Annotated in this window: 53 protein-coding genes and 1 riboswitch (1 of these 54 running past the window's edge); of the genes, 29 read left to right on the top strand and 24 right to left on the bottom strand. The window is 57.0% G+C overall.

Annotated features, from left to right (window positions below):
* From RIN56_16485 to RIN56_16525, 9 genes are all read left to right on the top strand, one after another.
* A partial coding sequence (locus RIN56_16485; GenBank protein MDR7868398.1) for a hypothetical protein occupies positions 1-195 on the top strand: 195 nt, incomplete at its 5' end.
* A gap of 47 nt (positions 196-242) precedes the next feature.
* Positions 243-806: a hypothetical protein gene (locus tag RIN56_16490; GenBank protein MDR7868399.1), complete on the top strand. Its 564-nt coding sequence runs from the start codon at positions 243-245 to the stop codon at positions 804-806.
* A gap of 298 nt (positions 807-1104) precedes the next feature.
* Positions 1105-4806: an AAA family ATPase gene (locus RIN56_16495; protein MDR7868400.1), complete on the top strand. Its 3702-nt coding sequence runs from the start codon at positions 1105-1107 to the stop codon at positions 4804-4806.
* A 51-nt stretch (positions 4807-4857) separates the two neighbouring features.
* Positions 4858-7422: a DEAD/DEAH box helicase gene (locus RIN56_16500; GenBank protein ID MDR7868401.1), complete on the top strand. Its 2565-nt coding sequence runs from the start codon at positions 4858-4860 to the stop codon at positions 7420-7422.
* Positions 7423-7546: 124 nt separating this feature from the next.
* Positions 7547-10027 (top strand): DEAD/DEAH box helicase, encoded by a 2481-nt coding sequence (locus RIN56_16505; protein MDR7868402.1) that lies wholly within the window; start codon positions 7547-7549, stop codon positions 10025-10027.
* Between the two features lie 134 nt (positions 10028-10161).
* Positions 10162-12975 carry an AAA domain-containing protein gene (locus RIN56_16510; GenBank protein ID MDR7868403.1) on the top strand — a complete coding sequence of 938 codons (2814 nt, stop codon included), beginning with the start codon at positions 10162-10164 and terminating at the stop codon, positions 12973-12975.
* A 397-nt stretch (positions 12976-13372) separates the two neighbouring features.
* Positions 13373-13909, top strand: a complete 537-nt coding sequence (locus RIN56_16515; protein MDR7868404.1) for a helix-turn-helix domain-containing protein — start codon at positions 13373-13375, stop codon at positions 13907-13909.
* 289 nt (positions 13910-14198) lie between these two features.
* The gene (locus tag RIN56_16520; GenBank protein ID MDR7868405.1) at positions 14199-15368 is read left to right on the top strand and encodes an AAA family ATPase; all 1170 of its coding nucleotides are present in this window, start codon (positions 14199-14201) and stop codon (positions 15366-15368) included.
* Positions 15365-15991, top strand: coding sequence for a DUF4276 family protein (locus RIN56_16525; GenBank protein ID MDR7868406.1), 627 nt, complete (start codon positions 15365-15367; stop codon positions 15989-15991). The genes RIN56_16520 and RIN56_16525 overlap by 4 nt, the downstream gene beginning before the upstream one ends.
* A 343-nt stretch (positions 15992-16334) precedes the next feature.
* Here RIN56_16525 and RIN56_16530 read toward each other — a convergent pair whose 3' ends face one another.
* The 3 genes from RIN56_16530 to RIN56_16540 are packed head-to-tail and all read right to left on the bottom strand — an operon-like array spanning position 16335 to position 17521.
* Positions 16335-17009: a uracil-DNA glycosylase gene (locus RIN56_16530; GenBank protein MDR7868407.1), complete on the bottom strand. Its 675-nt coding sequence runs from the start codon at positions 17007-17009 to the stop codon at positions 16335-16337.
* Positions 17010-17034: 25 nt separating this feature from the next.
* The gene (locus RIN56_16535) at positions 17035-17229 is read right to left on the bottom strand and encodes a uracil-DNA glycosylase family protein (GenBank protein MDR7868408.1); all 195 of its coding nucleotides are present in this window, start codon (positions 17227-17229) and stop codon (positions 17035-17037) included.
* A 1-nt stretch (position 17230) separates the two neighbouring features.
* A complete protein-coding gene (locus RIN56_16540; GenBank protein ID MDR7868409.1) occupies positions 17231-17521 on the bottom strand; it encodes a uracil-DNA glycosylase family protein in 291 nt (96 codons plus the stop codon).
* A gap of 230 nt (positions 17522-17751) precedes the next feature.
* Between RIN56_16540 and serS the strand changes: the two genes are divergently transcribed.
* The 5 genes from serS to RIN56_16565 all read left to right on the top strand — a co-directional run bounded on the left by serS (position 17752) and on the right by RIN56_16565 (position 22075).
* A complete protein-coding gene (gene serS / locus RIN56_16545; protein ID MDR7868410.1) occupies positions 17752-19023 on the top strand; it encodes a serine--tRNA ligase in 1272 nt (423 codons plus the stop codon).
* 41 nt (positions 19024-19064) lie between these two features.
* A riboswitch (cobalamin riboswitch) is annotated at positions 19065-19250 on the top strand.
* Positions 19251-19352: 102 nt separating this feature from the next.
* Positions 19353-20090 (top strand): energy-coupling factor ABC transporter permease, encoded by a 738-nt coding sequence (locus RIN56_16550; protein MDR7868411.1) that lies wholly within the window; start codon positions 19353-19355, stop codon positions 20088-20090.
* Positions 20091-20141: 51 nt separating this feature from the next.
* Positions 20142-20408, top strand: a complete 267-nt coding sequence (locus RIN56_16555; GenBank protein ID MDR7868412.1) for an energy-coupling factor ABC transporter substrate-binding protein — start codon at positions 20142-20144, stop codon at positions 20406-20408.
* A gap of 1 nt (position 20409) precedes the next feature.
* Positions 20410-21171, top strand: a complete 762-nt coding sequence (gene cbiQ / locus RIN56_16560; GenBank protein ID MDR7868413.1) for a cobalt ECF transporter T component CbiQ — start codon at positions 20410-20412, stop codon at positions 21169-21171.
* Positions 21172-21229: 58 nt separating this feature from the next.
* Positions 21230-22075: an ATP-binding cassette domain-containing protein gene (locus tag RIN56_16565; protein ID MDR7868414.1), complete on the top strand. Its 846-nt coding sequence runs from the start codon at positions 21230-21232 to the stop codon at positions 22073-22075.
* 40 nt (positions 22076-22115) lie between these two features.
* On the opposite strand, the gene RIN56_16570 is transcribed toward RIN56_16565, so the two are convergent.
* The 4 genes from RIN56_16570 to RIN56_16585 all read right to left on the bottom strand — a co-directional run bounded on the left by RIN56_16570 (position 22116) and on the right by RIN56_16585 (position 26384).
* Positions 22116-23594 carry a TrkH family potassium uptake protein gene (locus RIN56_16570; GenBank protein ID MDR7868415.1) on the bottom strand — a complete coding sequence of 493 codons (1479 nt, stop codon included), beginning with the start codon at positions 23592-23594 and terminating at the stop codon, positions 22116-22118.
* A gap of 7 nt (positions 23595-23601) precedes the next feature.
* Complete coding sequence (gene trkA, locus RIN56_16575) at positions 23602-24945, bottom strand: Trk system potassium transporter TrkA (GenBank protein MDR7868416.1); 1344 nt, start codon at positions 24943-24945, stop codon at positions 23602-23604.
* Positions 24946-25126: 181 nt separating this feature from the next.
* Positions 25127-25600: a hypothetical protein gene (locus RIN56_16580; protein MDR7868417.1), complete on the bottom strand. Its 474-nt coding sequence runs from the start codon at positions 25598-25600 to the stop codon at positions 25127-25129.
* A 19-nt stretch (positions 25601-25619) separates the two neighbouring features.
* Positions 25620-26384, bottom strand: coding sequence for a hypothetical protein (locus tag RIN56_16585; GenBank protein MDR7868418.1), 765 nt, complete (start codon positions 26382-26384; stop codon positions 25620-25622).
* Between the two features lie 274 nt (positions 26385-26658).
* On the opposite strand from RIN56_16585, the gene RIN56_16590 reads away from it, so the two are divergent.
* From RIN56_16590 to RIN56_16600, 3 genes are read left to right on the top strand one after another with little or no spacing between them, the layout of a single operon-like run.
* On the top strand, positions 26659-26877 hold the full coding sequence (locus tag RIN56_16590) for a ferrous iron transport protein A (GenBank protein MDR7868419.1): 219 nt from the start codon (positions 26659-26661) through the stop codon (positions 26875-26877).
* A gap of 22 nt (positions 26878-26899) precedes the next feature.
* Positions 26900-28744 carry a ferrous iron transport protein B gene (gene feoB / locus RIN56_16595; GenBank protein MDR7868420.1) on the top strand — a complete coding sequence of 615 codons (1845 nt, stop codon included), beginning with the start codon at positions 26900-26902 and terminating at the stop codon, positions 28742-28744.
* Positions 28745-28768: 24 nt separating this feature from the next.
* Positions 28769-28903, top strand: coding sequence for a hypothetical protein (locus RIN56_16600; GenBank protein ID MDR7868421.1), 135 nt, complete (start codon positions 28769-28771; stop codon positions 28901-28903).
* Between the two features lie 14 nt (positions 28904-28917).
* Here RIN56_16600 and RIN56_16605 read toward each other — a convergent pair whose 3' ends face one another.
* Both RIN56_16605 and RIN56_16610 read right to left on the bottom strand, forming a co-directional pair.
* Complete coding sequence (locus RIN56_16605) at positions 28918-29634, bottom strand: polysaccharide deacetylase family protein (protein MDR7868422.1); 717 nt, start codon at positions 29632-29634, stop codon at positions 28918-28920.
* 497 nt (positions 29635-30131) lie between these two features.
* Positions 30132-30395, bottom strand: a complete 264-nt coding sequence (locus tag RIN56_16610) for a hypothetical protein (GenBank protein MDR7868423.1) — start codon at positions 30393-30395, stop codon at positions 30132-30134.
* 280 nt (positions 30396-30675) lie between these two features.
* On the opposite strand from RIN56_16610, the gene RIN56_16615 reads away from it, so the two are divergent.
* Positions 30676-32712 carry a sigma 54-interacting transcriptional regulator gene (locus RIN56_16615; protein ID MDR7868424.1) on the top strand — a complete coding sequence of 679 codons (2037 nt, stop codon included), beginning with the start codon at positions 30676-30678 and terminating at the stop codon, positions 32710-32712.
* A gap of 52 nt (positions 32713-32764) precedes the next feature.
* Here the strand turns inward: RIN56_16615 and RIN56_16620 are convergent, their stop codons facing one another.
* The 3 genes from RIN56_16620 to RIN56_16630 all read right to left on the bottom strand — a co-directional run bounded on the left by RIN56_16620 (position 32765) and on the right by RIN56_16630 (position 36913).
* Positions 32765-34357, bottom strand: a complete 1593-nt coding sequence (locus RIN56_16620; protein ID MDR7868425.1) for a glycosyl hydrolase — start codon at positions 34355-34357, stop codon at positions 32765-32767.
* A 401-nt stretch (positions 34358-34758) separates the two neighbouring features.
* The gene (locus tag RIN56_16625; protein MDR7868426.1) at positions 34759-36036 is read right to left on the bottom strand and encodes an Nramp family divalent metal transporter; all 1278 of its coding nucleotides are present in this window, start codon (positions 36034-36036) and stop codon (positions 34759-34761) included.
* A gap of 193 nt (positions 36037-36229) precedes the next feature.
* Positions 36230-36913, bottom strand: a complete 684-nt coding sequence (locus RIN56_16630) for a TMEM165/GDT1 family protein (protein MDR7868427.1) — start codon at positions 36911-36913, stop codon at positions 36230-36232.
* A gap of 333 nt (positions 36914-37246) precedes the next feature.
* Here RIN56_16630 and RIN56_16635 point away from each other — a divergent pair, with 333 nt between their 5' ends.
* Positions 37247-38725 carry an ATP-binding protein gene (locus RIN56_16635; GenBank protein ID MDR7868428.1) on the top strand — a complete coding sequence of 493 codons (1479 nt, stop codon included), beginning with the start codon at positions 37247-37249 and terminating at the stop codon, positions 38723-38725.
* A 50-nt stretch (positions 38726-38775) separates the two neighbouring features.
* Here the strand turns inward: RIN56_16635 and RIN56_16640 are convergent, their stop codons facing one another.
* The 7 genes from RIN56_16640 to RIN56_16670 all read right to left on the bottom strand — a co-directional run bounded on the left by RIN56_16640 (position 38776) and on the right by RIN56_16670 (position 45425).
* A complete protein-coding gene (locus tag RIN56_16640; GenBank protein ID MDR7868429.1) occupies positions 38776-39867 on the bottom strand; it encodes a hypothetical protein in 1092 nt (363 codons plus the stop codon).
* Entirely contained in the window at positions 39864-41543 is a 1680-nt protein-coding gene (locus tag RIN56_16645; protein MDR7868430.1) for a M20/M25/M40 family metallo-hydrolase, read from the bottom strand. The genes RIN56_16640 and RIN56_16645 overlap by 4 nt, the downstream gene beginning before the upstream one ends.
* 184 nt (positions 41544-41727) lie before the next feature.
* Positions 41728-42843, bottom strand: coding sequence for an aldo/keto reductase (locus RIN56_16650; protein ID MDR7868431.1), 1116 nt, complete (start codon positions 42841-42843; stop codon positions 41728-41730).
* Between the two features lie 106 nt (positions 42844-42949).
* Positions 42950-43618: an NAD(P)H-binding protein gene (locus tag RIN56_16655; GenBank protein MDR7868432.1), complete on the bottom strand. Its 669-nt coding sequence runs from the start codon at positions 43616-43618 to the stop codon at positions 42950-42952.
* 73 nt (positions 43619-43691) lie between these two features.
* Complete coding sequence (locus RIN56_16660; protein MDR7868433.1) at positions 43692-43973, bottom strand: metalloregulator ArsR/SmtB family transcription factor; 282 nt, start codon at positions 43971-43973, stop codon at positions 43692-43694.
* Between the two features lie 133 nt (positions 43974-44106).
* Positions 44107-45225 carry a DUF362 domain-containing protein gene (locus RIN56_16665; GenBank protein ID MDR7868434.1) on the bottom strand — a complete coding sequence of 373 codons (1119 nt, stop codon included), beginning with the start codon at positions 45223-45225 and terminating at the stop codon, positions 44107-44109.
* Between the two features lie 77 nt (positions 45226-45302).
* Positions 45303-45425, bottom strand: coding sequence for a DUF255 domain-containing protein (locus RIN56_16670; GenBank protein MDR7868435.1), 123 nt, complete (start codon positions 45423-45425; stop codon positions 45303-45305).
* 264 nt (positions 45426-45689) lie between these two features.
* Between RIN56_16670 and RIN56_16675 the strand changes: the two genes are divergently transcribed.
* From RIN56_16675 to RIN56_16690, 4 genes are all read left to right on the top strand, one after another.
* Positions 45690-46037: a hypothetical protein gene (locus tag RIN56_16675; GenBank protein MDR7868436.1), complete on the top strand. Its 348-nt coding sequence runs from the start codon at positions 45690-45692 to the stop codon at positions 46035-46037.
* A gap of 117 nt (positions 46038-46154) precedes the next feature.
* A complete protein-coding gene (locus RIN56_16680) occupies positions 46155-47870 on the top strand; it encodes a glycosyltransferase (protein ID MDR7868437.1) in 1716 nt (571 codons plus the stop codon).
* Positions 47871-47899: 29 nt separating this feature from the next.
* Positions 47900-48847: a glycosyltransferase gene (locus RIN56_16685; protein MDR7868438.1), complete on the top strand. Its 948-nt coding sequence runs from the start codon at positions 47900-47902 to the stop codon at positions 48845-48847.
* A 47-nt stretch (positions 48848-48894) separates the two neighbouring features.
* On the top strand, positions 48895-49956 hold the full coding sequence (locus RIN56_16690) for a glycosyltransferase family 4 protein (protein MDR7868439.1): 1062 nt from the start codon (positions 48895-48897) through the stop codon (positions 49954-49956).
* A 208-nt stretch (positions 49957-50164) separates the two neighbouring features.
* On the opposite strand, the gene RIN56_16695 is transcribed toward RIN56_16690, so the two are convergent.
* The gene (locus RIN56_16695) at positions 50165-50737 is read right to left on the bottom strand and encodes a cysteine hydrolase family protein (GenBank protein MDR7868440.1); all 573 of its coding nucleotides are present in this window, start codon (positions 50735-50737) and stop codon (positions 50165-50167) included.
* Entirely contained in the window at positions 50734-51750 is a 1017-nt protein-coding gene (locus RIN56_16700) for an NADH:flavin oxidoreductase/NADH oxidase (GenBank protein ID MDR7868441.1), read from the bottom strand. The genes RIN56_16695 and RIN56_16700 overlap by 4 nt, the downstream gene beginning before the upstream one ends.
* A 144-nt stretch (positions 51751-51894) precedes the next feature.
* Here RIN56_16700 and RIN56_16705 point away from each other — a divergent pair, with 144 nt between their 5' ends.
* The 6 genes from RIN56_16705 to RIN56_16730 all read left to right on the top strand — a co-directional run bounded on the left by RIN56_16705 (position 51895) and on the right by RIN56_16730 (position 55000).
* A complete protein-coding gene (locus RIN56_16705; protein ID MDR7868442.1) occupies positions 51895-52371 on the top strand; it encodes an NUDIX domain-containing protein in 477 nt (158 codons plus the stop codon).
* 49 nt (positions 52372-52420) lie between these two features.
* On the top strand, positions 52421-52555 hold the full coding sequence (locus RIN56_16710; protein ID MDR7868443.1) for a hypothetical protein: 135 nt from the start codon (positions 52421-52423) through the stop codon (positions 52553-52555).
* 22 nt (positions 52556-52577) lie between these two features.
* The gene (locus RIN56_16715; GenBank protein ID MDR7868444.1) at positions 52578-52700 is read left to right on the top strand and encodes a hypothetical protein; all 123 of its coding nucleotides are present in this window, start codon (positions 52578-52580) and stop codon (positions 52698-52700) included.
* A gap of 138 nt (positions 52701-52838) precedes the next feature.
* Positions 52839-53675, top strand: coding sequence for a 3-methyl-2-oxobutanoate hydroxymethyltransferase (panB, locus tag RIN56_16720; GenBank protein MDR7868445.1), 837 nt, complete (start codon positions 52839-52841; stop codon positions 53673-53675).
* A 15-nt stretch (positions 53676-53690) separates the two neighbouring features.
* Entirely contained in the window at positions 53691-54620 is a 930-nt protein-coding gene (locus tag RIN56_16725) for a 2-dehydropantoate 2-reductase (GenBank protein ID MDR7868446.1), read from the top strand.
* 122 nt (positions 54621-54742) lie between these two features.
* Positions 54743-55000, top strand: a complete 258-nt coding sequence (locus RIN56_16730; protein MDR7868447.1) for a hypothetical protein — start codon at positions 54743-54745, stop codon at positions 54998-55000.
* Here RIN56_16730 and RIN56_16735 read toward each other — a convergent pair.
* From RIN56_16735 to pdxS, 3 genes are all read right to left on the bottom strand, one after another.
* Positions 54987-56162, bottom strand: a complete 1176-nt coding sequence (locus RIN56_16735; protein ID MDR7868448.1) for a hexokinase — start codon at positions 56160-56162, stop codon at positions 54987-54989. The two genes, RIN56_16730 and RIN56_16735, sit on opposite strands and share 14 nt — an antisense overlap.
* 251 nt (positions 56163-56413) lie before the next feature.
* Entirely contained in the window at positions 56414-56989 is a 576-nt protein-coding gene (pdxT, locus tag RIN56_16740; protein ID MDR7868449.1) for a pyridoxal 5'-phosphate synthase glutaminase subunit PdxT, read from the bottom strand.
* Between the two features lie 2 nt (positions 56990-56991).
* A protein-coding gene (pdxS, locus tag RIN56_16745) for a pyridoxal 5'-phosphate synthase lyase subunit PdxS (GenBank protein ID MDR7868450.1) crosses the window boundary here: on the bottom strand, positions 56992-57671 show its 3' portion. The gene runs 202 nt beyond the window's last position; only the last 680 of its 882 coding nucleotides appear in the window; its start codon lies off the right edge, out of view — the gene reads right to left on this strand; it ends in the stop codon at positions 56992-56994.

Genomic DNA, 57671 nt, shown 5'->3' on the forward strand with positions numbered 1-57671 from the left:
AGACAGGGAAAAGTGTATCACAGATCATTTTCGACCGCCGCAAATATGCAATTTTATATCGCCACTTTCCTACATTTTATCGTCGGCGCTGACAGGGATAACACTCAACAAGAACTCGAAGATAAGCATGTACTTTTTATGACGGATGACCGAGACCATTACATTGATAAGCTTTTTGCGAGGCTCGGATTTTGATGTGCTATGAACGTGTTGGCGTTAAGAAGGATTGGGGATGATACCTCATGCTTACTGGCATACCGGTCTGGATGGTTATAAAAGGGGATGACTTGGCAGCAGGGTATCCAAATACCCAACAAGAGTCTTGGCTACGTATTGTATTTGGTAATGATCCCATGATAGTTAATCTATCTAAGCCAGGTAATTATTCCGGAAGCATGGTGGCTACGTTTGAGTATGAAATCGCCCTGCATAAGCCTAAATATGCATTGATCCACTGCGGAACCACTGATGCCGTCCTAGGAGTTCCGAATGAAGAATTTGCTTTCAATGTTGACGCGCTGGTTGCCATGGCTAACAGGCAAGGCACTGAGGCGATTATTTGTATTCCTCCTCTAGTAAAGAATATAAACATTGAGGAACGTTTAAAAGGATATCGTGATATTTTACGTTCTTGTGATGACGTTATCTTGTGTGATTTTTATGAGATAATTGACGACGATGATAATCTTAGCATTTTAGAATTTGGGGACGAACTTTATTTTGATGGGGTTTACATGAACGCGGAGGGGCATAGGCGACTTGCTAAGATCTTTAATGAACATTACGCCCCCCTCTTTTTTGAATAAATTTTCTTAAAAGAGGCCTAGATATTTGTCGTATCGCTCGTCTAAAAAACTTCGAGCGACACTAAAAGTACTTTTAGACTGACATACTGCTGTCAGTCTATTCTTGTATATTGGTAGAAGATACCAGCCATTCTGCATTTGAAACATCGTCTCACCAAATAATGGTAGATTAGAAGGTTATTATACGGCATTTGTGTAATTGATGAATATTGGCGGAACAGTGATAAATGTGGTTCAGTTTATTTACACCGTCTGCGAGGTGTGTAGGAATTGGACTGCCGATATTCGGGGGGAATGAATGATGAAAGATTTCCGTTTGCCTTTGCGTCATATGTCTATCCGGGTGCCGTGGCATGATGCCGGCTGGGATGGAAGGGTCTGCCACGATCCGTCAATGAATACGGCATGTCTTATCCTGGATCGTATTCGTGAGTCCCGCGACGACGAGGCGGAACAGGCGATTTGCGGGAAGACGGTGGAAAAGCTCAACCAGAGCCAGTGGCCGGCGTGTATTGCTGAGCGAGGCACCTTCATGGCTCCCTTCGAAGTTACGCGGTTGGTGGAACACCCTTATGCTAACAGCAGCGACCATCATCGGCATTTAAAACCCACGCCCTTTCGGAACCCCGCTTACTCGGCAATGAGCGTCCCTTTCCGGTGGCTAATGAAGGAGGCAGCCTGGGAAAAAGCGGAGGAGCTGTGTATGAATGTAGATCCGGAACGTGAACCGGATCTTCCCTTCGAAACCCCTTGGGTGCAGGATCATAAGAACCAATCAGTAATTCTCGACACATTTTTCGGTGCTTTGGCCCCAGAAAAGTCGCTTTGTTTTTTTTACGCCAAGCAGGTGCCGTTCGCAGAAGACGCCCGCCGGGTCCTTATCGGTGTCGGACGCGTGCTGAACATAGGCAGCGCCGTCGAGTATGACCACCGCATCCCTCGGGCGGGAAAGCACATCATCTGGGAAAGAGCCATTCAGCACTCAATTCGAAAGACCCAAGCCGATGGCTTTTTGCTGCCTTATCATGAGTTGATGGCTTTGCAGAACCAAGGAGTGACATTTGAGCTTGAAGACTACGTAGCATACGTGCCTGATCATCGGAGGGCGCAGTTCTCCTATGCGGCGGAGCACGTAACCCCTGACGGGGCGATTGATTCGCTGTTGTCCATCAGCGCTGCTCTGCGAAAGGCCGGAGCCGTGCTGCCGGAAAGCTGGAAGCAGCAACTCGACTGGATAGATAAACGACTGGCCGAAATATGGAAGCTGCGCGGTCCGTTCCCTGGCCTTGGGCCGGCGCTTTGCTCCTTCGGCCTGGAACACGGTAATTTGGCCGCGTACGAGATTGCCGGACGGGTTAAGGAGAATGAAGATCCCTGGCCGTTGGTCGAAAGGGCGATGAAGAACCCATCGTTTTTGTCTCAGCCAATTGCAGAGCAGTTTAGCACAACCATTCGTAAGAAATGGGCCCACCTGCCTGACGAGCGGTGCGCTCTAATAAAGCTTCTGAGCCGGTTCGAAATGAGTGTGGACCAGGCCGTTCGGTTCTATGTCCCGGAGGAAAGAAGCAAAAACGGACTGAACTTTGCCGATTCGGAAATCATTGTGAACCCCTATATTCTCTACGAACAAGACCGGATATCGCCAGATCCGATTGATATCACGATAATTGACCGGGGAATGTTCCCCCCGGAAATAGTTAGAGCCCATCACCCGCTGCCCGAGCCGTCCAAGCTAGAGGACGGCAGCGATGCCAGGCGAGTTAGGGCACTGGCCACTAGAGTGCTGGATTCCGCAGCAAATCAGGGGCACACGCTTCTGCCGCAAACGCAAATCATCCAGGAGATCAGGGAAATGCCGCTTTCCCCGGCCTGTCCCGTTGACAAGGACCTGTTGCGGGTGGTGGACGACTGGTTTTACCCTATCATACTCGAAACAAAAATGAAAAGCGGTGAAACGGCATATCAGCTAGGACACCTGCAGGTGCTCGGCAAGACAATCGGCGATTCCGTGGCAAACAGAAGCAAAGGTAAACGCCTACAAGTCCAGGCGGACTGGCTTCAGCTGTTAGAGCAGGATCTCGCGGCAAAGAATATCGGGTCGGCGCAGGACGAAGAAGAAAAGCGGGCGAGGGAAGAAAAGGCAGCCGCCCTAAAGGAGATAGCAGCCTCAAGAGTTTCTGTACTCATTGGTCCTGCCGGCACTGGAAAAACCACGGTGCTATCCGTTCTGGCAAACGAACCGGCAATCAAGGCATCCGGCGTATTAATGCTGGCACCCACGGGAAAAGCCCGCGTCAGGCTTGCGCAGTCGACCGGGCAACCCGCACTCACTCTGGCGCAGTTTCTTCTCACCCACGGGCGTTATGACGAAAAAACCGGACGCTACCATAAATCGAGCCGTGCCAAATATGAAGGGGCAAAAACAGTCATCGTCGACGAAGCATCGATGTTGACCGAGGAGCAATTGGGTGCTCTGCTAGACGCTCTTAAAGGCGTAGAGAGACTGGTTCTTACGGGCGATCCTCGCCAGCTACCCCCAATAGGCCCCGGCAGGCCATTCGTAGATATAATCGAGGCGCTGCGGCCAAAGGATGTTTACGCGTCTTTCCCGCATATCGGGCATTGTTATGCCGAACTTACCGTGCGCCGTCGCCAAGCGGGGGAAACCAGCGAGGACATTCAGATGGCCGACTGGTTCGGTGGGGGAAGGGTCGGTCCCGGCGACGACGAGATTTTTGATCAAATAATCCGCGGAGTAGAACTTGAACGGATAAAGTTCGTGGAATGGGCTAACGCAAGCGAGTTCCGGGACAAGCTCCTGGACGTTTTGGTCGCTGAATTAAAATTGGCCGGCATCGAAGACAGCGCGACGTTCGACATGAAGCTTGGCGGGACGTTATATAAAGATAAAATTTATTTCAACATGGGTTCTGGAGCCTCTGCGGAAGCGTGGCAGATCCTGACGCCGGTGCGTGGCCAGCCGTACGGGACAACCCAGATAAACAAGCTGGTGCAAAAGACTTTTCGGCGCAATATTGTTGAATTCGCCAGGAGCAACCTCTGCAAGGTGCCGAAGCCTATGGGGCCAGAGGAGATAGTCTATGGCGACAAGGTAATAAACGTCGTCAACCACTCGCGGTCAAGCGTGTTTCCGGCGGAAGACGCGCTTGGCTATATTGCCAACGGAGAAATCGGCGTTGTAGTCGGCCAGTTCAAAAAAGCGGATGCTAAGTATGACGGCGCTCCCCGGTATCTCAACGTCGAGTTTTCATCGCAGAAGAAACATACATATTCGTTTACAAAGCGTGATTTCGGTGAAGAAGCGTCGCCGAAACTGGAGTTGGCCTATAGCCTGACGATTCACAAGGCGCAAGGCAGCGAGTTTGGACTTACCATATTGGTTGTCCCAAATCCATGCCGGCTTCTTTCCCGGGAACTTCTTTACACTGCGCTCACGAGGCAGAAAGACAGGATCGTCGTTTTGCATCAGGGCCCGCGCAGCGAACTGAGGAAGTACTCGTCCGCGTACTATTCGGAAACGGCCGCCCGCTTGACGAATCTGTTCATCCAGCCGGATATTGTCCAGGTAAACGACAAGTTTCTCGAAGATGGCCTAATTCACCGTACGGTGAAGGGTGAGGCGGTGAGATCGAAGTCAGAAGTGATAATCACCAGTCTGCTGGCTGCGCACGGCATCGATTATTCGTATGAGAAGCCGTTTGCCGGCGATGACGGAAGCGTGAGATTTCCCGACTTCACTATTGAAAATGAAGAAACCGGCGATCTTTTCCTGTGGGAACATTGCGGCATGATGAGTGACAGTCAGTATAAAAAACGCTGGGAAAAAAAGCGTGACTGGTATAAGTCGCAAGGAGTGCTGCCGTATGAGCAAGGCGGAGGATCTAGAGGCGCACTTATCGTCACGGAGGATAACGCAGCGGGGGGGATTGACGCTGACGCCATCGACTCCCTGATCCGCAAACTGTTCAAAGGCGAGTGATATTCGGCGTACTTTAGTTACTCCTGTAATCGTTGTTCGAGGGTGGTATTCATGGCTGATAAATTTCAGGACTTGCTAGAGAGTTTGGGGTGCCAACTATTACTTAAAGAAGAGTTTCCCGCTCGGCCGGCTTCTTACCGCAACGTGCCCGAGGCCTTAGATGATCGCGTGAAGGCTTTTGTAAGAAAACAATTTCCGTCAAGCCTGTACAGTCATCAGGTAGAAGCCATCGAAGCGGTGCTGGCCGGACAGCATGTGGGGATTACAACCTCTACAGCGTCCGGGAAATCGGCTGCATTTGTGCTGCCTATTCTAGATACCTTGATGCAAACGAAAAACACCAGGGCCCTCTACATATCCCCGGTCAAAGCCCTGGGTAACGACCAGCGGCGAAAATTCGAGCAGTGGAAGCTATCAGCGGTTGTAGCGAGATACGACGGTGACGTTAGTCCAGCGGAACGCGAAGAAGCTATCAAACGGAAGCGGCTGCTTATCGCCACGCCCGATGTCCTTCACGCCACATTGCTTCGCCGCAACAAGGAACAATACTACAATGGTTTCTTTGGCGGACTCACCCATATCGTGCTCGACGAATGCCACATCTACTCCGGAGCCTTCGGCAGCCATGTCGCCATGGTTATTCGCCGACTTCGGCAAATATGCCGCAACCATGGCTCAAAACCGTGCTTTTTCCTAGCAAGCGCCACGGTTGGCAATGCCGCCGCGCATTTCGAAGACCTGACCGGGCTCGCAGGAATTAAGGTAATCGACGATGAACGAAACGGCAGTCCTGTACATGAAAAGACTTTTTGGTTTGTAAAACGTCCTGAAGGGAAGTTAAACAGTATTTTTATCAACGAGCTCCTCGGGAGGCTCTTAGAACTAGATCAGAAATTTATCGTGTTCTGCGATACTAGGCGTGAGGTAGAGAGTATCATAAGTGAATCTTGGAGCCGGGACCCGAAAACGCAGGACAAGGTTATGCCATACCGGGCCGGCTACGAGGCTGGGGATAGGGCAATTATTGAAAAGGCTCTTTCTACGGGCGACCTGAAGGGAGTCATTTCGACCTCAGCGTTAGAGATGGGCATAGACATTCCCGACCTGGATATCTGCGTCATGGTGGGCATGCCAAGTAGTAAGACGTCCATGGTACAAAGAATGGGACGCGCCGGGAGAAGCAGACCGGGAACTATTCTGCTGGTCGCCGGTGATGGCCCTAATGACAATTATTTTTGCCGCTATCCTGATAAGGTTCTGTCGCGTCCGTTAGAAGATCTCACAATAAATACCGGGAATCGGGTTATCATGCTCAGTCACTTTGCCTGTGCTCGCGCCGAAGCGACTTCTTTCCAATCGCCACGATTGGACACCGATATATTCAATCAGGACTTTCTGCAGTTAGCAAGCCAGGTTAACGAGTTTGAATGCACTGAAGATATTCTCTATGACCAATATCCCCACTATCAGGTTTCGATTCGCGCCATTGACGACCCGTCCTTTGAAATAAAGGAAGATATGAACCATGGAAGCGACAATCCGTCGATCGGCACCATCAACTACTCGCAAATCTTGCGAGAAGCCTATCCCCGCGCAATTTATGGGCATAGAGGCCGAAAATACCGCGTCGAAAGGGTATCACACGCGGCAAAAGAAGTTTTGGTTAGACCCCAAACTTTTACGAAGGTTCAAACCATACCCCGTAAAGAGCTACTTGTGAGGGAAAGAGCAACTAGGTACGAGATTTCCCGCCTTTGGCCCGGGATGTCGGTGCACTACGGGAGCCTGGGCATTGTCGAAAAGGTGTCCGGATATGTGGAAAAAGGAGTGCGCGGTAAGCAGGAAGTGACTTATGAGCAGCCGCTTATGCGCTATTTCCCCACTTCTGGACTCGTGATCCACCTGGACGGTTTGGCTAATATTAGTCATGGTGCGGTGATGGGCGTCTGTGCCGCGTTGGAGGTGTGTTATCCCATATTTGCCCGATGTGCCCACGAAGATATCGGAGTTTATGGTTGGAGCAAAGAGGGCAATTCAGCTAAGATTTATCTTTACGATAATGTGGCCGGTGGCCTGGGGATTACCCGGCAGGCGGCTGATAACTTCCGCGAACTAATCGCTATGGTTCATGACCATGTGGCAGATTGTAGCTGTCAGTCTTCCGAGGAGAGTCCGCATGGGTGCATTTATTGTGTTCTCGGTAATCCCTGGCTCAATTATCCAAAGCAGAACACGCGTCATGATTCGATCCGTTTGCTAAACGAGCTGACGGTAACGACAGCGAAAGACGAACTGTTACACGCTAAACCTCCTGAAGTAAGTGTCTCGAAAGCCAAGAACGGAAAGACGTTCGGGCTTAAAATGATTGCTGCCGGTTCCAGCGTTTATACGGCTTCTCGTGCGGAAGGCGAAGTGGTGGACAGTAAACCAATTCAAAACAAGATGTTCTGCGACAGGCAGTATACAGTAAGAATAGGCGATCAGGTGAAGCAGCTGCTAGGGCAATCGCTAGCCCTAATTCACGGAAGATTGGAACTCTGGTGCATAAACTGTGGGGCGGAGTATATAGGGCTCACGGAAAAGCAATGCCCGCAGTGCGGGGTACAGTTGTTGTAAGGAGAGGATATTCTTGGCTGAATCGCTTTTATCTCGGAGCGGGTTTTTCGTTACGCATCGGCATGAAGTACCAGCTAGGCAGGCGCGATTTGGAACATGCCCCGCGGTCCTCGACGAAAGGATAGTGGAATATCTTTGCCGTCAGTTTGACGGTAAAGTTTTCCTGCATCAGGCAACGGCGATAACGAAAGCTCTCGGCGGGGAAAATGTCGTCATCAGTACCGGCACCGCGTCCGGCAAGACCCTGTGTTTTGCCTTGCCGGTCTTTCACTTCTTGATGCAAGATCCGAACGCAAAAGCCATGTTTTTCTACCCAACCAAGGCTTTGGCCGGTGATCAGCTGCAATCACTTTCGGATGTGGCGAAGGCACTGGGGCTTGGAAAAATAGTATACAGATTCGACGGTGACGTTCAGGATGCGGAGCGGCGGGAAGCTCTGAGAAAAGGCAGGGTTTTTATATGTACCCCTGATGTTCTACATGCGACGATTCTTCGCAGAAACGAAGATGCGGAATATCACGCGCTGCTTGCAAATCTTGCTCTGATTGTTCTCGATGAGTGCCATGTTTACTCGGGAGCCTTCGGTAGCAACATGGCTTTTGTCATCCGCCGCTTGCGCCAGGTATGCAAAAGAAAAGGCTGCGATCCCCGTTTCCTTGCCGCCAGCGCCACGTCGCGAGATCCCGGAAAACACCTTGAAATGCTTGTTGGGAAGCCGTTCTTGGTGATTGATGAGTCTTTGAATGGTAGCCCACATTCCGGCCGGCAGTACTTAATGGTAAAAACGCAAAGTGAAGATGACGACGATTCAATTTACCAGTTTTTCTCTGAACTTGTTAATGGTGGAAAGCGTTTTATAGCATTTTGTCATTCGCGTAGGATGGCCGAGCTCTTCTATCATAGGCTTGTTGAGCGTTTCCCCCAGCTTAAACAGAAAGTCATGCCATACCGGTCGGGATATGAGCCGGGTGACAGACGTTTAATCGAAGAGGCGTTACGAGAGGGAGCACTAACGGGCGTAATTTCGACTTCAGCCTTGGAGCTTGGTATTGATTTACCTGGGTTGGAATATTGTCTCCATCTTGGTCTCCCATCGACCGCCATGAGTTTTTGGCAGCGTTCCGGACGGGTCGGGCGCCAACAAGGAGTCCAAGGAAAAGTAGTTATCGTACCGTCTGGAAACGCCATCGACGATTACTACCACAACCACCCGGAAAGGTTGTATGATCGGCCGTTAGAAGAACTAGTTCTCCACCTCGATAACCGATTTCTTTTACTATCGCATTTCGCATGCGCGCGTATAGAAAGTGGTGACTTCGAAAACCCCAATCTTGATAGCGATATTTTTGGACACGACTTCGTAAATCTCTGCGATAAAATTGATGAGATGGATGTCGTTGATGATGTTCTCATATCTCCGGAACCGCACCGTATTCTTAATATCCGCTGTATAGATGACCCAACATACGAAATACCATCTGGTGGGCGATTATTAGGTACGATTACGTTTTCACAACTACTACGGGAAGCTTATGAAGGTGCCGTGTATAGGCATATGGGGGAGGCATACCGTGTACAGCGAGTGCGTCATAGAGAACAAATCGTAGAAGTGAAACCGGAAACTCCGAGTGCCCAAACGTCCCCGGTTGGATTTATTCAGGTAAAGGAACGGTCTGGGCCCGGCTCAATCGTCTTTCGGCGCACACTGTGGCAGAATTTTTTAGAGATGGCACATACATCAATGGTAGCGGTGACTAATATAACAGGCTACCGAGAAAAGATCGGAGGGGGCTGGGTCGCAAAAAAATATCCGCGGCCGCTTCAGCGCCGGGTTTACTCGGAAGGAGTAATGATCAGACTTCACCCCAGCTTCGGACATGTACCCCCTGATGGATTAAATGCTCTTGCGCATGCTTTGTCGACGGTCTATGCCATCTCAAAACCCTGCGACAGTGCTGAAATTGCAACGCACTCAGTTATTCGCAAACAAGATAATTCCGCGGTGATCTACATATTTGACACAACTTCCGGGGGACTAGGTATCTCTACGGCTGTATACGATAATTTTCGTATGCTGCTTCCGATGGCGAAAGAGCTTTTAACCACTTGCGCACATTGTGACCCAGAAACGTTCGACAAGGGGTGTCCTTCATGTATACAGGTTCCCAGGTGGTACGCCGACAACGACCGTTTAAGCAAAAATGAGGCGTTGATAGTTCTGGAGCGAATAAATGAAATCATATCGACGCAAACGAGCAAGGAGGATATATCTCAGACTTACCGGTATAGGATAGACGGCGGATATACTTCAATCCAAGATCCCGCGGACGATAATGAAATTGAGGTCAAGTTCGGTAAGATGCTTTTCATGCCCGGCTGCCAGGTGAAGCTACCTAGTGGATTGACGGGACGGGTAAATGCAGTGGATAGATCAACAGGCGAATGTCGATACGAACTTGCCCTGGAAAACGGGAGAATAGTTCCCGTAAGAGATATGGGTCTAAGTCTTATTAATGGTGACGTAGAATATATCTGCCTGAACTGCGGGACGGAACTTGAAACCCGTGAGCCATTGTGCCCTAATTGCGGCTGTGATCTATTCTAAATAATTTGATGATTTAAGCTTTGCTAAGCAATAGAACGTTTTACTACCAAGGGAACCGCATTAATGGTATTTCTCCCCACAGGAGTTGGGAAGACAGGCGCCAGGAATGACTGAGCCGGCTGGAGGAGGAGGAAATGGATCCGTCGAACAACCTGGTGCTAGTACGAAATTCCAACTCGGGGAAGTATGAGGACAAGACGATACAGGTACAGAGAATCACGCGGGAGCATGGGCGTACCCGGGTTGAGTTCGCAGGCGGGAAGTCGTATACTTACCTTTCCGAGAATGTCAAGGTGTACGGTCCGCCCAAGACGATGAGCCAGGCTACCCATATCCTGTATGTTGACGACTATCCGCTGAACGACTGTGACATATTGGATTTCGGCCCGTACGTCAAGGAAGTCCGGCGGAACGGTTCCAGCAATATTTATGCAAGAGAGCGTGTAACTGTAAAAAAATCCTGTCTGGAAAATCATAAAGAAAAATCGGTCTTTGATTATTTAAAGGCTCTGGCTCCCTATGTCTCACCGGAAAACGACGAGGAATACGCGGGGCGCAATTTCCTGCTTGATCAGTACAAAAATATTACGAAGGTAGATCCGGATAGTGTTTTGGCTGCATACCTGTCCGGCGATCCGATTTCGGAAACCCGGGATGATTCGCGGATCTCGTTTCCGTTTGGCCTGAACCTGAGCCAGATGGACGCCGCAAAACAGGCTTTCGCACATTCGATGAGCATCATCGAGGGCCCGCCAGGGACAGGGAAAACCCAGACTATATTGAATGTCATTGCCAATGCCGTCTTCCGTGGAAAGTCTGTCGCCGTAGTCTCCGCAAACAATTCAGCCATATCAAATGTGCAAGAAAAGCTTCAGGCCGCGGGATATGGATTTCTGACCGCGCTTTTGGGGAATTCCGAGAATCAAAAAAGCTTTTTCGAAAGGCAGATCACGGAAGGTGACTATCAGAAGCTGAAGCAAGATCCAACTGTTGTAAATAATGCGTACAAATCGCTTGACAGGATCAGCAGGCAGCTGGAAGGACTGCTGGCCACGAAAAACGAAGTGGCGAAACTTCGGGACGAGATCGCGAGGTTACAGGCGGAGCAGGCTCATTTCAACGCAGCTTTTCAGAGTGCCGATATACCCCTGTCGCGGTTTTCCTATCACTCGCGATGGTCCAGCAGCAAAATGCTGGAGTTTATTCATTACCTGGAAAGGGTCGGCACTGAGGACCGCCAGGAGTCCATAGCAACGAAAGCATGGCTATTTCTCCGGTATGGGATTTACCGATTCCGTTTTTTGTTCGCCAATGTGAGCGATGTGGTAACGTCGATTTACAGGCTGTATTATAAAAACGGCATCGGAGCTAGACAAGTCACCATAGCCGCCAAGGAAAAAGAACTGATGGCGATGAATTACGACGCGCTGACGGCTGAACACAAAGAGCATTCCAATGTGGTTTTTCAAGCCTCGCTTCATCGGAGGTACGGAAGCGGAGCAAGGAAGATTTATTCGAAGGGATCATTCAAGCAGCAGTTCAAGGATTTTATTAGCGATTACCCGGTCATATTGAGTACGACGTACTCGATAAGAAAAAGCATTCCGCCCAACTTCCTGTTTGATTATCTGGTCATCGACGAATCGTCACAGACAGATATCGTCACCGGCGCACTCGCTATGTCGTGCTGCAGAAATATCGTCATCGTCGGTGACGGGGAACAATTGGGGCAAATTGTATCAAGCAGCCAGAAAACTGCAAATGAGACTTTGTTCTCGCAGCATGATATCCATGCATCGTACAATTATGAAAGGGAAAGCATCCTGTCGTCTGTAGCCAGGCTGTACGGCAACGGAATAAAACGAACGTTGCTGCGGGAGCATTATCGGTGCCATCCGAGAATCATCCGGTTCTGCAATGAAAAATTCTACGATAACCAGCTTGTTGTACTGACGGACGACAGCGAGGACAGTCCGCTATATCTGTTCAGAACGGCTCCCGGCAACCACGCCCGCGAGGTAAACACCAGCAGAGAGAAAGGCCACTATAATCTACGGCAAATCGAGATTATCAGGGACGAGATTCTCGGGGGCGGAAGGTATGGCGACGGGAGCGAGGTCGGCATCATATCGCCTTACCGACTGCATGCCAACGAAACCCAGAGAATAATAAGCAAGATTTACCCCGGGATAGAAGCTGACACGGTACACAAGTTTCAGGGACGAGAGAAGCAGACAATCATTTATTCCACGGTGCTGGATAAGTGCACGCCGCACAACGACAAGCGGAATCTGATAAACGTCGCTGTGTCTCGGGCGGTCAGGGAACTTATCGTCGTAACCGGAAACAATCTCATCCGGACCCACGGGACAAACCTAGGGGACCTTATCCGGTATATCCAATACAACTCGCCGGAACAGAATGTTATCGAAAGCCAAAAACTCTCGGTGTTCGACCTATTATACACCGAACACTCCGACAGGCTACGCAAGATATGGAAAATCGGCACGGTAGTATCGGAATTTCCGTCGGAGAATATTATGTACGCGGTAATCAATGAACTGCTGGATAAGGCGGAGTTTGCTTCATTCAAATGTGTCATCCATATACCGCTGAGCCGGATTGTAAAGGATTTTTCCACACTTAGTCCCGAAGAAGCGGCTTTTGCCCAGAATCCATGGAGCCATGTGGACTTTCTCCTATTTAACAAGCTCGATAAAGAACCGGTATTGGCGGTGGAGGTGGACGGGTTCTCCTGCCATCGCAACAAGGAAGACCAGCAACGTCGCGACAGGCTAAAAAACAGCATTCTGGAGAAAATAAACCTTCCGCTTTTGCGATTTCCCACTGAAGGCAGCGGCGAAATCGAGAAACTGACCCAATCTCTCACTGCCTTGAAAAAAGAGAAGATCAAAAACACTTTACAGGGCATTATCGCCGAATCATAGGCAATAAGGAGACGCACCCTAGTGCCTAATTAAGTCAGAACTTGGGGACGAAATGGGGACAAAATCTCAAAAACGTCCCCCTAAAACACCCTGCATTTGGCTACGTTTGTTTTATGAAATCCATTAAATTCATGGATTTTCAAACAATAACCAACGAGACAAAAATGCTTTTTGCGGTCTTCAAAACCGCTCATAACAAAATATGAGTAAGGATTCAGCTTTTGTGTAACTACACAAAAGCTGATTTATTTTGAGCATCGTATGTGTATCAGACAGCATTGGGAATAAATAATTGGGAATAAATAATAATGAGAACAATAATATCGAGAGGCGAAACAAAATGAGCGAGTATCAGGTCTGGTATAGAAAGTCCAGAGGGAGGCAGACAGAATGCCGGGTGGTTGAAGCGGAAACGGCAGCTAATGCCAAGGAGATTATCATGGGGGAAGATCCCAACGCATTAATAGGAGTCATCGCCCCGATAGGAATAGTAGAAATTGATCACCAAAGCAACTTTATGAACGCGATGGCAGAACTCGCGGAAGCAGCAAACAACTTCTCTTTGGCGGTCAACAAGCTGCTACAAACCTGGACAACCATGGGTGACGTGCCCAATGAGCTGAGCAAACTTTTAGAGCAATTCCGGGGCTGGTATAACGAGCAAGGAAAACCGAAGGAGCAGCTTTCAGACAAGTTGGGGGTTCAATGGGATCAGTTGCCGCTCACGCTGAACGTCAAAGAGGTTGCGGCTGTCATGCGGATAAGCACATCCCAGGTTTATCAGTTTTGCAAAGGTTCCATGTACGACTTTCCCTACTTTCAGGTCGGATCTCGCTATTTGGTTCCTCGGGATAAGCTAAAGGAGTGGATGGAGAAATCATACAAGGTCGAAAAAGATGACGAAGTCCGACCATTGCCCAAGCGTCGCCGGTGAAAGTGGTGTCAGATAGGTATGCGGCGATGTTCAGCGGATATACCAATAATGCTATAATATTGTTATAATTAGGTAAAACGTGATTTTGGGGGACGGCTATGCGCATCCATATTTGCGTGCGTGTTAGTAGCCCAAGCCTAAGAGGTGGTTTTGGGGACGGATCCCCGGGCCGGTCTTTCGAGCAGGAGTAAGAATTGTTTTAGCGAAAGGTGTTATGAGACTTAGACGGGATTATTTTGATCAATAGTTTGATTTTTCCATTGTGTGATTGGAGGAATAGCTTGTGGATATGCTGATAAAATCAATTCGCTTGCAAAATATACTTTCTTTTGGGGTAGGCCTCGAAGCAATACCCCTTCGCCCATTGAATGTTATAATAGGCGCCAACGGCTCTGGGAAATCCAACCTCATTGAGGTAATAAGCATACTACAATCAGCCCCGACAGCGTTAGCTTCTGGGATAAGAAAAGGGGGCGGGGTTCGCGATTGGTTGTGGAAAGGCGTTGACGGTACACCTAATGCTTTGATAGACATTGTTACACCATCGGCTCCTGGAGGCAGTGGCAAGGATATGCGTTACGAGCTTACGTTTACGTCCGTCAACCAACGATTTGAGTTGGTCGACGAACGTATCGAGAACGCGAAAGCCTATTCGGGCGAAGTTGAGCCTTATTTCTTCTATCATTATCGAAATAATAGGCCTATGTTGAATGTTAAAAGCGGTAATCGAGCATTGAGGCATGAAGATGTCGATCCTGAAGAATCGGTGCTTTCTCAGCGAAAAGACCCCGACCAGTACCCCGAACTTACGTGGCTTGGGAAACAGTTCAACCAAATAAGAATATACAGAGAGTGGTCATTCGGTCGTCGAGCGCAACTCCGTCAGCCTCAAGAGGCTGACGCTCCGAATGACTTTCTCGCCGAAGATTGTTCGAATTTGGGATTGGTACTAAATAGCTTACGCCGTGAACCCAAAGTTAAGAGACGTGTTGTTGAACTCTTATCCGAATTTTACGAAGGCGTCGACGACTTCGAGGTGCTCATAGAAGGAGGAACGGTTCAAGTTTTTCTTCAAGAAGGCGACTATGTCATCCCAGCTACCCGTTTATCCGATGGGACGATACGATATCTTTGCCTAATCGCTATTCTTAGCCATCCTAAACCACCGCCTCTGATTTGCATTGAAGAACCTGAACTCGGTATTCACCGAGATGTGATACCGGTTATTGCACAGCTGATGAAAGACGCCTCGAAAACTACGCAACTAATTGTGACCACACATTCTGAGGCATTAGTTGATGCGCTATCGGATACGCCCGAGTCGGTTCTGGTTTGCGAAAAACACCGAGGTTGCTCGTACTTTCAAAGGCTTGAGGAGGAGAAGCTTAAGGACTGGCTACAGAAGTACTCTCTTGGTCAGTTGTGGCAGAAAGGGGAAATCGGAGGTAATCGGTGGTGAATGGGTGTCGTCCGAGCCGTTCTGTAAAGATATATGTCGAGGGGGGCGGTGACACCAACAATTTAAAATCAGAATGTCGGCGAGCATTTTCGAAGATATTTGAAAGTGCGGGACTTGCCACAAGAATGCCGAGAATCGTCGCATGCGGGTCTCGCGGGGCAGCATATGACGATTTTTGCACGGCCTTAAGAGTTATGAGCGCAGGTGATATGGTCCTCTTACTTGTCGATAGTGAGGGCCCGGTCGACGTTTCTAATAACGGAAAGCCATGGAGCCATCTGAAAGCTCGTGACAATTGGGATCATCCACCTGGGGCAACAGAAGACCATGTACACCTTATGGTCCAGTGTATGGAAAACTGGTTCCTTGCTGACCGCCAGGCGCTATCGGATTTTTATGGCCAGCATTTTAAGAATCATTCATTACCTGCAAATCCTAATATAGAGCAGATTGAAAAGAGCCGAGTGTTGGACGGATTGGAAAAATCCACCAGGGACACCCAGAAAGGTGAATATGGTAAGGGGAAGCATTCGTTCAAAATATTAGAGAAAATTGACGTGCAAAAAATCATGGGCGCGTCGCCATGGGCGAAAAGATTTTTTGACGAATTGTTGAAGCCCTAACTCAGGGCGTTGGTTTTGGCTTGGGAGCTAGATTTTGAAAAATAAGGTAGGACGTCCCTTTGTATCCTTAAAACGGTTTCGCGGGCATGGCGACGAGTGAGAAGCCCTCGTTGTACCCGTTAGTCGAGAAAACGATGAAGAATCAACATCCTCAAAGGAGTGTTGATTCTTCATCAGAGATGACAATCCCATTGTCTATACCCAGCAGGCATCTAAAATTATAGATCCGGGTGAATTTGCAAAGCTGCGGGTCGGCTCTACCATCCGAATCCAGAAAAGACGAAAACCTGCGTGAAAAAGCGCGGGTTTTTGTTTTTGTGTTGATACTTCGTAGCGGGGGCCTCTACCAGCGGCTTCGCCTCGCCAGCCGTCGCTCATAATATAGGGCCAGCAGATCTGGCCTCTCCGGCGAGGCCAGCTCGTAATCCGGTGCCAGTTCGCGGCATTTTTCCGCCGCAGCCTTCAGGTCGTAGAAGACCTCCCATTTGCCTTTGACCAGGTCCTGGCCGGTCAGCCGCAGGAGATAGGCAGGATGATAGGTGGCGATGGCTGGTATGCTATACTTGGTGTCGAACCAATGGCCGCGGTCGCGTGTGATGCGGCTGTCCGGACCCATGAGGTATTTCAGGGCCACGCTGCCGAGGGCGATAATTACTTTGGGCTTCACGAACGCAAGCTCACCGTCCAGCCAGTTCACCGCACAGAAGCGGCCCTCCTCAACCGTCGGCGTCCGGTTGCCTTTCGGGCGGCACTTCAAAATATTCGAGACGTACACGCGGTCACGGGTCACTCCAACCGAAGCCAGCGCCTTGTCCAGCAGTTGACCTGAAGGGCCGACGAGCGGCACGCCATATTCGTCCTCAACGCCGCCCGGAGCTTCGCCGACAATGGCCAGCGGACTATCAACCGCGCCGTTGTATGAGGTTGGTCCGATGGCATCCTTGCGTAGGTGGCAGCGATTACAGGTCAGGAGAGCGGCCTCCAGTTCCTGGTGGTTAGCAAACGTAGTTTCAAACATGTATATCACCCCCTGGGGTAAATGACTAATGTACTACATTCGAAACGTACACCTTATCCCGAGTCACCCCTACGCTGGCCAGCGCTTTGTCAAGAAGCTGGCCCGCGGGACCGACGAGCGGAACCCCGTACTCGTCCTCAACTCCCCCAGGGCCTTCTCCGATAATCGCCAAGAGAACTGTCTCTAGCTCACGATGGCTGGCAAAGTCGGTCTGGTACATGCTATCTCTCCCTTGGGGCAGATGACTCACCTACCACGTTGGTGACGTAGATTTTGTCGCGGGTGACTCCCACGCTGCCGAGCGCCTTGTCCAAGAGTTGACCGGACGGGCCGACGAGCGGGACGCCGTATTCGTCCTCGACGCCGCCCGGCCCCTCGCCGACGACGGCCAGGGGCGCGTCGACGGCGCCGTTATAGGAGGTCGGGCCGATGGCGTCCCGGCGGAGGGGGCATCTGTCGCACGCCAGCAGGGCCTGTTCGAGCTCGGCGTGGCTGGAAAAGGTCGTGAACACGGCATATCACCTCGCTGGCTAGATTCGCTTTCCGGCTGGGAAAATCCTCCGTGAACGGCGCGCCGGCCGGAATGACGCCGTGCCGCGCTTGACGGGCCAGGCGGGCGAGGGTAAAATTAAGTAGTAGGCTTTTGGCGGATTTTGCCATGGAGGGCGGATTCCTCCGAGCGTGTATAATGCGGCCGCGGGCCGCATACAATAACGGGCAGACCACTAAGGAGGATCCTGACATGCTTGATAGCAAATTCGTACGCGAGAATCCGGATAAGGTTGTAGCAGCCCTGAAAAACCGTGGGCTCGACCTCAGTCTCGACGGTTTCCTGGCGCTGGAGAAACAGCGACGGGAGCTGCTGGTCGAGGTGGAGGCCCTGAAGAGTAAACGCAACACCGTCAGCCAGGAGATCAGCCGCCTGAAGAAGAGCGGCGCTCCCGCGGAGGATATGATCGCCGAGATGCGCGCCGTGGGCGACCGTATTGCTTTGCTGGATAACAAGGTCAAGGAGACGGAGAGCGGCCTCGAGGCAATCCTGATGAACATCCCGAACGTGCCGCACGAGTCGGTGCCGGTGGGGTTAGACGAGACGGCCAATCCGGAGATGCGGCGCTGGGGCGCGCCGAAGGCGTTCGATTTCGAGCCTCAGGCCCACTGGGATATCGGCGAAAAGCTCGGCATCCTCGATTTCGAGCGCGGCGGCAAGGTCACCGGCGCCCGCTTTACATTTTACCGCGGCCTGGGCGCCCGCCTGGAGCGGTCGCTGATCAATTTTATGCTTGATCTGCATACCGGCGAGCACGGCTACACCGAGTTTTTCCCGCCGTTCATCGTCAACCGCGACAGTATGATCGGCACCGGCCAGTTGCCCAAGTTCGCCGCCGATATGTTCAAGCTTGAAGGTCTGGACTACTACCTCATCCCCACCGCCGAGGTGCCGGTGACTAATCTGCACCGCCAGGAGATCCTGGACGCCAAGGAGCTGCCGCTGCGCTATACCGCGTACAGCGCGTGCTTCCGGGCTGAGGCGGGGGCGGCCGGGCGCGATACCCGCGGCCTCATCCGCCAGCACCAGTTCAACAAGGTGGAGCTGGTGAAGTTCAGCCTGCCGGAGGATTCGTACGCCGAGCTCGAGGCGCTGACGGCCAACGCCGAAAAGGTGCTGCAGCTGCTCGGCCTGCCTTACCGCGTGGTGCTGCTGTGCACCGGCGACATGGGCTTTTCGTCGGCGAAGACGTACGATCTCGAGGTGTGGCTGCCGAGTTTCAACCGTTACCGGGAGATTTCCTCGTGCTCGAATTTTGAGGATTTCCAGGCCCGCCGCGCCGATATCAAATTCCGCCGCGACGCCAAAGCTAAGCCGGAGTTCGTCCATACCCTGAACGGATCGGGAGTGGCCATCGGCCGCACGGTGGCGGCGATCCTGGAAAATTACCAGCAGGCGGACGGCTCGGTCGTCGTCCCCGAGGCGCTGCGGCCGTATATGGGTGTCGATGTGATAAAGGCTTGACAGTGACGCCGGCATAAAATACAATTTAAGGGAATAAAACAACCGCATATAACGGGAAAGGTGCCTTACGGCTTAATAGGGAAGCTTGGTGCAATGCCAACACGGTCCCGCCGCTGTAATGGGGAGCCAGCCTGCACGATTTGCCACTGGGACGGTCGATGTCCTGGGAAGGCGCAGGCGAGCGATGATCCTGAGTCAGAAGAACTGCCTTTCCGACAATCACCGCTTTAACCCACGAGCGATGGGGAGGGGATTTTGACGTCTTACAGGCAAAATCTCTACTTCCCGACAGGGGTAGGGATTTTTTGTTGCGAGAGAGGGCTGTGTTTATGGTTATGAAGGTTTTGGCCGTCGGCGCGCTGCTGCTGGCGGCGCCGGCTACCGCGGCGGCGATGCATATCATGGAGGGCTTCCTGCCAAAGGAGTATGCGCTCGGCTGGCTGCTGGCCGTTTTGCCGTTCGTGCTGCTCGGCATCCGCAGGATCAACAAGGTGCTGGTCCTTTACCCGGAGCGGAAGATGCTCCTCGGTCTGGCGGCGGCGTTCATTTTTGTCCTGTCTGCCCTGAAGATACCGTCTGTCGCCGGTTCAAGTTCTCACCCGACCGGCGTGGCTCTCAGCGCAATCCTATTCGGCCCGGCGGTGTCGAGCGTCCTCAGCGGCATTGTGCTGCTCTTCCAGGCGTTGCTGCTCGCCCACGGCGGCCTGACGACCTGGGGAGCGAACACGTTCGCGATGGGGGTTGCCGGAGCTTTCGCGGCCTGGGGGGCTTTCCGCCTGGCGCTTGCTTTGGGCTTACCGGAGAAGCCTGCCGTGTTTGTCGCCGCTCTGCTCGGCGACTGGCTGACATACGCGGTGACCGCCGGCCAGCTGGCGCTCGCCTTCCCCGACACTGTCGGCGGCTTCGCGGCCGCCTACGGCAAGTTCCTCGGGATTTTTGCCTTTACCCAGCTGCCGCTGGCCGTCTGCGAAGGGCTTATCAGTGTGGTGGTTTACAGCGCGCTGCTTCGGTACGGCGAACAGGGGATTGTCCCGCTGTGGTGGAAGGAATCTTCAACCGGCCGTTGATAATGTTTCAACCTTGCAAATGATAACCGACTATATAAGAGGGGCACGTCGATGACAACTACGCGTATTATTTTCCTGATAATAATCGCTGCGGCCATAGTCCTGGCGCCGATCATCGTCACCGGCGACTTCGCCGGCACGGACGACCAGGCCACCGCAGCCATAGGTCAGCTCAGACCCGACTATAAACCGTGGGCCGCCGCGCTGTGGGAGCCTTCGGAAGCGGCCGAGCCTTGGCTGTTCGCGTTGCAGGCCGCTCTCGGCGTGGGCTTTTTCGGCTACTTCGCCTACCGCCACCGTCGTCGGGCGACGGGCTGACATGCTGTATCTCGATTATCTCGCCTACAACAATGCCCTTAATAAGGTGAGCATCGGCGAGAAGCTGCTGCTCGGCGGCGGGTCGCTGGCGCTGGCGCTGGCGCTGCCGCGCCCGGCCGTGCTTATCGCAATTGTCGTGGCGATGCACGCTGTGATGGCGCTGGCCCGCATCCCGGCCGGGTATATCCTGCGCCTGTGGCTGGCGCCTTTGGCTTTCCTGGCCGCCGGCCTGGCGGGGGTGGCGGTGAGCGTCGCCGCCACCCCGTTTATCGCCCTCGCTTCGGTGGCGGCGGGGGGCTTTTATGTCGGTGTGACCGCGCCCGCGCTGGCCGCGGCTGGCGAGCTGCTGCTGCGTAGCGTGGCGGCGGTGTCGTGCCTGCTGATGCTGGCGACGACGACGCCGGCGGCGTATATGGCCGCGTGGTTCGCCCGTTTTCCCGGACTGAGGCCGGTGAGCGAGATCGCGCTGCTGACCTACAGGTTTATTTTTGTTTTCCTGTCCGCCGCCGGGCAGATCTACACGGCGCAGCAGTCGCGGCTGGGTTACGCCGGCCCGCGGCGGTCGCTGAACTCGCTGGCTCTGCTGGCCGCAAGCGTGGGCCGCAAGGCTTTTCTGACCGCTAATGACCTTGGGAACGCACTGACGGCCCGCAACTACCAGGGACGACTGACACATTATTACCCGCCCCAGATCGCCAGTCCTTTCAGGCTGGCCGCTATCGTATCGCTCCTGTCGGCCTTGGCGGCGGCGGGGGTATTGTAAGGGATTTTGGTAAGCCGGGGCTATTTGAGCAGCCCCATTTTATATGCCGGAGGACTATATGGCCACTTCTTCCCTCATCGCCGCCGACAACCTGACCTTCCGCTACCGTCCGGGCAATCTGGCTCTGGACGGCGCCACACTTGCAATCCCGGCCGGCGCCAGGGTGGCACTGGTCGGCCCGAACGGCGCCGGCAAGTCGACTCTTTTCCTCCACATTAACGCCATCCTGCGGCCGCTCGCGGGTCAGCTCTGTTATATGGGGCAACCCTACCGCTACAACCGCGATTTCCTGGCCTACCTGCGCCAGAAGGTGGGACTGGTGTTCCAGGACCCCGACACCCAGCTGTTTGCCGGCAACGTGCTCGACGATGCGATCTTCGGGCCGATGAATATGGGCCTGACGGCAGGCGAAGCGGTGCGGCGGGCCGAGGCCGCCCTTGAGGCGGTCGGCATGCTGGACCATAAGGCGGCGCCCGTGCATTTTCTCAGCCAGGGGCAGAAGAAGCGGGTCGCGATCGCCGGGGTGCTGGCGATGGACCCGGACGCGCTGGTGATGGACGAGCCGACCGCGGGCCTCGATTACCCGGGGCTGACCAGCCTCAGCGAGACGCTCGCGATGCTCCACGCCGCCGGCAAGACGCTGCTGGTCGCCACCCATGATGTCGACTGGGCGTGGAACTGGGCCGATCTGGTCTACGTGCTTGCCGGCGGACGGACGATAGCCGCCGGCTCCCCGTCCGACATCCTCGCCCGTGCCGACCATGCGGATTTGGGGTTCGCCCGCCCCGTTCTTGCCGAGGTCGCCGTAGCCCTGGGCGAGCGGAGCATCCTACCCGCCGGCGCCGCCCCCCGCACCGCCGGCGAGCTGGCCGCTCTCCTCGCCGAACGGAAGGGCGGTCAATAGGATAAAAAACGCCGCCCGGGAGGGCGGCATTTATTATGCGTCAGCGGGATGTTATCCGGCCTGTGACGCCTGAGACATACGGCTGCCAGAACTCGGGGTGGAAAAGGACGAGGATGGTGAATAGCTCCAGTCGGCCGAGCAGCATGTCGGCGATCAGCACGAGTTTGGCGAACGGGTGGACTTCGGCGTAGGTGGTGGTGGGGCCGACAATGCCGAAAGCGGGGCCAACGTTGCCGAGGGTGGCGGCGACCGCCCCCATGGCTTCGAACGGCACCATCCCGGTTGCCGAGACCAGCAGGACCGATACGAAGTAAATCGCTATGTACAGGAAAAAGAACTGCAATACCATGTGAAGCACGGCCGCATCTACCGGCTTCTTGTCGATCTTCAGCGAGGAGACCAGCCGGGGATGGACGGCGTGGAGCAGGGACCAGACGGCGTCCTTGAAGAGGATGAGCAGCCGCACGACCTTTATGCCACCGGCGGTCGAACCGGCGCAGCCGCCGATGAACATCAGCATCAGCAGGAGAATCTTCGTTACCGGCGGCCATTGGTCGAAGTCGGCGGTGACGAAGCCCGTCGTGGTCATTATCGATACGACGGTGAACAGTGCCTCCCTAGCGCCGGTGGCGGGGTTTATCCCCGGACCGAGGTATAGGGCGGCGGCTATGGCCAGGGTGGAAAAGAGAACGAGGCCAAAGTACAGTCTGAATTCACTGTCTTGCCAAAGTTTTTTTACGCCCTTTTGCCATGCCAGGTAGTAAAGGCCGAAGTTGCCGCCGGCCAGGAACATGAAGATGACGAAGATGAGTTCGATGGCCAGGTTGTCGAAGTATTTGACGCTGGTGTTCTTGGTGGAGAAGCCGCCGGTGGCCATGGTGGCGAAGGCGTGGTTGATCGAATCGAACAGGTCCATGCCGGCGATCCACAGGAGAACGATCTGGATGGCCGTGAACAGCACGTACATTTGCCACAGCCTCACCGCCATCGTGCGGATACGGGGCAGAACACGGTCGACGGTGGGGCCGGGAGATTCCGCCCGGAAGAGGTTGACGGCGTCGGCGCCGACGTTGGTGAGGAAGACGAGGAAGAGGACGATGATGCCCATACCGCCCAGCCAGTGGGTGAAGCTGCGCCACAGCAGCAGGCTGCGGGGCAGGATCTCGATGTCGGAGATGATGCTGGCGCCGGTGGTGGTAAGCCCCGAGACCGTTTCGAAGACCGCGTCGAGGTAGGTGGGCACCCAGCCGGAGAACCAGTAGGGAAGAGCGCCGAGCGCGCTGGAGAGAAGCCATGTCCCGGCTACGACGAGGAAGCCCTCGCGGATGCCGATACGTCCCGGTTCCTGGCCGGAGAAGTACAGCGCCGCCCCCAAGGCGCCGGTTATCAGGATAGAATATATAAAGGCGGATAAAACCGGTTCGCTTAAAAAGGCGGCATAGACGAGCGGGGCAACCATAACCGCTGCATAGACCGCCAACAGCCTGCCGAGCAGCCGGGCGACGATACGTGTTTCCATAATCGGCTCAGCCCTTGTCTTCCACGAAGTCGAGAATCTTCGCGGCGTTATCCGGCAGGGTGAACAGAACGATTCTGTCGCCGGTCTCAAGTACTGTTTTGCCGTTGGGGATGAAGGTGGCGCCGTTCCTGACGACCGCGCCGACCAGCACCCGCCGAGGGAATTTGATGTCCCGGAGCGGCTTGCCGATAACGCGGCTGCCGGTGCGCAGGTCGACCTCGATGGCTTCGGCTTTGGCGCCTTCGAGGAGTGTAACGGCGACGATCTCTTCGCGCCGCACCTGGCGGAGGATGGCCCCCGCGGTGACAAGGCGGGGCGAGAAGACGACATCGACGCCCACTTGTTCCATCAGGGGGATGAATTCCGGCCGGCCGACGCGGGCGAAGGTTTTCTGGGCTCCCAGGTTTTTCGCCATGAGCGCGACAAGCAGGTTGAGTTTGTCGTCGTCGGTCAGGCAGACGACGGCGTCGTAGTCGCCGATGCCTTCCTCGGCGAGCAGGTCGGCGTCGGTGCCGTCGCCGCAGATGACGAGGGTGTCGTCGACGACTTTGGCGAGTTCCTCGCAGCGGCGGCGATCTTTCTCGATAACTTTCACCTTGTAGCCGCCTTCTTCCATGAGGAGCGCCAGGTTGCGGCCGATGCGGCCGGCGCCGATGATGAGGATGCGCTCCACTTTCGAACGTTTCTGGACGAAGAGCGGCTCCATGCGGCAGATGGCGTCTTTCTCGCCGAGGAAGAAAACGCTGTCGTTGTCCTCGACGGAGTCGCTGCCGATGGGGATGATCATTCTGTCTTTGCGCAGTATCCCGGCAATGAGCACGTTTTCGGGCAGAGGCAGGTCGCGCAGCGGCACGCCGCTGAACGGCGAGTTCTGGCGGACCTTGACCTCGAGCAGACGGACCTTGCCGCCGGCGAAGTCTTCGACGTCGAGGGCGGCGGGGGTCTTGAGGATCTGGCTGATTTCTACGGCCGTCACCATCTCGGGGTTGATGATGAGGTCGATGCCGAGTGTACGACCGAACTCCCGGCAGTCTTCCTCAAGATACTCGGTGTTGCGCACCCTGGCGATGACTTTGGGGACGCCGTGCTGTTTGGCGGCCACGCAGGCGATCATGTTGACCTCGTCGCTGTCGGTGACGGCGATCATCAGGCCGACGTCGCCGAGGCCGATCTCGGACAGTACCCTGGGGCTGGCGCCGTTGCCGGCGAGGGTCATGACATCGAGGTGATGCTCGATGATCGACCGCCGCTCGTCGTCCTGCTCGACGACGATGACGTCGTGATCCTCCTGGGTCAGCTTCTGCGCCAGCGTGTACCCTACCTTGCCGGCGCCTACGATTACGATTTTCATTGTCCACCTCGAAGGAATCAAATACAAAATAGCATTGTATAATTCTACCTGCTGTGACAAAAACCTTCCGCGGGAAGGAAAACGCCGTAAGAGGGGTGCGGTATTTCATCAGATGGATCCTTGCGGTTACATGATGTCTAAAGAAAAAACGCCGCCAGGGCCGCAAGCTCCTGTCGACGCTTTATTCCGGCGGCAGCGACTGTTCCTGATATCTGGCGAGCCCCAGCGCCTGATGCTGTTCGAGGGTTTTTTCCACAGTTTCGGCCTGGAGTTCGTCGCAGCGTACCAGCAGCAGCACCGGGACCAGGTTGCTTTGCCGGCCGGCTTCGATGCGGCGGCTTGTCACGATCCAGTCGGCGGCCAATCCGGCCGAACCCCCAAGCGCCAGCCCCGCCAGGCCCCATATTATCGGTCCCCAGTAATGCACTGAACCGAAGATTACCCCGGCAATCATGCCAACGGTACCGGCCAGAGCCGCCCCGTCGAGGATGCTGTAGCCGTCGGCGCGGTAAATACGGTCGAACACCGATAGTTTTCGCGTGGTGCGGCGAAGCGGAACCGCCAGGATGTGCTTTGTCGTCAGCCCGATTCTTGTGAGGTCGGCGATGGCTATTTCCAGGTGAAGGCCGTGGGCAAAAGAGGCGAAGATATACATCGGTTCCTCCCCAAAGAAGTTACAGCGGCATGGTGAATCCAGGGTTCATGTACTCCTGCCTGAGATAGCGCGACTGCTCGGCGTCGTAGAACTTGTTTATTTCCACCACGGCCGCGTACGAAGCGTAGGCCGCATAGCAATAGAGCGACGGCATGAATAGCAGCCAGCCGTAATCCACAACCGCGCCGGCGCGGGCGAAATCGCCTGCCAGCGAATACTGGGCCGCTTCGTTCATGTGCGACATGTAGGCGGTGACAATGTTCATGACCAGAATAACTGCCCCTTCTTCCATTTTGCGCGCGTAGACATGGCCGAGACCCGGGGTCAGGAGCGACCACAGCAGCGCCAGCACCGGTTTCCTTTTTCTGGCGAAGCCGAATTCCAGCATTGTCACTTTGACCGGCGAGATCGGAGAATCTTCGCGTTCGGCGATGATGTAAAACTTATTCTGCTCGATCGTCTCGGTATAGCTGTCCCACATCGCGTATACATAGACCGCCGTATAAAAGAGCAGCCACCTGGGGTCGACGGTTTCCCGCGCCTCCTGGAAGCGGCCGGTAAACGACAGGACGATGGCCGTGTTGACATGGGCCTGGGTATTGACGATGAGCTCCCAGACGATCAGGATGATGCCGGTAAAGTGATTGCTTACCAGAAGATGCCCGAACCCCGGCATCGCCGCCGACCACCAGGCGGTGACCCAGGGATTGCGAAGATGGGTCCCCAGCGCGCCGAAGGCCGTCAAGGTTGCCTTCGGGTGCCTGGGAAACCTGCTTATGTCCATATGCTCCCCTTCAGGGCGGTTTTTTCAATATTATATAGATACCCAACTCGCCGTAAAATTATCGCCGGAGAAAATGCATTCTCACGCGTGGTTATGGATTTCGTCTCCCCGCTTCCGAGAATACGGCAACGATTTTGCAGCGCCAAATTATTCTTGACACACTATTGGCATTCTTTTATAATGAATTTGAGAATAGTTTTCAATAAGCCGCAAGGGCTATATTTTTTCCTCGTTTAATGATAATGATTATCAATCTTATTTAGGAGTGATCACCATGAATCTTGCTCAAGCCAAGCGCGGCCAGCGCATCGAGGTCGTCGCCATCCCCGACCCTACCGTCAGGGCCCAGGCCATCCGCTTCGGGATTTCCGCCGGCGAACGAGTGGAATGCGCCGAGAAACTGCCTGCCGGGCCTGTCATTATCGCGAAGGGCCGCCAGGAGATCGCGGTCGGCCGGCGGCTGGCGGAGAACATCGAGGTGCGGCCGGCTTAGCGGCCAGAAGGAGAATACAGCAATGCACTGCCATGACTGCCTCAGCCATATAAGCATCCCCGCCGGCGCAAAAAAGATTGTCCTCGTCGGCAATCCCAATGTGGGCAAATCGGTTTTCTTCAACGCTTTCACGGGCATGTACGTCGACGTGTCCAATTTCCCCGGCACGACGGTGGATATATCCCACGGCCGTTACGGGGGCGATGTCGTCCTCGACACCCCAGGCATCTACGGCATTTCGTCTTTTAACGACGAGGAGCGGGTAGCCCGCGATGTGGTGCTGGCCGCCGATCTGGTGGTCAATGTCGTCGACGCCGTCCACCTGGAACGCGACCTTTTTCTGACCCTCCAGGTAATCGATACCGGTCTGCCGGTGATCGTGGCCCTCAATATGATGGATGAGGCGAAGACGCGGGGTATCGCGGTCGACGCCGATCTGCTCGAGCACCTGCTGGGGGTGCCGGTCGTGCCGACCGTGGCTGTGAAGGGCCAGGGGCTGGACGATCTCAAGGCCCGCCTGGCGGAGGCCCGCCCCGGCATTGTTCCCCCGGAGCTTCAGAAGGAGCTGCGGGAGATGATGCGCACTGTCGCGGCTTCGCCCGAGGCGCTGCTGGTGCTGGAGGGCGACGAGGAGGTGGCCGGACGCCACGGCCTGCCGGCCGGCGGCCGGCGGGAGGAGTTTTATCAGGAACGGCGGCGGCGGGTCAACGATATCGTCGGCCATGTGGTCCGCGAGGTGACGGATGGCGCCGGTTTTTCCGCCCGCCTCGGCCGCTGGATGCTACGCCCCCTGACCGGGGTGCCGATTTTCGCTCTTATATTGTATGCGATGTATTATATTATCGGCGTTTTGGTTGCTCAGGATATCGTCGGCTTCACGGAGGAGACGCTGATGCAGGGCTTGTATGAGCCCGCTGTCCGCGATTTCGTCGGCCGGTTCGTGAGCGGGGAGTCGGTGCTCGGCACTATCCTTATCGGCGAGTTCGGCCTGCTGACGATGACGGTGACTTATATTCTCGGCCTGCTGCTGCCGCTGGTGGTTGGGTTTTATCTCGTGCTGTCGGTGATGGAGGATTCGGGGTACCTGCCCCGCCTGGCGACGCTTGTCGACCGGCTGATGAACGCCATTGGCCTCAACGGCCGGGCGATTATCCCGATGATCCTCGGGTTCGGCTGCGTGACGATGGCCACAATCACGACCCGTATTCTCGGCTCGCAGCGCGAGCGCACGATTGCGACCGCGGTCCTCGGCCTCGCCATTCCCTGCTCGGCCCAGCTGGGCGTTATCGCCGGCATGCTGGCCGGCCTGGGGCCTCAGTATATCGCGATCTATACCGGCGTCATTCTGCTTATCCTTGGCCTCGTCGGCAAGGTGCTTCACAGCGTCCTGCCCGGCGAGTCGACCGACCTTTTGATCGATCTGCCGCCGCTCCGCCTGCCGCGGGGCGAGAATGTTCTCAAGAAGACGGTGACCAAGTCGTATGCTTTCCTCAGAGAGGCCGCGCCGCTTTTCATGCTCGGCGCGCTGCTGATCACCGTCCTCCAGGTTACCGGCCTGCTGGAGGTTATCCAGGACGGCCTGGCGCCTATTACGAAAGGCTTGCTGAAGCTGCCGCGGGAGACGGCGACCGTCTTCATCATGGGGATGATCAGGCGCGACTTCGGCGCCGCCGGACTTGAGGACATGGCCCTCGGCCCGGCCGAGACGCTGGTGTCGCTCATCGTGATCACGCTGTTTGTGCCATGCATCGCCGCCCTGATCGTCATCCTCAAGGAGCGGGGCCTGAAGGAGGGCGCGCTCATCTGGCTCGGTTCGTGGCTGGCGGCATTCGCCGTCGGCGGCGTTGTCGCCCATATTCTGATCTGAGATTATTGCTTGAGGTGAATTAGCATGCAACAGAAAGCCTGCCCCCAGTGCAACAGCCCCGTAAGCCCCCAGGCGGCGCGCTGCCCGCGCTGCAATAAGCTGCTCCTCGCGCCCTGCAACGGCAACTGCGGCAGCTGCCGCAAGGGCGCCTGCCACTGATATGCCCCGGCCGGTCAGAACGCTCCCAGTTGCGCCGGCCGCCGCTCGTTGAGTTGCAGCAGTTCGCTGACGGTGACCAGTTCGTAGCCATCGGCCCGCAGCCGGTCGATTATTATGGCCAGGGCCTTGGCGGTCGGCAACGGATACTGGCCGTCGTGCAGCAGGACGATGCTGCCAGGGGCCGCCCGCTTCAATACCGTGCCCACGACGCTGTCGACCGGCGGACGGGCCCAATCATGGGGGTCGATGTCCCACAGGACGAGTGTGTAGCCCCGGTTGCGGGCGGCGGCAACCACCACGTCGCTGTACAGTCCGCCGGGGGGGCGGAAGAGGACCGGGCGGGCAGCCGCCTCGCGGCCGATCGCTTTTTCCGCGGCGGCGAGTTCGGCGTTGATGTCCTTTCTGTTCAGCCTCGCCAGCGAGCTGTGGTGGTAGCCATGGACGGCGATTTCGTGGCCGTCGGCTGCTTCCCTGGCCACGAATTCGGGGCTTTTGACGGCGTTCTCGCCCAGGACGAAGAAGGTTGCCCGCACCTGTTTCTCTTTCAGCACTGCCAGTATTTCGGGAGTCATTTTGTAATGCGGCCCGTCGTCGAGGGTGAGGGCTATGACTTTGACGGCCGTCGGTACGCGGGTGATGGCCCGTGTGTCCTGCCACAGGTCGGGCTGGGTGCCGACGATCGCCATGACGGCGAGCACCAGCGCCGGTAAAAGCAGGCGGTTGGTCTTCATGCTACACCTCGTGGATATATTCTCACGAGGATGATATGCCTTGCAGGCAACGCTTATGCCGACCATTCGCCGTCCAGGCGGGCGCACCCAAGAAAATTGCGCCGTGTTTGGCAAGGAAACCTGAAATTGATGCCTGCCTGTAAGCATAATAAGCGCCCGCCGGGCTTCGCGTGCCGGCGGGCGTTTATTATGCTTGGGTACATAGAGCGCCGATCAGCCGGTATAGCTGGTTTTTGACTGGGGGCGGGTTTTTCCCCGCCCGTCCGGGCAAATACCTGCTCGAGGTGCTCGGCGCGTTTGTTGCGTAAGTTTGCTGACGATGACGAAGATGACGATGCTGATGAGGAAGGCCGGGAAGATTTCGTGGATGTTCCTGCCGGGCCTTCCCGCGGCAAGTTCTCCTGGTCGATTTCCACGTCCCGCTTAAGAACATTGTAAGAACAAATCCCCCAGCCGGAATGACTGCGGGATTGGCGCTTGCGGGGCGGCTACAGCGGTCACGCCAGGCTGGCCTTACTGCCATAGGCGGCCAGGTATGTGTCGCGGAATCTGTCTTCCAGCAGGCGGAGCTCGACTTCCCGCATGACCAGCAACAGGTCGAGCACATTTATGAGCACTTTTTCGTCGGAGTCCCGCACGATTTTGGCGTACGCCTCTTCGGCCCGCGTCTTGAGGCTTTGGAATTCTTCCTCCGGCATTATCCTTACCAGCCGCTTGTCGGGCAGTTCGATCAGCATATCGGTTTCTTTTCCTGTATCCATTAATTTTGCCTCCTTTCACTGGCCGCATTGTCGCCGCTTATCGAATGCATAAATGGTGCCAAGGCGCGAAGGGCAGGAAATTGGCGGGCTGAATGGTTTTGGCGGCTGACAGCAAAAGCGTCGGCACCGACATATTTTCCGTCGAATCCGACACTTTTGCAGACGTTCGCGATGCCGACGGCAGGATTTCGCCCCCACAAGCGCCAAAGTAAAGGGATAAAGGGACGCGGCTATGGCCGCTTTAGCAAAGGATGATGCACAGGTGCTCGTGCGCGATTGTATGCTCCCCAACGCCCCGCATCTCGGGCCTGCGGAAACGATCAGAGACGCCGCCCGCCTTTTGAACAGATACAAGGTCAGCGCCGCCCCGGTGCTGGACGACGGGGGGGCAATGCGCGGCATCGTGACGGCGACCGATATCATCGGCGCGATGGTGGACGGGGTGCCGCTGGAGCAGTCTGTCGGTGCTGTTATGACCAGAGCGGTTGTCAGCGTCCGCGAGGACTGTCCCTTGGAAGAGGCCCGGAAGGTGCCGTTCTACTGCCTGCCGGTGGTGGACGCCGCCGGCGGCTACGTCGGGATGATCACCGGCCGGGATTTCCTCCAGGCCTGTTCGACCGAGCTGCAGCGCGCCAAGGACGAGGTGCGCGCGCTGATCGGCTCGGCCCACGACGGCATTGTGGTGGTGGATTCTTACGGCACGGTGACCGCTTTTAACGAGGCGGCGGCGGCGCTGATCGGCACGCCTGCCGGCGAGGCGCTCGGTCGGCCGATCAACGAGGTTATCCCCAACTCCGGCCTGCGAAGGGTGCTGGAGACGGGGCAGGCGGAACGGGACTGCCAGCTGGTGCACGGCGGGCGGACGATATTCTCGAACCGTTCGCCGATTCTGGAGGGCCGCAAGGTGGTTGGGGCGCTGGCGATCCTGCAGGATACGTCGGAATTCCGCAGCGCCGTAACCCAGTTGCTCGACGCCCAGCATCACGTCGAGGATCTGAAGGCGGTGTTCGAGAACGCCCGCTACGGCATTATCGTGGTGAACAGGAACGGCATCATCCTGCGGGTGAATAAGTCGTACGAGGATATTTTCAATGTTGTCCGCGACGAGGTCGTCGGCCGGCCGGTGACGGAGGTGATCGAGAATACCCGTCTGGATGTCGTGGCCCGGACGGGTATCCCCGAGTTGGGCGAAATCCAGATGGTCAAGGGCCGCCAGACGATCGTCAACCGTGTCCCGGTGTTCAAGAACGGCAAGCTGGCCGGCGCGGTCGGCGAGATTCTGTTCAAGGATATCAGCGAGGTGAGCTATTTGCTCCAGCGCCTGCAGCAGCTCGAGCAGCAGGTGTCGCGGTACCGGACGGAGCTGGACGAGCTGCGCGCCGACCGGAACGTGGCGATCCATAGTTTCGACAATATTGTGGGCAGTTCGCGGTTGATGACCAAGACGAAGATTTCCGCCCTACGGGCGGCGCAGGCGGACAGCAACGTGCTGCTGCTGGGGGAGAGCGGCACCGGCAAGGAGCTGTTCGCCCACGCCATCCATAACGCAAGTAAGCGCAAGGGGGCTCCGTTCATCACCGTCAACTGCGCCGCGCTGCCGGCCGAGCTTCTGGAGTCGGAGCTGTTCGGCTATGAGGAGGGCGCATTCACGGGCGCGAAAAGGGGCGGCAAGAAGGGCAAGTTCGAGCTGGCCGACAGGGGGACGCTGTTTCTGGATGAGATCGGCGATATGCCGCTGGTCATGCAGGCGAAGATTCTCCGCGTGCTCGACGACGGCAAGGTGGACCGCATCGGCGGCAGCGAGGCGGTAGCTTGCGATGTGAGGATTATCGCGGCGACGAATAAACCGCTGACGCTGATGGTCCAGCAGCAGGCCTTCCGCGAGGATTTATACTACCGGCTGAATGTTTTTCGCGTCCGTATCCCGCCGCTCAGAGAGCGGCGCGAGGATGTCGGGGAGCTCGTCCGGACGCTGACGCCGGAGATTTCCCGGCTGTCCGGCCGGGCAGCGATGATGTTCGCCCCGGAGACGATGGCGCTGCTGAGGGAGTACGGCTGGCCGGGCAATGTCCGCCAGCTCATAAATCTGCTGAAGCAGCTGGCGGCGGCGGTGGACAGCCCGGAGATCCTGCCCAGGCATCTGCTGGATACCGACGCGGCGACCGCCCTGGCCGGCGAAAGCGCCGGCGAGGGCGGCGAACGGGAGCGGATCGCGGAGGCCTTAAGGCTGAGCAAGGGTAACAAGGCTTTGGCCGCCAAGCTGTCGGGGCTGCACCGCTCAACGCTGTACGAAAAGCTGAAGAAGTATAATTTGTAGTTGCAACGCGAAGACCCGCCAGAAGGCGGGTCTTCTTTAAAGTTATACGGTTTTATTTTTTGTATTCTTTGAGTCTGGCCTTAAAGGCGTCGAGGATTGCCTCGTTTTCGTTGATAAGGTAGATCCGCCCCGGCTGGCCGTTCTGGTCGAAGTCGACGCCGCTCCACCAGACGGCTACTTTGAGGCGGTCGAGCTTCTTTATGCCGTCGAACATGCCGTGGATCCAGGCGACTTTGTCGCCGCCAACGGAATTGGAGGCGAATTCGGTTATCATGAAGGGCTTGTCGAAGTGGTTGGCGTACTCGTCGTGGAGGGCGGGGTAGATCTCGGAAAACTCCCGCCAGCGTTCGCCGGGGAAGTAGGTGCCGTTGTTGTAGCCGGTGAGGCCGATGACGTCGACGTAGGCGTCGCCGGGGTAGTAGGCAAGGTAGCTGTTCCACTTGAAGGCTGGCAGGGAGACGTCGTGGGGGTTCCAGACCCAGAGGACGTTGTCGACGCCGCGGGCGACGAAGAGGTCGTGGATGTAACGCCACAGCGCCTGGTAGAGGTCGGTGTCTTTGCCGGTATAGAAGGCGGAGTACCAGCACCAGTCGCCGTTCATTTCGTTGTTGAGACGGAAGAGGACAGGGTGGCCGAAGGCTTTGAGGTTGTCGGCGTAGGCGGCGAAGTAGTCGTCGTACTGGCCGTCGAGGACGGCGTATACCATGCCGGCGTTGCGGTTTTCGGTGGCCCACAGGGCGTTGACCTGGCCGGAGAAGGTGGTCTGGAGGGTGAGCTCGACATATTTGCCGCTGCGGTAGGCGTTGTCGAGGCCCCAGGTGGGGAAACGCTCGTCGAACATCTGGTAGTGGAGCAGGACGGGGAAGGTGAAGTCGAGGCGCTTTTCGATTGTCGCCAGCGGGCCGAGGGTCTGGGGGGCGGAAGGTTCGAAAATGCCCCAGGCGAGGGGGGCGCTATCGCCGAAGTAGCGGCTTTGGAAGGCGGCGGTCTCGGCGTTCATGGGAGTGCGGGAGGGGGCGAAGCGCTTGTAGTTGCGGGGGACGCCCCGGCGATCGACGAGGGAGAACCCGGCGAGGATGTCGGCGACGCTTGTTATGGGGGCGGCGGATTTAATGAAGATGGTGTATACTTCGTTGTTGCTGGCGACGATTTCGAGCGAGGCGTAGTGGTTTTTGTCGCCAGGCACGCGGGCCAGCGGCGGCCGCGTCCAGGCGAGGAGGTGGACTTGTCGCCCGCCCGCCTGCAGCCATTGGTCGGCGAGGACGGTGTGGTGGGGGGAGGCTTTGACGAATTTGTTGCCGTATTGGATGTAGTCGGCGGCGGTGGCGGCGGTGCCGCGGAAGTCGTCGCGGTAGATTTCGATGCGGGTGGTGTCGTCGGCGAATACGGTGCGGACGGCGGACAGCGACCAGTCGACGGCCATGTGGGCGGGGTAGCGGAGGCTGAAGCCAGTGGCGTGGTCGGTGTAGATGTCGTGGCCGTCGCCGCCGGCGACGATGGTTTTGACGTCGTCTTCAGGGAAGCGGCGACCGGCTTCGTCCTGGTAGCCGTTGACGATGACGGCCGGGGCGGCGGTGGCGGAGAAGACTGGCAGGATGAGGGCGGCGAACAGGCAGAGGGCGAGCAGCGTTTTCTTCGTGAGCATGGCGTTCCTCCCTGGCAACATTAAGTTAAGTTTACCGCACCGCCGGCTGCCTGGCAATCCCTTCCGCAATACCGGGAAGTAGCCGCCGCGGAACCGCGGGCTATTTTCCGTGCGGCGGAAGCACCTTTCGGCGGGGGCGGCATATTATACAATGAAACAGCATACCGCCCGTAAAGGGGAGTAGCTAACGGAGAAACACCGTGAGTGGAATCGACACACTGGCTTCGGCCCGGTTCCACTGGCAGCGCCACTGCTATAGCGAGACCTTTATTTCCGCCTGCGGGGGGGAAATAGGGGTCTCTTGCAATTTTCTCCCTGGGAAAAGCCGCCCTCCCTTTTCCCAGGCCGGAATAAAACGCAAGGTCCGCCGGAGAATCGGCGAACCTTGCAAACTCCGGGAACTATACCTGCCCGGTGAGGAGAAGGTAGAGGAGGGCGCTGTTGAGGGCGACAATGAGGCTGACGATGATCCAGCCGGCCATGGTGGTGAGGCGGCTGTTGGCGAACTCGCCCATTATGTCGCGCCGGGCGGTGATGAGCATGAGGGGGATGACGGCCGCCGGCAGGGCGAAGCTGAGGGCGACCTGGCTGAGGACGAGGGCAATGATGGGGTTGACGCCCATAAGGATGATGATGAACCCGGGCATCATGGTGATGAGCCGGCGGAGGTTGATGGGGATGTCGAGGCCAACGAAGCCGCCGAGGATTACCTGGCCGGCCATTGTGCCGACAGTGGCCGAGGAGAGGCCGGAGGCGAGCAGGGCGGCGCCGAAGGCGGCGGCGGCGAATTCGCCCATCAGCGGCCCAAGGGTCTGATAGGCGCCTTCGATGCTGTCGATTTCATAGCCGTTGGCGTTGAAGACGGCGGCCGAGACGATGACCATGGCGGCGTTAACCACAAAGGCCATGTTCATGGCGATGAAGACGTCGATCTTGGCCATTTTGAGGTGGTGGCGGCAGTCGGGGAGGTCACAGTTGCGCCGGGGCTGCACGAGGTAGGAGTGAAGGTAGATGACGTGGGGCATGACGGTGGCGCCGAGCATGCCAACGGCGACGAGGACGCTGTCGGGGGTGAGCATGGGGACGGCGAGGTGGTAGCCGGCTTCGCGCCAGTCGGGTCTGGCGATGAACAGCTCCCAGACGTAGGCGATGCTGATGACCGCGACCATAGCGGTGATGACTTTTTCGACCGTCCGGTGGCCGTATTTTTCCAGGTGACAGATGATGTAGGTGACGACGACGGTGAGGACGGCGGCCCAGCCGAGCGGTATCCTGAGCAGCAGGTGAAACCCGAGCACGCCGCCGAGGAATTCGGCGAGGTCGGTGGCCATGGCTGCCACCGTGGCTACCGACCAGAGCCCCCAGTTGACCGGCCGGCTGAAAACCCGCCCGCAGTGGTCGGGAAGGTTGCCGCCGGTGGCGATGCCGAGCTTGGCGGACAGGATCTGGATGAATATGGCCATGACGTTGCTCCAGAGGATAACCCAGAGCAGGTTGTAGCCGAAGTGGGAGCCGCCGCTGATGTTTGTGCCGAAATTGCCGGGATCCATGTAGGCTACGCTGACTACGAAGGCGGGACCGAGGTATTTCATCAGGCCTTTGGCCTTGGCCCTGATTTTATCGCCGTCGAGGCCGGGCAAGTCAAGCGGTAATCCTGCCGCGACTTCTTCTTCCTTCAATAGAACCACCCCTTTGCTGCGTTTTATACAATCACCTCACAAAAAAAAAGACGGCACTGCGCGAAAAGAATAAGCGTAGCTATTGTACAATATGACGGGCGGCGGCGAATGGTACTTAGTCCACCAGCGGACGCCGTTTTTTTGCCGGGGAAATGAGACAACCGCCCCTTCAGGGGCGGTTGTCTTTGCGTACTTATTTCTTGGTTGCAGCGGCTGTTTTCTCTGTGTCGGCGCCGCCTCCTCCCCAGCGGGAGACGAGGTACATCGCCGCGGCCAGCGATACCCCGGTGACGGCGAGGACGGGAGCGGTGAGGATGCTGGCCGGCAGGGCCTCGTACAGGCCGGCGAGGCCGAAGGCGATGAAGATGAGGGCGGCGACCCATTTGACGGTGCGCTCAGGGATCTTTTTGCCCATAACGATGCCGAAGATGATACCGATGGCGTCGGCGATAAGCATGCCGGTGGTGGTGCCCAGCCATACCGGGACGATGGTGCCGTACTGGGCGGCGAGGGCAACGGTGGCGAGCTGGGTTTTGTCGCCCATCTCGGCGAAGAAGAAGGCGATGGCAACCGTCCAGAAGGGGCTGCGGCCGGTTTTTTTGTCTTCGCCGTCAAGCGAGTCGCCGCGAATGGTCCACAGGCCGAAGATGACGAACGAGGCGGCGGCGGCGATCTGGATATAGCTGAGAGGAACGATGCTGGTGAGGTAGCTGCCGACGATAACGGCGAACAGGTGGTTGAGGATGGTGGCGGCGAATACGCCCCACATGACCGTCCGCCAAGGGTACCGGGCGGCGAAGGCCATGGCGAGGAGCTGGGTTTTGTCGCCCATCTCGGCGAGAACTACGAAGAGCATTGAGGCGATGTAAGCTGTCATGGGTTGTCCTCCTAATGTGGCTGATTAAAAAAACAAGACCTTTAGTCTGGCCGCGATGAAACGGCCACACTAAAGGTCTCGCTTATCGGCTGCGCCGACGACAGAGCCAGGCGTCGCCGCCAGTGTGTTGACTCTGTCTCGCAAGCTACTCCCCTTCAGGGTGAAAGGCTTGTCTTATGCGTTTGTATATACAGTGTAATTGCCGCGGGGTGGTTTGTCAAGCGCGTTGCGGGTAGACGGGCGGGGCAACGTACTGGAGGAATTTGTCATGTTGCGCTGAAGTATATGGTAGTCCGCCGGTTCGAGCGGCGAAGCGACCGAGGAGGTGTCGTCATGAGGCGTCAGATGGACGAATTTTTATTCCGGATGGCGAACAAAACGGAGTATTTGCCGCTAGCGCTGGACAATACGGCGGCCATTGCTCGGATGCTGGGGTTTAGCGCGGAGGATGCGGAGAAGATCAGGCTGGGGGTCGAGGAGGCGCTGGCGTATGTCGTCAGGTACGGTTATCTGCCTGGGGAGCTGGCGTGGTTCGATGTCGTGTATGAAACGGTCCCGCTCGGCCTGCAGATTACGATCAGGGAAAAAGGGGTGCCGCTCGACGAGCAACGGGTCGAGGAGGAGCAGGCGGGCGGGCCGGACAGGGCGCTCGACGGGCCGGGTCTCGGCCTGCGGGTGCTGAAAAGCAGCGTCGACAGTGTGACGTTCCGTAATCTGGGGAAGAGTGGCCAGGAGATCCGGCTGGTGAAGTATTTCCCCGAGACGTGCGAGTCGGGCGGCGACGAGGAGGCGGCGGCCGCGCCCGCCCGGGGCGAGGCAACAGCGAACGAATACATCGTCCGTCCGCTGGCCCCCGAGGAAGCGGTGGAGGTAGCGAAGTGCGCCTACAGTTCGTACGGCTATTCGTACGGCAACGAGCATATTTACTACCCCGAGCGGGTACGTGAGCTTAACCGGACAGGCAAGCTGCTGTCTTATGTGGCTGTGACCACTGGAGAGGAGTCGGAGATTATCGGCCACGCAGCGCTGGAGATCGGCGATGATCGTCACGGGGTGGAGATGGGGGCGGCGTTCGTAAAGCCGGCCTTCCGCGGCAACGGCTGCCTGCTGAAGGTTAGTGAGGCGCTTATTGAGGCGGCCCGGACGGCGGACATGGACAGCCTGTTCATCGCGGCGGTCACCGCCCACCCGATGTCGCAGAAGACGGCCTGCCGGATGGGGTTCAAGGAGACGGCCCTGCTGGTGTCGCGCGTGACGCTGGAGACAATGCGGGGCATCAAGGAGGAACCTATCCAGCGGGAAAGCCTGCTGATTTTTACGCGGTATCTTAAGGGGGGGCCGGGGGATGCCGTGCTGTATCCGCCGACCCGCCACCGCGAGATGATCGCGCGGATTTACGGCCGCAGCGGGACGGCGCGGACGCTGGCTGCGGCGGGGAAGGGCGGTGCGCGCGGCCGGGCGCTGGTGGAAACGTCGACCGACAATTATCAGGCCGCCCACATTTATGTGCTCCGCTATGGGGCGGACGTAAGGGAACAGGTTGCGGCGGCGCTCCGCACGCTGTGCGTCAACAGGGTGGAGACGATCTACCTGTACCTGAGCCTTACCGATCCGGAGACGGCCAGGCAGACGGCGAAGTTCGAGGAGCGCGGCTTTTTCTTCGGCGGGGTTTTCCCCGGACGGGGCGGCCGGGACTGGCTGGTGCTGCAGTATCTGAACAATCAGCGGCTGGACTATGGCCAGCTCCGCACCGCCACGGCGGCCGGCCTGGAGATCGTCGAGTATGTGCGGGCGTGCGACCCTAATCAGTGAACAGGTATATGAAAGGCCCTGCGGCGGTATCCGCCGACAGGGCTTTTTTGCTAGGCGTCGATCAGGTTGCGGTGGAGGTTGACGAGGAAGTCCTGGATGTTGGTGACGATGGAGGTCACTTCGAGGGTGCCCCGGTCGCGGAGTTTGTTGACGGCGAATTCCGATACATCGACACTGAAGATGGATACCGGCCTTACGACGCCGTCCACTACCTGGTAGGCGGGGGTCATGTTGCCGGTGGCAATGGAGTGGAGCTGGGTGGCGAGGCAGAGGACGGTGGTGGCTTTGGCGGCGTGGCGGCGCATCGCGTCCTGAGCGGCGTATACGTCGGCTATGACGCCGGGCAGCGGCCCGTCGTCGCGGATGGAGCCGGCGAGGACGACGGGGACGTTGTTTTTGGCGCAGGCGCAGATGACGCTGCCGTCGGCGTCGACGCCGGCGATGAATTTGTCCAGCGATTCGCAGGCCCTCGCCCTGTTGATGATGTCGAGGTGGTGGTAGTGTCCGTCGGGGATGCTTTCCTGGGTGTAGATGTCTTGGCCGAGCGCCGTTTTCAGCACCGCGCCTTCAAGGTCGTGGGCCGCCAGGGCGTTGCCGGCGAGGATGGCGTGGACGAAGCCGTTTTCGATCAGGGAGATCATCGCTTTTTTCGAGTCGGAGTCGAATACGACCGCCGGGCCGAGCACCCAGACGATATAGCCGTGGCCTTTTTCGAAGCGCAGTAGTTCGTACAGGCGGTCGTAGTCCCGCGAGTAGGAGGTTTCCCGCGAGCGGCCGGTGCGGAAGGCGAACGTTTCCGCCAGGCCCGAGTCCTCCCGGAAGCCTCGGGTGTGGATGTAGATGCCTTCGCCCCCGTCTTCGGTCCTGCCGACAACTACCATGTCGCCCGGCTGCAGGCGCCTGAATTCTTTCGCTTCCAGGCGTCCGTCCGCTCCGAGGACAACGGTGCAGTCCATCCGGCTCTGGCTGAGCAGCGTCCATTGGCCCCCGATTTTGAAGTATTCCGGGAAGATGGTGGTGGCGTGGAAGTTGTCGGGCGCGACGCCGGGCTTCTCCACCGGCCGTAAAGCGGCGTCGGGGCATGCGCGAAAGTGGGACTGCGCAAAATCGGGCTGCCGGTAGGACGGTAGCTTGAAACTCATTTTCTTTCCTCCTCACATTTTTTCCCGCTCTTGTCGATCAGGAGATTAGCGATGGTGTCGCCGAGGATGGCCGGCATGGCGTCGAAGGAGTAGCGCGTGCACACCCGCTCCGACAGTTTGTGGGCGTCTTTGCCGTAAGGGCCGATGTTGACCACCGGCATGCTGATGGCCTTGATGGCTTTCACCGGCAGGGTGTACCGTCTGCCCCAGGCCGGCATGTTGCCGGTCAGCCTGGCGACGCTCCGGTCGTCGGCGATGCCGCAGTAGCTGAGGTCGGAGATGTAGGGGTAAAATTTCTTGGTGACGATGTCGTAGTCGTAGCGGGCGCTGGCGTCGCCGACCGCTTTGGTCACGGCGTCGAGGAGAGCTTTGCCCTTTTTGTCGTCGTCTTTGACGTAGATGTGCGGATAATAGGGCGGGGCGAAATAGACGATTATCTTCGAGTTTTTGTCCGAATACCGGCTGTGGACTTCCTGGACGATGGCCAGGGAAAACTCGCGCTCGTCCACGTTTTGGGCCCGCAGTTTTTCGCTGAGTTGTTCTATTATCCGGTCGAGCTCACCGCCGATTTCCCGCTTCACGTTATGGTAGAGCTCTTCGTAGGTGAGGACGTTCACCTCCCACGGCAACCGCCGGAACGGGATGGCGCTCAGGGCGCAGTATTTCTCGTATTCTTCGTTGAGCCGCTTTATGACGTTTTCAAAGGATTTGATCGCTTTTTGCTTGCACTTCGCGAGAACTTCGTCCGGCTGGCTGCTGTGGGTGGCGTAGTTGAAGTAGAGATTGACCGCGTTGGCCGTCTGCGCCGAGTATTCGGCCTTGAGGTCGCGCTGGGAGAGGCTGACCGGCGGCAGGGTGACCTCGCCGTCGGCGATGTCGCACAGGTCGGTGCTGAGGTCCATCTGGTAGAGCACTTCCGAGGCCAGGAGGTTGGCGTCGAGACCGTTGAAGGCCTCGCCGACGTGAGTCTCTTCGCCGTAGAGATAGAAGCAGGGCAGCAGCTTGCCGGTGGTGCCGATGTAGACGTAGCGGCCGGTGTCGCCGGGATAGCGCCCGGTGGTGTAGTCGGTGTCGATGGCGGCGATGAATTCCCCGCCTTCTTCGCCGAGCATTTCGGCCAGATCCTGCACTGCGGAGAGCATGCCGGCGGAGTTGCCCTCTTCGTCGGGGACGCCGAGGAAGACGAGGTTGCCTGTCAGCTCGCCCGCCCGGAGGGAGAATTCCTCCATCATGACCATGAGGGCGGCGACCCCGGTCTTCATGTCGAGGATGCCCCGGCCGAGGAGCCACTCGGGGGAGGTTATCTCGGCAAGTGTTTCTGCGGCGAATTTGACGGCCGGCAGCTTGGCCCTGAGCGCTTCGGGGTCGGTGGCGTACTGGCGGAGCTCGGCGTAGTCGTCGGTGCCGACGGTGTCGATGTGGCCGAGACAGAGGAGATGCCGGGGCGCGGCGCAATTTCCCCCGCGGATGACGGCGGCGACGGTCTGCCTGCCGAGGCGGTCGCCTCTCACCGGCAGCAGACGGAGCCGATCGGGATGACGCCGGAAGTAGTCCAGCTTGCGGAAGTATTCGTAAATCGTTTCCGCAATGGTTATTTCCCCTTTGGTGCCGACGATGCTGGGGATTTTCGCGAGCCCGATGGCAAGGTTTTTTATCTTCTCCCCGATTTCAGTCACGCTGTCAACTCCCGGTCAATTTTGTATGGTTATCCGGTACAAAAAACCCCTAGTAGTAAAAACTACTAGAGGTATGCTCAGCAAATCTATGCATCTTGGATTGTTGATGCATGTATTCTGCGTGATGACCGTTTTTCCTGCCGCGAGCCGCAGAATTATCGCGACAGGCGCGGCAGGCGCCGGGTTACTCAAACAGCGCCTTGATATTTTTCAATTCTTTACGAATTTCCAGTCCCTGCGGACAATGGCTTTCGCATTTGCCGCACTCCACGCATTTGGAGGCGGGGGCGGCAAAATTCGTTATGATCCCATACCGTTGTTTGGCTTCGGGAGTGCCGTCAAAAACGTAGTAATCGTTGTATATCGCCAAACAGGTAGGAATATGGATCCCGGCCGGACACGGCAGGCAATAGCCGCATGCGGTGCAATTGACCTTTATTCTTTCTGTAAATAGCTGTTTGACTTCACCGACCAGCGCAATTTCTTGCGCCGTCAGAGAGTTCGCCGCGGCTTGCCGGGCCACTCTTATGTTTTCGGCAACCTGCTCGATGGTAGTCATCCCGCTCAATACCACGGAAACTTCCGGGTGGTTCAATACCCAACTGAGAGCCCATTCCGCCGGTGTTCTTTTGACTTCGGCGCGGTCGAAAACAGCCTGCGCAGCCGCGGGCAGCCTGACCAGATTGCCGCCTCTCAGGGGCTCCATGATGGCGACGCCCAACCCTTTTCGGGCCGCGTACTCCAGTCCTTCTCTGCCGGCCTGATAGTTTTCGTCCAGATAATTGTACTGGATTTGACAGAAAGACCAATCGTAATAGTCGACAATTTCCTTGAACAGCCCGACCTGATCGTGGAAGGAAAATCCGGCATATCTGATTCTCCCGTCTTTAATCGCCTGCCCCAAGAATTCGTCAATGCCGGCGGCTTTTAGTATTGGCCAGACCCCTTTATTCAGATTATGTACCAGGTAAAAGTCGATTACATCCGTTTCCAGGCGCGCCAGCTGTTCATCCAGGTACCGGTCCATATCGGCTCTGGTTTTCACCAGCCAGCTCGGCAGTTTCGTGGCGACGTTGACTTTCTGCCGGTAGCCGTCTTTCAGCGCTTTGGCGACAAAAAGTTCGCTGGCCCCGCCCTGGGTAAAGCCTGTGCCGTGGTACGGATATGCGGTGTCGACATAGTTTACGCCGGCATCGATGGCATATCGGAGCATGCCGAGCGCCTTGTCCTCGTCGATGTTGGTCGGGTCGTTGCCGATAACCGGCAGCCTCATGCAGCCGAACCCCAAGGCAGAAACCATTTCGTTGGTTTTCCCGTATTTTCTGTATAGCAATTTAATCTCTCCTCTATTTAACTCTTTTGTTCAATTCCGGTTCCGGAATTTTTATCATCCGGCAAAACTCCGCTTACGCCCCACCGAACGCGCCGATGTCCTTACTCTCAATGATCGGGGTGGGAGCGCCTTCCTTCGCTACTTTGATCATTGCCCGCCCCAATATTTCCGTCGTTGTGACATACTGCGGAAAAAGCGTCTTCCATACAGGATCGAGAATACCCAAGCCGATATACAGCACCCGGTATAACTTCGTTTTCGAGACGATTCCATGGCGCGGCTGGATGTATGCCGGGCGAAACATATAGGCGGCCTTGAACGGCATGCTCAGCAGCGCATTTTCCGTTTTGCCCTTCACTCTCGCCCACATGACGCGTCCCTGTTCGGTGCTGTCGGTACCTGATCCCGATACATAGATGAAAGTCATATTAGGGTTAAGTTTAACCAGGGTCTGCGCCACCGCCAGCGTGAGACTATAGGTCACCCGCCGATATTCCTCTTCCTTCATGCCTACCGAACTTACGCCGAGGCAGAAAAAGCACACGTCATAGCCCGGTAGACTACCCTCGATCGCAGGCAAGTTCTGCAAGTCTTTGTGCACGATCTCCTGCAGCTTTTCATTCCGGAGACCGGTCGCACTGCGCCCGACCGCAAGAACGGCTTCAACTTGGGAATCAAGCAGGCACTCCCGCAGGACACCTCTGCCGACCATCCCCGTTGCTCCGAAAATAACGACCTTCATGGAATCCCTCCTCGACATATTTCAACACTTTTATAACTATCGAATCTTTAGGCGATTTAAAAAGCAGTCTGGATTATTTATGCTGCAGTGCCAACAGTTGACTAACTTCTTCAACCAGTTCTTCGTTTACCTTACAGATTAAATATTTGCCTTTCTTTTCCGTACTGATCAAGTCGGCATTGGCCAGCTCCTTGATATGGTGGGAAATGGTCGGAGCGCCGATCTTCAAAGAGTCGATGATATCGGTGACAAAGCATTCGCAGCCGGTTTCAAAGCTGGCTTCGTGCGCCTTGGCGATTTTTAAGTATAGTTCCAGTCTGTTCGGATGCGAGAGAGCCTTGAATACCTTTGCCATTCTTTTTGTATCCATTTTTGCACCCTCTATTTTCGTTATATCATATTTCGATAATCGTCGAATTGATTTTAGCCTATTTTGATACCTTTGTCAATATACACAGCCGGTAATGGCGTTAGCTCAAAATACCATATTATAAAAACCGCTTGGCCAGCTTCAGCATATGACCCTCTTCCAAATACACGGCGTCTGCCGGACAATGCTCCTGGCAGCAGTAGCAGCGGATGCATTTGTCGTAGTCGATGCGGACTTTGTCGTTGACGACGGTCATGGCACCTGGCGGGCAGTGGGCGGCGCAGCGGCCGCAGCCGATGCAGGTATCGCCGATCTCGGGCCGGGCGGTGAGTTGGCTGCGGCCGAGCTCGGCGGCCCAGCCGGGGATGCGGTCGGCGAGGGTCAGCATGCTGCGGGGCGGGACGAATTTCCGCCTTACGCCGCTGGCGCTGCCGATAAGCTCGATGCCGGCGAGGGGCGGCGTGAGGCCGCGTTCGAGGGCGAGGGCGACGAGCGGCAGGCGCGCCGGATCGAAGCCCATGATTTCGGCCATGACGAGGTCGACGGCGAAGCAGTCGGCCCCGGCCAGAATAACCCCGGCGTTAACCGGGCGGCCGTTGCGCGGGCCATTGCCTTCCATGCCGACAATGCCGTCAATGATCGACAGGGCGGGCTTTACTAAGCTTGCCAGGTCGATGAGCATGGCGGCGAATTCGGGCCGGGCCTGCATGCGCAGATGGAACTGGGCTTTGCGCATGCCGACGATGAAGCCAAACATGTTCTTGGCCGCGCCGGTAATGCCCATGAAGGTGTGGGTTTTCATCTTGGCGAGGGAGATGACTTTGTCGGCCGCGGCGAAAGGGGTGGCGAGGGCGAATTTCTGGACGGTGGCGCCGGCGGGGTATGGGATGTCGACGGTGGCGTCGAAGGGGACGAGCGGGACAGCAAGCTCGCGGCAGACGGCGGCCAGCCCGCACTTTTCGGCCGCTTTGAGGGTGCCGGTGGTGCCGGGCGAGTCGCCGACGAAAGGCTTGGCGCCGCCCGCTCTGACGGCCAGGAGCAGTGCCCGCAGCACTTCGGGATGGGTGGTGACCGCCTTTTCGGGGGGCAGGCCTTCGAGCATGTTCGGTTTGACAAGCACCTTGTCGCCGGGGGCGACGAAGCGTTCTATGCCGCCGATAAGGCCAAGCGCTTCATTCAGTCCCCGCTCTACTTCTTCGTAGGTATAGCTATCAACCTTTACCGCTGCGACTTTCATTGCAACACCCCGCTTTGCTCAGAAAAAAAGAGCAGTTGAACTATCCGTAGATGGTGGTTTATTAATGTTCAAATACATTAGCTTTTATGAAAATGGCACCAATGGCATGAACTGTAGCCTATGTTCAGGAACACCGGCTTGTCCTCGTCTTTGGCCTTGGCAAAGGCTGCGTCCCCCAGGGGTACGAGGCACAGGTGTATGAACGTGGCAAATTCACCTTATTATGCGATTAATTTGTTCTGAAAGTGCGGACAGAATATAATTCCAAACGCCTGCCCATAGTTTATAATCATTTGCGGTTATTGTGACTATTCGGCAGGACTCATCATGTTATGTTGAGTTCAAGCAGATAAACGCTGACGATAGCGGGTCTGGAACAGCCATAGCTAAGTAGCAGTTTCGGCTTTTCACGCATACAGTATAGTACACTTTCCAACCTATTTGTTAGAGGAGGTACATATTTTGTGAGCTTTTTTTTAGAGATATGCAATCGGGCATTCATCAAGGAACTATCATGCGGACTAAACACCAATGTACTATTGTTCAGCGCGGATGGCTTTACTTATTTTGGCAACTTGCAGGAAATCGAAGACTGCCGTATCGCCCTTCTCACCCCGGCCGCATCGTCGGAATCAAATAGCGTGGAAATTCTTACTCCGGGCGGAGAACTTGTCAATGAAGTTGTCGCCCGTGTTGATCTATGCTCCATAGTTGCCAAAAGTATCGGGATCACCCATGACCCTATTTATCATCCCGGACCCATGCGGCTCCTCATGCTCCTGAATCGTCGCCGTAAAGAGACGATTCTGTAGAGACATACAAAGGCAGAAATGAGATAGTTGTGCCTCCGTCGAAACCGAGACGGGGAATAAGTGGTGTGGGCCAGTTCCACGGAGGGGGTGACTCACATTCCAGCCCAAAAACCCGGCGTGTGTATCCTGTTTCACGAAAAAATGCCCCAAACGATCGAGTGCATCAAAAGCTTTCTGAGTTCGGGAGTCAATATCTATGTGCTGAATAATAATTCATCGGAGAGCGCCTGCCGGGACCTGAGATTATTTTGTCGCAACCACCCCAATATCCAGATATTCGAGTCGCCGTCAAACTTAGGGGTGGGGGTCGGGCGAAACGCCCTGATTCAAAATACTCGGGAACCATGGCTTTTTTTTGTCGATAACGATATCCGGATTTACACTGCGGATTGGCTGGAGGTTTTACAAAACCATGTTGTAGCATATCCGGAAATCGAGGCGTTCGTCCCTCGTTTATTTAATGTCCACGATAAACGCTACGTGCCACACCTGTCTATGGGGGTTGAAGATGGCCATGTTAAAACACACATAGCGGAAACGGCAGCGTCGAATATGTTCCCCGGCGGGGCCGCAATAGTGAGCAGGCGGCTGTTTGACCGGCTGGGGCTTTATGACCGCGAAATAAAGGTTGGCTTAGAGGACTGGGAATTGGCGTTAAGGGCCCTTCTGTCGGGGAACCCGGTAAGAACTCGGAGCGTAGAGGATATATTGCTGGTCCACGATCATCGCCAGGTCCAGGATGAGGAAACAAAAAAGGCGGTTCTTACGCGGTACGATGAGCAGATTATCGAAATTTCATACCAAAGATTGATCAAGAAGCATGGGGTGAGCTGGGATCACGATTATCGGCCCTGGCTTAGAGAGCAGCTACGACTGATGGTAGCGCCGTCGGCCGCCGAATCACGATTCTCCTTAGGGGGTAGGTCCTGGAAAGCGCGCCGCCAGCCCACCAGTTGTTATCTTCATGCACTGAATACCGAGCATCCGGAACGAGGCGATTGCGGGGAAAAATTCGTCGGCGGCAGACCTGCCGACGGGATGGCGAAGTCAATTGTTGCGAGAATCCTTGAGTTATACCCCCATCTCCGTACGTTTCATGTTATGGGAGAACCCGACCCGCTACTTTTCCCACGGATAACTGAGCTCGTAGATTACGTTAAATCCTTGCACAAAACTATCGGGATTAATACGAACGGAGCTTATGGGGATAAACTGCTTTCCCTGCGTTACGAGCCAGACTATATTTCGTTTCGCTTATATGGATGGAATGCAGGCAGCACTTTGGCAGCATGCGGCTCAGACATCTTCACGCCCATGGTGCAAAATTATCGGCAGCTTAAAGAAAAGTACAACAATCTGGGGTTTTGTTACACGGTGTCCAAGAATAATTATCAGGACTTGGGTAAAATACTCGATCTGTGCGATGATCTGCAGCCGACGTTCCTGCGTATCGCTAATTATCTGCCGGACGATCTCCGTCCGGAACAGGTAGAAAAAATAATTACTGTAAATGATCGCTCGATTATCGGGGATATCGAAAGAGTAATAGGTAGTCGTCCCTATATCGTTACTCCCCCGAGTTACCTAAGATTTGGCCGTCCATCGGCGGGCGGGAGGCCAATCTGTAAATCGTACAAGAAAGTTATTAGCATTGACGCGGCCGGAAACGTCGGTGGCTGCATCGGTCCGGTTTTGCCGCGCTTTTGTGCCGGAAATATATTTAGCGCTGATGATCCAAATAATACGCCGGAAATGCGTAGGCTCAGAAATCTGGCGGTCAATGGATTGTACCCTCATCCCGAATGTCTGTACTGCACGAACAAGTTGGTCTGATATCGTCCTTCCTTGGGAGGATTCTTCCGATGAAAAAGCCCCGTCGCAGCCGCCTCATCCCCGGTATCCGCAAGACCGATTATCTGTTTGAGCCTAATCACTATTTTCTGTCAAAAGATTCATCCGCTGAAGATGGCCCTAATATCGGGACGCTTGGCAAGAATCTAACAATCACCTTTCTGTCTTTAAATCGTTCGGCATTATCCGCCAGACTACTGGCGTCGATTGTCAAACACATCCCTCGGTTTGCCGGTGAAATCCTGATCGTCGATAATGGGTCGGCAGCCAAGGAGCTCATCCAGCTACAGGAAGCATGTAAAAGCTTCCCCTTTCGCTGGCGGATCGTGGAGCTGGAAAAAAACCATGGCGTCGGGGGTGGACGCAATCGCACCATCCCCTATGTTAATACTGACTGGATCATGTTTCTCGACAACGACATATATTTCATCGATGATCCGCTGCAAGCCATACAGACCGATATCGCTTTGCTCGGCTGCCACTTCTTGAATCTGCCGCTGCTCGATAAAGACGGTACCGTAACTGCGATAGGGGGACATTTTTACATCTGGCCCCAAGATGACAAATATCATACAATATGCAAAAGCGCCTGGATACCGCAACAGCAAAACAGTTTCTCCGGTCAGTGTTTCCTGTCCACTTTTCTCAGCGGCGGAGCGTGTGTAATAAAAAAACAGACGTTTCAACAAATCGGCGCCTATGATGAAGGAATGTTCATAGGCTACGAGGATCTGGATTTGTCGATCCGCCTGTTCCAGGCAGGCTACAAGATCGGAAATACCGGGTGCTTTGCCTGGGTGCATGATCATTGTGAGGCAGTAGCAGAGCTGGACAGGCAATACGAAAAGCTGCGATGGTCGCTGGAAACGATCAGAGGGGCGGCCGAATATTTCGAGAAAAAGCACAAACTGGTGGTTTGGGACGATGCGCTTATTGCCTGGATCGCCGCTAAAGAATGACTTCCGGTGTAAAGGATACGAAATTAAGGCCAGGATGGTGTGCCAAGATGAAAGACCCCGGTTCGGAATGTATGGGGCAAGCGAGTCCTTCCCTTCCGAAGATTGCTTTAATCCTCGATGCGGATTATTGGGCGTTTGCCAACATCGCACGTGAGCTTTGCTGTTATTTAAGCGACCGGTTTAATTTCACGGTTTTATCTATGAGCCAAATAAAGGACATTCCACAGCTTTTATCAATGGTCAAAGATTGCCGCGTCGTACACTTTTTCTGGCGGGAAGATCTTCGGCTTATCGAGTCTCTCCTGTCCCCGGATCATAAAGCATATCCACTCGCTGCGAACGCGCTTGCCCGCCAGTTTTTTTCTACCGCGGTCTATGATCATTTATACTTGAAAAAAAGAGAGATTGCGGAAAAATTGTTTTTATTCCAAAACATTGTTGATGGCTATTACGTCTCATCAAAACGATTATTTGAAATATACTCCCATATCGACGGTTATCCCAAGCCATCTGCCGTACTTGAAGACGGTATAGACCTGTCGCTGTTTTATCCGGTGAACTTACAGCGGTTCCGGGGAGCCGAATCCTGCAAGATCTTGATCGGGTGGACGGGGCACAGCCGCTGGGGAGGCTTAGCGGCTCCTAGCGAAGATTTCAAGGGAGTTAATACTATTCTTCAGCCAGCAATCAGGCAACTGGTCAAGGAAGGCTTGCCTGTGGAACTGCTTATGGCCGATCGGGCGGAAAAACTGATCCCCCACCGCGAGATGGTAAATTATTATGCAAAAATTGATCTCTATGTTTGCGCCTCCAAAATAGAAGGCACGCCTAACCCGGTCTTGGAGGCGATGGCTTGCGGAGTTCCCGTGATATCTACCGATGTGGGTATTGTCCCCCAAGTATTCGGGCCAAAACAATCCGAATTTATTCTCAAGGAGCGCTCGGTTAGCTGTCTCAAGCAGGCCATCCGGCAGTTTATATCCCGTCCAGAATTATTTAAAGTACTTTCCCAAGAAAACTTAGAGCAGATAAAAAAGCAGGATTGGCGATTCAAGGCGGAGATGTTCGCGGCTTATTTCACGAGATGTTTGGAGCATGTTAAAGCATAATTTGTTTGAAAAGTATTTCGCCACCTATTAAGGCGAAGGAAACGAAAATGTTTCTTTTGTGGACATGCCACCAATGGCAGGTAATAGAGCATAATACTCTAATCCATGGTATCACTAACAAACGGGGTAGCACCAATTTTCCACTGCGGCGCGGGCGTAGCCGGGAACGTTAACGGCGGCGACTTTCATGACGACCACTCCCAGGGGGTTATTGGATCATGGCGAGTATTTCGCCGGTTGTGACGACGCGGCAGTATTCGCCCTCAAGGTTGGCGAGCGACATGGCGTGGACTTCGGCGGCGCTCCGGAGGCGGCCGTCGTAGTCGGGGCGGGCGAAGGTGAAGGCGGCGTCGTGGGCGAGCCAGGTGTCGAAGCCGAGGTTGCCGGCCATGCGGACGGTTGCTTCGACGGAGTTGTTGGTGATGACGCCGCAGATGACGAGGCTTTGGGCGCCGGCGGCCCGCAGGGTTTCCGCCAGGCCGGTGCCGATGAAGGCGCTGTTGACGTGTTTGACGACGACTTGTTCGCCGGCGAGCGGCGCGGCGCAGGGTTTGAATTCGCAGCCGGGCTGGCCGGGGCGATAGGTAGAGCCGGGCTCGACCGATTCGTGTTTGGCGTGGACGACGGTGCGCCCGGCACGGCGCCAGGCGGCGAGCAGGGCGGCGATGTTTTCCTCGGCACGGGGGTTGTTGCGCGGGCCGTGTTTGGCCCACGCGGGGTCGTCGATGGCCTGCTGGACGTCGATGATAAGCAGGGCGACGCTCTCCGGCAGGCCGTTCACAGGAATTTGCCCCGCAGGTAAGGCTCCGGCCAGTCGGTCTCCTGGCCGAGGACAAAGGCGGCCTTGCGCGGCCAGTAGGGGCTGCGCAGCAGCTCGCGGCCGAGGAAGACGAGGTCGACGCCGGTTTTGACGACCTGCTGGGCCTGGATGGGGTCGGTGATGAGGCCGCCGCCGATGACGGGCAGGCCGGTTTTTTCTTTGATGGTGAGGGCGAAGGGTATCTGGTAGCCGGGGAAGGCCCGCGGCACGGCGGGGGTGACGGCGCCGGAGCTGACGTTGACGATATCTATGCCTTCGCCTTTGACGAGGTTTAGCATGGCGGCCATCGATTCGGGGGTGTTGCCGCCTTCTTCCCAGTCGGAGGCCGAGACTCTGACGATGATCGGCATGGCGGCCGGGAGGACGGCGCGCACGGCGGCGACGATTTCGCCGAGCAGGCGGGCGCGACCCGCCGGAGAGCCGCCGTAGCCGTCGTCGCGCTTGTTGCTGAGGGGGGAGAGGAACTGGCTGATAAGGTAGCCGTGGGCGCCGTGGATTTCGACGGCGTCGTAGCCGGCGGCGGCGGCGCGGCGGGCGGCGGCGGCGAAGCGTTCGACGATGGCGGCGATGTCGTCTGCGGTGAGTTCGCGGGGGGTGCGGTGTTTGTCGCTGAAGGGAATGGCCGACGGTCCGACTGGCTCGAGGTATTCGACTTCGCTTTTGCGCCCGGCGTGGTTGAGCTGGACGGCGATTTTGGCCCCGTACTGATGAGCAGCGGCGACGATGCGCGCCAGGCCGTCCCGCTGGCCGTCGTTCCATAGGCCGAGGTCGCGGGCGGTGATGCGGCCGCCGTCCTCGACGCCGGTGGCTTCCTGGATAATGAGCCCGACGCCGCCGACGGCGCGGGTGACGTAGTGGATGTAGTGCCAGTCGGTGGCGAGGCCCACGCGGCCGGCGACGTAGTTGCACATCGGCGGCATGACGATGCGGTTTTTCAGGGTCAGGCCCTTGGCGGTGAACGGGGTGAACAGCATTTTGTATGCCTCCCTCGGGTATGGTTTCTATTCAATATTTCCGGACGGAGGGTTTTTATTCCTGTTTCCGGCTGACACCTTACGGGAAAACTTCTATAATGGATTTGCCGGACGACAATATCGCCCGGGCGGAGGGAACAACCCATGACTATGAATAAGATCAGCGCCGGCCTGATGATGTTCCGGCGAAAAAACGGCGAGCTGGAGATATTCCTGGCCCACCCCGGCGGGCCTTACCTGAAGCATAAGGACCTTGGCTACTGGGGCATCCCCAAGGGGGAGATCGAGGCCGGCGAGGATCTGCTGACGGCCGCCGTCCGCGAGTTTGCCGAGGAGACGGGCATGACGGCGGCGGGCGAGTTCCTGCCGCTGGGGTCGGTGGTGCAGGCGAGCGGCAAGACGGTGCACGCGTGGGCGTTCGCGGGCGAATGGGAGGATGGCCGGATTCCGGCGAGCAACCTTTTTCCGCTGGAGTGGCCGCCCAAGTCGGGGCGGGAGCAATGGTTCCCGGAGATCGACCAGGCGGCTTTTTTCCCCGTGCCGGCGGCGAAGCGTAAGATTAACCGCGCGCAGGGGGAGTTTATCGTGAGGCTGGAGATGCTACTTGGCGCCGGCCGGTGAGAATAGTATATATTTCACTCCTTTCCGGGCTACACTATCGGGGAAAGGGGTGATTGTTTTGCTTTCCCAGAGCGAGCAGTCTGTCAGCAGCCGCGAGGGCGCATCCTGCGCCGTCGATAAGGACGTGCTGAGCGGCGATGCCTGCGTGAAGTGCGGGTTCAAGTGTATCGCAGGATGCTCTTAGCGAGCGGTGAGGAGGAATAACGATGGCCAAAAATAAGGACAAAATCGCGCAGGGTAGCCCGGTGCAGGGCGATTTCGCCGCATTCTCCGGCTTCGAGGAGAAGTGCGGCGGCGGCAAGGGCGGCAAAAACAAGGGAAATAAGTAGACGAAAGGGTGGGGAACCACCCTTTCGCTTGCGGTTAACGGCAGGGAAATATTTGCCGGCAGCGAATTAATTGCAGTAGACATCGGCGGCGTCACGCGCATCGACCGGTATTCAATATTCGATTGGAGGAAACGTCCTATGGCTAAGCAGAAGGTGACAATCCCCTCGCTCAAAGAGATGAAGGAGCAGGGCAAGAAAATCCGCATGGTAACGGCCTACGATTATCCGACCGGCATTCTGGTGGACAAGACCGACATCGAGCTAATCCTTGTCGGCGATTCGCTGGGCATGGTGGTGCTGGGTTACGACGGCACGGTGCCGGTAACGATGGACGAGATGATCCACCATTGCAAGGCGACGGTGCGCGGCGCGAAGAATACGCTGATCGTCGGCGACCTGCCGTTCGGCTCGTACAATATGAGCATCAGCGACGCGGTTTATAACGCCACCAGGATGATGAAGGAGGGCGGCGCCGACTGCATTAAGCTGGAGGGCGGCCTGACGGTGGTTGAGACGGTCAGGGCGATCGTCAACGGCGGCATCCCGGTAATGGCCCATATCGGCCTTACGCCGCAGACGGCTTCGGCTCTCGGCGGCTTCAAGGTGCAGGGCAAAGATACGGCCGCGGCCGAGCGGATGATCAACGAGGCGCTGAAGCTGGAAGAGGCCGGCGCGTTCGCGATTGTGCTTGAGGCTATCCCCGCGCCGCTGGCGGAGATCATTACCAAGAAGCTGACCATCCCGACAATCGGCATCGGCGCCGGTGTCCACTGCGACGGCCAGGTGCTTGTCACCCACGATCTTATCGGTCTGTTCGACCGCTTCGTGCCGAAGTTCGTCAAGCAGTACGCGAATGTCAGCCAGGATATCGTCGCCGCTTTTAACGCTTACGCCGAGGAAGTGGCCACCGGCAAGTTCCCCGGGCCGGAGCACAGCTTCACGATGAAGGACGAAGTGCTCAAACGGCTCTATTAACCCGGGGGTGAGACTGTGAAAATCGCCATCATCGGCGCCGGCGCCATGGGCAGCCTTTTCGGCGGACGCCTGGCGCTGGCGGGGGAAGAGGTCTGGCTGCTGGACGTGTGGGAAGAGCATGTCCGGACCATAAACGACAAGGGGCTTTCGATTGCCTCGCCGGCCGGGGATATCGTGGCCCGGCCGAAGGCGACGACCAGATTGGAGGACATCGGCGCCGCCGAGCTGGCGATCATTTTCGTGAAGTCGACCGCGACCGCCAATGCGGCCGCGACGGCCGCCGCCCTGCTCGGCCCGGATACGGCGGTACTGACCCTCCAGAACGGCTACGGCAACGCCGAGACGATTGCCGCGGCGGTAGGCGCCGCCAGGGTGATTGCCGGAACGACCGCCCAGGGGGCGACGCTGCTGGGGCCGGGACGGATTATGCACGGCGGCAGCGGCGAGACACATATCGGCGAGATGGGCGGCGGACTGACCGAGCGCCTGCAGAAGATCGCCGCCTGTCTTACGAAGGCCGGTATTACGACAATCGCCGACGACAATGTGGCGTCGCTTATCTGGGGCAAGCTGATCGTCAATGTGGGCATCAACGCGCTCACCGGTATCACCGGCCTGAAGAACGGCGAGCTGGCTGACCATGAGGAGACCAGGCAGGTGCTGGCGATGGCGGTGGAGGAGGCGGTGAGGGTGGCGGACGCCGCCGGGGTGAAGCTGCCGTATGGCAATCCGGTGGAGAAGGTGCTGGCCGTCGCCGTAGCCACGGCCCAGAATCGCTCGTCGATGCTGCAGGATCTGTCGGGGGGCCGGATGACGGAGATCGAGGCGATCAACGGCGCGCTTGTCCGCGAGGGCGAGCGCTTCGGGGTGCCGACGCCGGTCAACCGGGTGCTGACGCTGCTGATCAAGGCGCTGGAGAAACTGCCACGCGATAATCGCCAATAAAGAAGGCTCTGGTATGAAAGCCCCCGCCTCACTGCGCAGTGAGGCGGGGGTTTTGTTTTCACAGGGGCGAACGGGTCGCCAGCTGCATACCTTGTAGCATCTTAGGAAAGGAGCGACCCTGCATGTGGAAGCTTGTCGTCAACGCCCCGAACGTGTGCGTCGGGGCGATCACGGTCGTTTTCCTGTTCATCTGGCTGGCGGCCTGGACGCTGAACGCGCTTAAGAATACTCATTTCGATCTCAACAGCTTACGGGATATGTATATCTGGCTGATGACCCAGCTTAACGCGACCCATGCGATCAACTCGGTCTTCAACAGCCCCCGCGGCAATATGCCCCGCTGGGACGAACCGCCCACCGCCCGCTCTAACGGCGACTGACGGTCAGCGCGGCGGCGACAGCCGCCCCTGCCCCGGAACCGTCTTTAACGAGGACGGGGGAGGCGCCGAGCGCGGCGGCCAGCATTCCGGCGTAGCCGGGCATTTTTTCGTACAGCGAGCCGTCGATAGCGACGGTGTGTTTGTATTTTCGGCCTGGGTCGATGTGAGTGAGGACGCTGCGGAAGGTGGCGGCGACCAGCCGGGCGGAGCGCCCGGCGACGAGGGTGGCGAGACGGCGGCGCAGGCCGTCGGGTTCCGCCAGCCAGCGGGCAAGATCTTCGGCGGTAAGCGAGTAGGGCGGGCCGGTCTCGCCGCCGGCGTCGGCGACGATAAGGCGGGCGATTTCGCCGAGGTAGCGGCCGGCGACCGCCTTTTCGAGGCGCTGGGCGCCGGGGTGTTCGCTGGCGGTGTCAAGGGCGTCGTCCCAGGAGCTGAGGGGCAGGGCGGCGAAGTTGCCTGATTCCATGTTGATGATGGTGTCGCGGGCGTCGTCGTAGTAGCAGGTGTTGTGGCCGGTGCCGCAGATGGCGGCGATGTCGGCGCTGCCGTCGCGATAGGCGGCGGCGAGCATGGTGCCGACGGTGTCGTTGATGACGGCGACGGGCCGTACCCGCGCGAGGCCCCGGCGGGCGAGGGCGGCGGCCAGCAGGCCGCTCACTTCGCGGCCTTCGACGCCGGCGGTCTTTATTTCCTTTGTCCAGCCGAGGAGGACGGCGTGGCCGAGGTCGGGCTGGCGGCACGGGAAGGAGAAGGTGTGGCCGAGAAGGTAGTCGCGTCCGTCGTCGACGAGGGCGGCGATCTGGGCGGCGAGGAAGTCGAAGAGCTGCTCGCCGGTGACGGCGGCGGCCGTATAGTCGTAGGCGCCCGCCGGGTCGCGGAGCGGGGCGGCGGTCTGGCTGCGGACGAGCCATTTCCCCTGCCCCTGGAGTTCGATGAGCTGGACGCGGACATTGCTGCCGCCGAAGTCGAGGGCGAGAAAGAGGCCGCGCTCGTCGCCGGTCGGCTTGCCGAGGTGGGAGGGCAGCATTTTGAGAGAGCTCTGTTCGCCGGCCAGCCCGGCGGTCATGGCGGCGCGAAAATCGGCGACGACGGCCTCCTCCTGGGCGGGGGTGAGGGTGAGGGCGCGCTCGGCGCGGGCAAGGATACCGGCGGGGATGTGCATGGCGATGCCTCCTCCAAAGGTTATCCCTGCGGCGGCCTAGAAGGCTCCAGATGCAAGGCGCACCGGATAAGCAGACACACAACGCTTTAGCGTTGATGTGGTCGCTTATACCCGGAAGGGTGCGAACGCGCCGCGACGCGTACTTGGTTGCGTACGCTAGCAAGCGCTCTGAAGAGCAACGCCGCAGATGGACCTTATAGGCTGCCGCGAAAAGGGCCAGCGAATATGTAATATATTCGCTGGCCCTTCTATTATGCCTTGCCTTGGATCATTTCTAGGAAATATTTGTGGATACGGTCGTCGTCGGTGAGTTCGGGATGGAAGGCGGTAACGAGGAATTTGCCCTGGCGGGCGATGACGATGTGGTCGCCGACGGCGGCCAGCACTTTGACGTCCGGCCCGGCGTTTTCGATGAAGGGGGCGCGGATAAACACAGCTCTCACCGGTTCGGCGCCGAATTCGGGGACATTAAGGTCGGCTTCGAAGCTCTCGCGCTGGCGGCCGAAGGCGTTGCGCCGCACGGTGGCGTCCATGAGGCCGAGGCGCGGCTGGTCGCTGCCGACGATCTCCCTGGCAAGGAGGATCATGCCGGCGCAGGTGCCGTAGACGGCCATGCCGGCGGCGGCACGTTCCTTGATTTTATCCATGAGGCCCCATTCGACAAGCAGTTTGCCGATAGTGGTGCTTTCACCGCCGGGGATGACGAGGCCGGCGAGGTCGTCGAGGTCTTCGGGTTTCCTGACTTCGACGGCTTCAGCGCCGCAGCGCTCCAGCATCCAGCGGTGTTCGCGGAAGGCGCCCTGGAGGGCGAGTACGCCGATTTTCACTGTTACCAGCCCCGCTCCTGCATCCGCTCATGGGGCGCGATGGTGGAAATCTCCAGACCAGGCATGGCTTCGCCCAACCCGCGGGAGACTTCGGCGAGGACTTTGGGGTCGTTGTAGTAGGTGGTGGCGGCGACGATGGCTTTGGCCCTGGCGGCCGGGTCGCCGGATTTGAAGATGCCCGAGCCGACGAAGATGCCGTCGCAGCCGAGCTGCATCATGAGGGCGGCGTCAGCCGGGGTGGCGATACCGCCGGCGGCGAAGTTGACAACCGGCAGACGGCCGAGTTTCTTGGTTTCTTGGACTAGGTCGATGGGGGCGGCGATGTTTTTGGCAAAGGCGGCGACTTCTTCTTCGGGGAGGTTCTGAAGGAGGCGGATTTCGCTCATGACCATGCGGATATGCTTGACGGCTTCGACGACGTTGCCGGTGCCGGGCTCGCCTTTGGTGCGGATCATGGCCGCGCCTTCGCCGATGCGGCGGAGCGCTTCGCCGAGGTTTTTGGCGCCGCAGACGAAGGGTACCTTGAAGTCGTGTTTGTTGATGTGGTATTTGTCGTCGGCGGGGGTGAGGACTTCGCTCTCGTCGATGTAGTCGGCGCCGAGGGCCTCGAGGATGCGGGCCTCGACGAAGTGGCCGATGCGCGCTTTGGCCATGACGGGAATAGTGACGACTTCCATTATTT

This window comes from Sporomusaceae bacterium (genome assembly GCA_031460455.1).
Taxonomy (GTDB): domain Bacteria; phylum Bacillota; class Negativicutes; order Sporomusales; family UBA7701; genus Anaeroselena.

What these genes read in the sequence shown, in the direction of transcription:
- RIN56_16615 (MDR7868424.1), top strand. Translation starts at nt 30,676, where the DNA reads ATGCTCCCCAACGCCCCGCATCTCGGGCCTGCGGAAACGATCAGAGAC.
- RIN56_16535 (MDR7868408.1), bottom strand. Translation starts at nt 17,229, where the DNA reads ATGTACCAGACCGACTTTGCCAGCCATCGTGAGCTAGAGACAGTTCTC.
- RIN56_16570 (MDR7868415.1), bottom strand. Translation starts at nt 23,594, where the DNA reads ATGGAAACACGTATCGTCGCCCGGCTGCTCGGCAGGCTGTTGGCGGTC.
- RIN56_16735 (MDR7868448.1), bottom strand. Translation starts at nt 56,162, where the DNA reads ATGCACATCCCCGCCGGTATCCTTGCCCGCGCCGAGCGCGCCCTCACC.
- RIN56_16520 (MDR7868405.1), top strand. Translation starts at nt 14,199, where the DNA reads ATGCTGATAAAATCAATTCGCTTGCAAAATATACTTTCTTTTGGGGTA.
- RIN56_16655 (MDR7868432.1), bottom strand. Translation starts at nt 43,618, where the DNA reads ATGAAGGTCGTTATTTTCGGAGCAACGGGGATGGTCGGCAGAGGTGTC.
- RIN56_16590 (MDR7868419.1), top strand. Translation starts at nt 26,659, where the DNA reads ATGAATCTTGCTCAAGCCAAGCGCGGCCAGCGCATCGAGGTCGTCGCC.
- RIN56_16490 (MDR7868399.1), top strand. Translation starts at nt 243, where the DNA reads ATGCTTACTGGCATACCGGTCTGGATGGTTATAAAAGGGGATGACTTG.
- RIN56_16580 (MDR7868417.1), bottom strand. Translation starts at nt 25,600, where the DNA reads ATGTATATCTTCGCCTCTTTTGCCCACGGCCTTCACCTGGAAATAGCC.
- RIN56_16585 (MDR7868418.1), bottom strand. Translation starts at nt 26,384, where the DNA reads ATGGACATAAGCAGGTTTCCCAGGCACCCGAAGGCAACCTTGACGGCC.
- RIN56_16715 (MDR7868444.1), top strand. Translation starts at nt 52,578, where the DNA reads ATGGCCAAAAATAAGGACAAAATCGCGCAGGGTAGCCCGGTGCAGGGC.
- RIN56_16510 (MDR7868403.1), top strand. Translation starts at nt 10,162, where the DNA reads ATGGATCCGTCGAACAACCTGGTGCTAGTACGAAATTCCAACTCGGGG.
- RIN56_16665 (MDR7868434.1), bottom strand. Translation starts at nt 45,225, where the DNA reads ATGAAAGTCGCAGCGGTAAAGGTTGATAGCTATACCTACGAAGAAGTA.
- RIN56_16500 (MDR7868401.1), top strand. Translation starts at nt 4,858, where the DNA reads ATGGCTGATAAATTTCAGGACTTGCTAGAGAGTTTGGGGTGCCAACTA.
- trkA (MDR7868416.1), bottom strand. Translation starts at nt 24,945, where the DNA reads ATGAAAATCGTAATCGTAGGCGCCGGCAAGGTAGGGTACACGCTGGCG.
- panB (MDR7868445.1), top strand. Translation starts at nt 52,839, where the DNA reads ATGGCTAAGCAGAAGGTGACAATCCCCTCGCTCAAAGAGATGAAGGAG.
- cbiQ (MDR7868413.1), top strand. Translation starts at nt 20,410, where the DNA reads ATGCTGTATCTCGATTATCTCGCCTACAACAATGCCCTTAATAAGGTG.
- RIN56_16685 (MDR7868438.1), top strand. Translation starts at nt 47,900, where the DNA reads ATGAAAAAGCCCCGTCGCAGCCGCCTCATCCCCGGTATCCGCAAGACC.
- RIN56_16640 (MDR7868429.1), bottom strand. Translation starts at nt 39,867, where the DNA reads ATGAGTTTCAAGCTACCGTCCTACCGGCAGCCCGATTTTGCGCAGTCC.
- feoB (MDR7868420.1), top strand. Translation starts at nt 26,900, where the DNA reads ATGCACTGCCATGACTGCCTCAGCCATATAAGCATCCCCGCCGGCGCA.
- RIN56_16530 (MDR7868407.1), bottom strand. Translation starts at nt 17,009, where the DNA reads ATGTTTGAAACTACGTTTGCTAACCACCAGGAACTGGAGGCCGCTCTC.
- serS (MDR7868410.1), top strand. Translation starts at nt 17,752, where the DNA reads ATGCTTGATAGCAAATTCGTACGCGAGAATCCGGATAAGGTTGTAGCA.
- RIN56_16650 (MDR7868431.1), bottom strand. Translation starts at nt 42,843, where the DNA reads ATGGTTTCTGCCTTGGGGTTCGGCTGCATGAGGCTGCCGGTTATCGGC.
- RIN56_16660 (MDR7868433.1), bottom strand. Translation starts at nt 43,973, where the DNA reads ATGGCAAAGGTATTCAAGGCTCTCTCGCATCCGAACAGACTGGAACTA.
- RIN56_16600 (MDR7868421.1), top strand. Translation starts at nt 28,769, where the DNA reads ATGCAACAGAAAGCCTGCCCCCAGTGCAACAGCCCCGTAAGCCCCCAG.
- RIN56_16605 (MDR7868422.1), bottom strand. Translation starts at nt 29,634, where the DNA reads ATGAAGACCAACCGCCTGCTTTTACCGGCGCTGGTGCTCGCCGTCATG.
- RIN56_16495 (MDR7868400.1), top strand. Translation starts at nt 1,105, where the DNA reads ATGATGAAAGATTTCCGTTTGCCTTTGCGTCATATGTCTATCCGGGTG.
- RIN56_16555 (MDR7868412.1), top strand. Translation starts at nt 20,142, where the DNA reads ATGACAACTACGCGTATTATTTTCCTGATAATAATCGCTGCGGCCATA.
- RIN56_16565 (MDR7868414.1), top strand. Translation starts at nt 21,230, where the DNA reads ATGGCCACTTCTTCCCTCATCGCCGCCGACAACCTGACCTTCCGCTAC.
- RIN56_16705 (MDR7868442.1), top strand. Translation starts at nt 51,895, where the DNA reads ATGACTATGAATAAGATCAGCGCCGGCCTGATGATGTTCCGGCGAAAA.
- RIN56_16690 (MDR7868439.1), top strand. Translation starts at nt 48,895, where the DNA reads ATGAAAGACCCCGGTTCGGAATGTATGGGGCAAGCGAGTCCTTCCCTT.
- RIN56_16550 (MDR7868411.1), top strand. Translation starts at nt 19,353, where the DNA reads ATGGTTATGAAGGTTTTGGCCGTCGGCGCGCTGCTGCTGGCGGCGCCG.
- RIN56_16630 (MDR7868427.1), bottom strand. Translation starts at nt 36,913, where the DNA reads ATGACAGCTTACATCGCCTCAATGCTCTTCGTAGTTCTCGCCGAGATG.
- RIN56_16635 (MDR7868428.1), top strand. Translation starts at nt 37,247, where the DNA reads ATGAGGCGTCAGATGGACGAATTTTTATTCCGGATGGCGAACAAAACG.
- RIN56_16700 (MDR7868441.1), bottom strand. Translation starts at nt 51,750, where the DNA reads ATGCTGTTCACCCCGTTCACCGCCAAGGGCCTGACCCTGAAAAACCGC.
- RIN56_16610 (MDR7868423.1), bottom strand. Translation starts at nt 30,395, where the DNA reads ATGGATACAGGAAAAGAAACCGATATGCTGATCGAACTGCCCGACAAG.
- RIN56_16730 (MDR7868447.1), top strand. Translation starts at nt 54,743, where the DNA reads ATGTGGAAGCTTGTCGTCAACGCCCCGAACGTGTGCGTCGGGGCGATC.
- RIN56_16620 (MDR7868425.1), bottom strand. Translation starts at nt 34,357, where the DNA reads ATGCTCACGAAGAAAACGCTGCTCGCCCTCTGCCTGTTCGCCGCCCTC.